This is a genomic window from Flavobacterium sp. SM15 (assembly GCF_022012335.1).
GTDB lineage: Bacteria > Bacteroidota > Bacteroidia > Flavobacteriales > Flavobacteriaceae > Flavobacterium.
The window spans coordinates 288,357-345,123 of the sequence record NZ_JAKLTO010000004.1 but is presented as its reverse complement, the minus strand read 5'-3'; the positions used below and the strand labels follow the sequence as shown (position 1 = coordinate 345,123).

Below are 56,767 nucleotides of genomic sequence, written 5' to 3'. Positions count from 1 at the left end.
GCGTTTACATCTTCGGAAATAACGGAGATCCAGAGATTTACATTTCTTCAGCAGATTTTATGACCAGAAATTTGGATGCAAGGGTAGAAGTGAGCTGTCCTATTTATGATGAAGAAATCAAAAAAGAAATGCTGGAAACTTTTGAAATTGGGTTAAAAGCGAATGTTAAAGCCCGATTGCATTCTGAAAAACTGGACAATAAATACAGAAAACAGCCTGATCAGAAAATGTTCCGAGCTCAGCATGAAATGTATAATTATTACAGAGACAAGCTGGAAGTAATAGCAGAAAATCTATAATCCATAAGTTTTAAATTAATAGTAAAGAATACCGGATCACTTAATGATTTCAATTAAAAAATTTGCAGCAATCGATATTGGATCCAATGCCATGCGCTTGCTTATTGCCAATATTGTAGAACAACCTGGGAAAGAAACTCAGTTTAATAAGAGTGCCTTAATTCGTGTTCCGATTCGTTTGGGGCAGGATGCTTTTACCGTTGGAGAAATTACGGAAGAGAATATTGACCGTATGATTGACGCTATGAAAGCCTTCAAATTATTGATGAAAGTATATAAAGTAGAACGTTACATGGCGTGCGCTACTTCCGCTATGCGTGAGGCATATAATGGAAAAGAAGTAACCGAAATCATCAAGAAAAAGGCCGATGTAAAAATTGAAATTATCGACGGTAAAAAAGAGGCGGCAATTATCGCTTCTTCGGATTTACACCATTTTATAAAAACCGATGCCACTTATTTATATGTGGATGTTGGAGGTGGTAGCACCGAGTTTTCTTTATTTTCTGAAGGAAAAATGATTGCTTCAAAATCCTTTAAAAACGGAACCGTTCGTTTACTGAACAATATGGTGAACGAAGTGGTTTGGCAGGAAATTGAAAAATGGATTAAAATGCAAACCGAACCTTATGAAAATATTACATTAATAGGTTCCGGTGGAAATATCAATAAGATTTTCAAACTTTCGGGTAAAGCACAAGATAAACCGCTTTCCTATATCTATTTGAATTCGCAATATCAATACTTGAACTCGTTAACCTACGAGCAACGTATCGCCGAATTAGCTCTAAACACTGACCGAGCCGATGTAATTATTCCAGCCATGCGGATTTATCTAAATGCTATGAAATGGAGCGGTGCACGAAATATTTATGTTCCGAAAATTGGTCTTTCTGACGGTGTGGTTAAGGCAATGTATTACGGAAAAATTTAAGGGCATGAAAGTTTACATCATTAGTTTGTTATTTGCTACCCTAAATCTTTTTGCTCAAAATGATTTGAATTGGAGTTCGGATTATGAACTTAAATTGACCGATTTTCAATCTGATGCAACACAAATTGGTGGAACAAACACCTTTAGTTTACAAATGCCTACTGGTATTGATTTTGTATTTTCGATGAGTAATTTGGAATTTTCTTTTACAAAAAACTTTAACGCAAAAGTTAATAATGTTTTTAAGAGCAGTTCTTCTGCCATAGTTGCATTGGATAGTCAACAGGCTGAAAGTATTGTGAAATTTGCAAATTATCAATTTGATTTATCAGAATTATATGCACGAAAATTTAGAAAAAGAATTTTTGAGGAAAAATCAACTTTTTCAAGTGTGCAATTTTTTAAACCAATTTATGATGAGCTTCAAAAAGAATTTTCTCAACGCCTAACTAATGCAAGCAAAGAAACCGAATTAGGAAGTAAATCTGAAAAATTAAATTTATTACACCAAGAGGTAAATAATGAAATTGAAGATCTATCAGATTTTTGTAAAGAATGTAAGCCTAGGAAGAAAAAATAATAAAATCTGATTGTATAATTTAAACATCCAAATCAAAAGTTTTTTTCAAAAGCTCCAAAGCAGGATTGATTGAATTTAATTTATCAAATTTTTCCTGTGGAGTAAATGCGTATTTTGTTTCAACTACTTCATTTACATAGACTTCAATGGCTACATCGTGGTTGTGAAGCCTTCCTCGTAAATAGCCTAACAGTTCGTTTTTATTGTTGTCGAAATCTACTTTAGAACCTTCGTTGGGCATGTGTAACTTTATGGTTGTTCCATCTAATGTCGGATCATCCATGAGCATATAAGTTGCCATGATATGTTGCCCTTTATCTTTTAATTTCTCTGCAAAATTAGTCCAATGTAACAACATATCTGTTTCCGTAAAAGGTTCTGTTGGTAATTCGTCGTGGTGTTTTATATTGGCCTTTTGAGATGCTTCTAATTCCCTTTTTGCTTTGATACTGGCTAAAGAAAGTGCGGAAACTTTTGGTGCAGAAGAAGTTTGAGTTGAAATAGAATTATGATTTTCAACAACAGATGCAGTCGATTGAGTAGTTTCAACAGGTTTTACTTCTTCAATAACTGGGATAATTTCTTCTTTAACAGTTGATTCTGTATTATCAAATCTGCTTTCTTCGGTTTTATTTTCCGAAATGGTCTGATTTTCTAATGTTTGATTAGCATTATCTGCCGCAACAACCTTAGGTTTAACTTCCGTAATGGAATAACCTGAATTTTTGAAATAAGTTGGTGGAATTATAAAGGACTTAGCTTTTTTTTTTCTCCATCAAAAGTGATAGAGGCAAGCTGCATTAGGCAAAGTTCGGCCAAAAGACGTTGATTTTGAGAAACTTTGTATTTTAAATCACATTCGTTGGCGATTTCAATTCCCTGTAAAAGGAAATCTTGAGAAGCTTTTTGTGCTTGTTCTCCATAAAGCTTTTGTGCATGCTCACCAGCTTCCAGTAAAACTAAAGTAGCAGGATTTTTACAAACCAATAAATCACGGAAATGGGAAGCCAATCCGGCAACAAAGTGATGTCCGTCAAAACCTTTTGCTAAAATATCGTTATAGGCAAGCAGTAATTCCGGAATCTTATTCTCCAGAATCATATCGGTAATTCGAACATAATATTCGAAATCCAATACGTTTAAGTTTTCGGTAACCGCTTGACGAGTTAGATTATTTCCGCAGTAAGAAACCACACGGTCAAAAATTGAAAGCGCATCACGCATCGCACCATCAGCCTTTTGAGCTATGATGTGAAGTGCATCGTCTTCAAAGTTTACCCCTTGTTCCTTAGCGATTTCAGCCAAATGCTCTTTTGCATCTTTAACGGTAATTCGTTTAAAATCAAAAATTTGACAACGAGATAAAATCGTTGGGATGATTTTGTGCTTTTCCGTAGTTGCTAAAATGAAAATTGCATGACGCGGCGGTTCTTCCAATGTTTTTAGAAAGGCGTTGAAAGCCGAAGTTGAAAGCATGTGCACCTCGTCGATGATATAAACCTTATATTTTCCGGTTTGCGGCGGGATTCGAACCTGGTCAATCAAATTACGAATATCGTCTACCGAGTTGTTGGAAGCGGCATCCAATTCAAAAACATTGAACGCAAAATCTTCATAAGGATCATCATAGCCTTCCTGATTAATTTTACGGGCTAAAATACGGGCACAAGTTGTTTTCCCAACTCCACGCGGTCCTGTAAAAAGTAAGGCCTGAGCTAAGTGATTGTTTTCTATGGCATTCAATAAAGTGTTAGTAATAGCCTGCTGTCCCACTACGTCTTTGAACGTTTGAGGTCTGTATTTACGGGCTGATACTATAAATTGTTCCATAGAAATTTATTGGAATACAAATATAGAATTTTTGTTGGTTTGGCTGTTTGTTAATTCGAAGATTTGAAGAAAAGTTATTCACAAAATCAGTAAAAAATCAGGATAAAACTTAAATGACTTATATGGTTTTAAAATTTCAGATTTAGGATTTAGTTTTTTGGAATTGGATATTTGATTTTCACAAACCTTTTCTACCTTTAATAGAAAGTCCTATTAGAAATCGAGCAGCTTCACTTTCCGAATTGGCAGCATATCCGGAAACAAAAACCCCATTCTTATTTAAAGACGATTTCGATCTTATTCCATACACCGTCGCTTCGTCATCGGCACTGGAATCGCCTTCATAACGAAAAATATGAACAATTTCAAAATCATGCGGATTCTTGAAAAACTCCTGTTCGTTTATGTTATAATCCACAACAAAGCCTAACTCTTTAAGTTCCAGCAAAGCTTTGGAAACACTGGCGTAATTATAAGTATGTGCCATGATATTAATCTTAAATTCTTGATTACTATAAATTTACGATTTTTAAAACAGTTTTTAAAGGATGAACTTTATAAAGTGTAAACTATTATAACGCAGAGGATAAATATTTGTTGTAAGTTTGCAGCGCAGACCGCCTTATCGCTCCAATTTATTGGGGAGGAAAGTCCGGACACCATAGGGCAGCATAGCGGGTAACGCCCGTCACCTTGAGCAATCAGGGGAGGACAAGTGCAACAGAAAGTATGTACAGGTAATGCTGTAGTGAAACCAGGTAAACTCTATGCGGTGAAATGCCATGTATATCAGCAGTTAAGGACGGCTCGTTCGTTGCTGAGGGGTAGGCAGATTGAACTTGTGAGTAATTGCAAGTCTAGATAAATGATAAGGGCTGACTTTGGTTAGTACAGAATCCGGCTTACAGGTCTGCATTTTTTAGTTTGAATTCCAAACCAACATTTCGGATGCTTTCAATGGAGATGCTTGTGTCTTCCGTAAAGTATTTTCGTAATTTACTGATGTACACGTCCATGCTTCTTCCGGAGAAATAATCATCGGTTCCCCAAATAGTCTTTAAGACCTCTTCTCTTTTTAAAAGCTGATTACTGTTTTTGTGAAAGAAAATAATTAAAGCGGCTTCTTTTTCGGTCACACGTTGAATTGTGTTCTCTAATTTGAGTTCGAGTCTTTTGCAGTCAAAAAGGTATTTCCCGATTTTGATTTCTTCAGAGTTTGAATTTAAGGCCATACTCTTTTCAGACCGTTTTACGATGTTATTCAGCCTTAAAATCAATTCTTCTACTTCAAAGGGTTTCACAATATAATCATCGGCGCCAAGCTTTAAACCTTTGAGAATATCTTCTTTTAACTTTTTGGCTGTCAGGAAAATAAATGGAACACTTGGATTGTATTCAATCATTTTTTCAGCTAAGGTAAAACCGTCCATTTTGGGCATCATTACATCAAGAATACAAATATTGAATGTTTCGTTTTGGAACAGTTTATAGGCTTCTTCACCATCTTTTGTCCAAAAAACGGAATACCCGTACAACTCCAAAAATTGTTTCAAAACAGAGGCAAAATCAGCGTCGTCTTCAGCTAATAATATTTTTTTCATAATTTACAAAGCAGGAATACTAATGGTAAATAAAGCACCATTACCTAGATTACTGATAACTTTAACCGATCCTTTATGTGCTTTTATAATCTGATCCACATAATAAAGTCCTAAACCTAAGCCTTTTGTATTATGAATATTACCGTTTTCCACGCGATAAAACTTGTCGAATAAAAGTAATTGTTTCGCTTTTGGAATTCCAATACCATCATCCTGAATATTTATTTTAAGGCTGTTATTTTCATACGAAGTTGAAACGGATATATTTTGACAACCATATTTAACCGCATTTTCCAGAACATTGTTAATAGCAGTGGTCAAATGGAATTTGTCCAGTTTCAATGACAAGTTTTCGGTTGCAAAATGCGTTTGAATGCACGCAGACGGATAAGCAATCTTAAAATCCTCTATAATGGTTTTCAAAAAAACAATAGGGTTAATTTCTTCTTTTTGAAGTTGAATTTCTTCCTGACCCAATGAATTTGTCAAAACCTGATCGATTAGATTCTGCAGTCTGATGTTTTGTCGGTTAATAGTATTTAAAACGTCGTTATAAACGGTTTCATTTTCCTTGATATCTTTTCTTTCAAGGATTTTCGTAGAAACGGAAAGCGTCGTTAAAGGTGTTTTTAGTTCGTGGGTGATGTTGTTAATGAAATCTGTTTTGATGTCACTTATCTTTTTTTGTCTTATCAATGCTTTGATGGTTATCACGAAGAGCGAAATCAAAATCGTCATACATACAACCGAAATTAAGAACAGCAATGCCATTCGTTTTAGAATTATGAATTCCCAATTTTTAACCGATACATACAAGGTGTCTTCGGTAAGTAATTTATAGGGAAGTTTTTCAATGATTCCGCTGGTTGTTCCTACATAGGTTCTTGCTGTGAATGCGTTATCCAAAGAGGTTAAGTTGCCGCAGATTTTATTCTTTATTTGTGATTTCTCAGAAAAAACAGTATCAATTTTTTGTGTATTATCGTAAAGGACAAACTTATTTACAACGATAGCAAAATTCAGTTCATGCTCTGGAAATTCTCGTTCGAGTTCTTTTTTCAATTTTAAGGTAAGAGGACCTTTATAATCATTATCAAGAAGTTTTCTCTTGATGGATAATCTGTTTTTTGGATTTTTAAAATAGGCGTGAGCCAGATTTTTATAAAGCAAATCTTTTTTAATGAACAGTGTAGAATCCACAGAGCTGTAATCATTGGTAACAGCAGCAATTTTTACTTTTACTTCCGATCGGAACTGTGCAACTTTATATTCGTAGGAGGTTTTAATCAAATAAAACTGCATTGCAGAAAGTGCAATCAAAACCAAAGTGGAAATACCAATTAAGAAATTTATTTTTTGCTTCATCAGTTTTTTAAAACGTTCAAAAGTAGCTTTTTTATGGTTACTAAATCTTTTTAACCGTGCATTAACCTACAATTAACCTTCCGATTGACCAATCGAAATCATATTTGCAGTCAAAATTACAAATTATGAAAAATCAATTGATCCTCGCTTTAAGTACTTTTCTTATTTCATCGATTGCTTATTCTCAAGAAGTACAAAAAGAACAAGATGTACAAAAAGAGCAAGAAGAGAAAAAAGAACAAAAGGAAACTGAACTGGAAGGTGTTGTTGTGAAAGCCGCCCCCAAAACATTTACCACAAAAAACGGAAATATTAAGCTTGATGTGGCTAATTCCATTTTCAATGCCGTTCCCAATACTCTGGATTTACTCTCAAAACTGCCCAAAATACAAATCAGTCCGGATAAGGAAAGTATTACGGTGATTGGGAAAGGCAATCCGCTTATTTATATTGATAATCAGAAAGTTGAGATAAATGATTTGAATGCTCTAGATGTTGCAGACATCAAAACGATTGAAATTATTAACAATCCATCGTCTAAATATGAAGCCAATGGAAGAGTTGTTATTTTGATAACCAGAAAATTAAGTAAAAAAGAAGGCATCAAAGTTGATCTCACTGAAAATGCCTCTTTTAAAAAGTTTTTTAATAATTCATTTGGAGTTAGAGCAAGTTTAAAAAAGAATAAAACAGAGTTTAAAACCAATTTCAATTATAATCAGTTGACGGTTTGGGAAAGTAACGGAAATGATTTTGATGTTTCTACTGAAAATATTACCTCAAACTATCTGACTGAGGCCGTTACTAAAAGACCGCAATTTCTTTTCGGTAGCGGTATTTTCCATAAAATCAATGAGGATGATTATGTTTCGTTCAATTTCAACGGAAGGACTCAGAAAGATCGTTTCGACATCACAACAGATACATACAATAAAGATGAGAATTCAGAAAATTTCATAAAAACACTAAACAGCAGTAACGAGAAAAGGAATTTTTACAATGCGTTTTTCAATTACAATCATAAAATAAAAAGTATTGAAGGGCTTTTATTTACAGGAGTTCAGTATTCAAGATACGCTCAAAATCTTGCAGGTAATATTTATCATAATTATAATGCAAACGGTTATAATTTTTCACAAAGCAGAGATCAGAAATTCAATATTACTGTTTTCTCTGCAAGAACTGATTTCGAGAAAACGTTTAAAAATGAGATGAAATTAGAGGTGGGAGCACTCGTTCTTAAAGCCGATGCCACCACGGATTTTTATGCAACAATTCAGAATCCGGCAGCGATTCAAACATCAGATTATACATTTAAGGAAAGAAATATTGCCGGTTACACACAACTCTCGGGAAACCTTAAAAAAGTAAATTATTCTTTTGGCTTAAGAACAGAGCAAACCATTATTGAAGGAAATACTATCTCTAATGCAGTAGCAGTGTCAATTAATAAAAACTACAATAATCTTTTCCCGAAAGCACAACTGAATTTTGCTGTAGACAGTACTAAAACGATTACTTTGAATTATTCAAAAAGTATTGTAAGGCCAAACTATTCTGCTACCAATCAGACTTTAACGTATATTAATCCGTATTTCGCATTTGCAAACAATGTCAATTTGAATCCGACAATTATAGATGAAATCTCGGCAACTTTTGAGTATAAAAACAGCTCTTTGTTAATTGCTTATACTAAAAAATCAAACCCGGTTTATTTCGGAACATTTTATGATGCCTCTGAAAATTTACTCACACTGAAAACTGCCAATTTTGAAAAAGAATCAGGTTTTATTGTAGAATTCACAGTTCCATATACCTATAAATTCTGGACAGTTAATAATGTGTTTAATGGTATTATAAACAGGCTTGATGATAAAACGGCTGTTGCGATTCCCACGAAACCGTATTTTTATGGGTATTCAAATTCGGTTTTTAAACTTCCCAAAGAAATAGAATTGTCTGTTACAGGTTGGGGATTGTCCAGTCAATATGAAGGTGTTTTTAAAAGCAGTGGCTTGTTTTCCATGGATTTAGCGGTATCCAAAACTTTTTTCAAACATTTCGATTGTACGGTAAGTGCTAACGATATTTTCAGAAAAGTGAAGTATTCAAACACTTATTCGATGAACGGAATCCATACAAAAGGTAACTATTACACCGATTCACACATGATTTCAGTTACAGTGAAATATTCATTTGGTAAAATTAAAGATGCAGTATTTAAAGAAAAAAGTATTGATGAAAACACAAACAGAATTAGGTAGTTAGCTATCAAATTCGTCGTTATCATCTTCTTCGTCGATAGTTTCTTCTTCGCTGCCTTCAAATTCAAAGAATGAAAAAACCGAACCACCATAATTTCTATCAAACGAAAAATTTTCCATATGATCCAGTTTGGTGTGTTTGGAATGTTCGATCACCATCATACCATCTTCTTCAAGTAGTTCATTTTCAAAGATTAATTCGATGATTTTTTCGAAATCTTTCTGTTCCATTCCATAAGGAGGATCGGCGAAAATAATATCGTAGCTGCCTTTATTTTTCTCTAAAAACTTAAAAACATCACTTTTGATTGGTGTAATATCGAAATCAAATTCCTTTGCGGTTTTCTTGATAAAACTCACACAACCAAAATCACCATCTACTGAAATGATTGGTTCTGCACCACGCGAGGCAAATTCATAACTGATGTTTCCTGTGCCTGCGAACAAATCTAAAATTCTTAATTCACTGAAATTGAAGTAATTGTTCAGGATATTGAATAAGGCTTCTTTAGACATATCCGTAGTAGGTCGAACCGGTAAATTTCCTGGCGGGTTGATTCTTCGTCCTTTATATTTTCCTGAAATTATTCTCATGAATTCAATAGCGTAAAATGTTGTAAAGCATCTGTTTGGGTAACTGAAGATTTGAAAGCCAAATCGGATACGTCCAAAAGTGAAATGTTTCTGATATAGCGGTAAGCAATTTCAAAACATGGGTGTTCTTCCGAAATTTTACCTAATAAAGAAACAGTAATCGTTTCCGGATTTAGTTGTAATTGTTCCAAAGAAAACAGAAGGTAATAAGCGAAATCTTCAGGAGTTTTATACTCAAAGGAGTTGTATAAAACCAGTTTTAGATTATCGGTTATAATTAACTCAAAATGAGTTTCCTGCAAATGAATGTATACTTGTTTTTCAACTTTATTTCTGGAAAGCTCCAGCAATTTGGAAACCAAAACAGAATTCACATTTTTATACTCAAAACTGCCAAACTGGTCAATTAAAAAGTTGTTTACATTAACATAAGGGACATGAACATTATTCATTTCATAGTTCCCGATTTCATCAAAACAAAAATAATCGGTCTCGAAAACCTTGGTGTTGTATTGCAAATAACTTCCCAAAAAATCTTCATTGAAGAGTGGTTTCGGAACAAATGTATTTAAGTTATTATCATGAAGAACCAAAATCTCATCATAAGTTTTAGTGAGCTGCGGATAATCTACAAAAGTTCTCCAAAGCTGATCTTCAAGAGCTTGCGTATGGTTAAATTTAACTTCATGAATTTCCTTAACGCTCTGGTTTAAAGTATCAAAAACACAAAATGAAAGCCCGTTTAAAGCTACCTGTAAAGACAGTTTTTTATAGGTTTTAAATACGATAGGAGTTTCAGACATTAAGTTTATGTTTATTAGCCTGAGCAAATTTACGTTTTTTTTCCAACGGATAAGGTTTTAGCTGAAATTTCATTGTTATCTTTGAATTTCCTTTCCATTAAAGAATTACTATGATTTCAGCCAAATTTTATTCCACACTTCGAAATAATTTTCCTTTTCAGCCCACGCTTAAACAGGATATTTTTTTTCAGAAAGTAGCTGATTTTGTGAGTAATGAGAATCAAGATGAGATTTTTTTGCTGAAAGGATACGCCGGAACCGGAAAAACGACGGTCATTTCTACAATTGTTGAACATCTTAAAGACATCAACAAAAAATACGTTTTGTTAGCGCCAACCGGTCGTGCGGCCAAAGTCATGGCAAATTATTCTGAAAAACCTGCACATACTATTCATAAACGAATTTATTTTCCGAAAAAGAGTAGTGGCGGCGTGAGTTTTACCATGCAAACCAACAAATTCAAGAATACGATTTTTATAGTTGATGAAGCTTCAATGATCTCTGATTCTCCTACAGAATCAAGTATGTATGAAAACGGTTCACTGCTCGATGATTTGATTATGTACATCTATTCCGGTCATAATTGTAAAATGATTTTGGTTGGAGATACTGCTCAGTTACCACCGGTAGGAATGGATGTGAGTCCCGCACTCGATATGGACAAACTTTCTATGAATTATAACATGGAAGTGCCTCATATTGAATTAGATGAAGTAATGCGTCAGGAAGAAAATTCCGGAATTTTGTTCAATGCCACGGAATTACGGGAGATTTTGAAATCGCATTTTATTGATACATTTCAGTTTCATCTTCGTGGTTTTAAAGACATTGTTCGGTTAACGGACGGTTATGATATTCAGGATGCTATTCACGCGGCGTATTCAAATTATTCCATAGAAGATACAGCATTTATAGTTCGTTCTAATAAACGTGCAAACCAGTATAATCAGCAAATCCGTATGAAAATCCTTGATAAGGAAAGTGAACTTTCTCCTGGTGATTTTATGATGGTTGTGAAGAACAATTATTTTTGGTTAAAAGACAGTGATGAAGCGGGTTTCATTGCTAATGGCGACATCATCGAAATTCTTGAGATTTTCAGAATTGTAGAATTATACGGTTTCAAATTTGCAAAAGTTAAAATCAGAATGATTGATTATCCGAATCAGATTCCACTTGAAACCATCTTGATTCTGGATACCGTTATGAGCGAATCACCTTCGTTAACGTATGAGCAAAATAATCTTCTCTATCAGGAAGTTATGAAAGATTACGAAGATGAAACCAGTCAATACCGCCGTTTACAGAAAGTGAAGAACAACGAATATTTCAACGCGCTTCAGGTGAAATTTTCTTATGCGATAACCTGTCATAAATCTCAGGGAGGACAGTGGAATACTGTTTTTATTGAACAGCCTTACTTGCCCGATGGAATCGATAGAGATTACATCCGTTGGTTGTATACTGCAATTACCCGAGCCAAAGATAAACTGTATCTTATTGGTTTTCAGGATGAATATTTTGAAAGCTAGAAAATAAATAAGTAAAGAAAACTAAGTAAATTAGCCACTTACAACAGAGTAATTGAAATGAAAATAATCGCCGTAATTCCCGCTCGCTATGCTTCCACACGATTTCCTGCTAAACTTATGCAGGATTTAGGGGGTAAAACCGTAATCTTAAGAACATATGAAGCCGCTATCAATACAAATTTGTTTGATGATGTTTTTGTGGTAACCGATTCGGATCTGATTTATAATGAAATTGTTTCTAATGGCGGAAAAGCGATTATGAGCATCAAGGAACATGAATCCGGAAGCGATCGAATTGCCGAAGCCGTTGAAAACATGGATGTTGATGTGGTAATTAATGTTCAGGGCGACGAGCCGTTCATCAATAAAAAACCTTTGGAACAGGTAATCGAAATCTTCAGAAACGATAACGAAAAGAAAGTTGATTTGGCGTCTTTAATGTTTGAAATTAAAGACAGACCGGAAATCGAAAACCCTAATAATGTGAAAGTTATTGTCGACCAACAAGGATTCGCATTATATTTTTCCCGATCGGTAATTCCTTATCCAAGAGAAGAAAATGTAGGGGTTCGTTATATGAAACATATCGGGATTTATGCATTTAGAAAAGAAGCCCTGATGGATTTTTATCGTTTGCCGATGCTCTCATTGGAAGCTTCCGAAAAACTGGAACAACTTCGTTATCTGGAATATGGGAAACGGATCAGAATGGTGGAAACGGATCACGGCAGCATCGGAATTGACACTCCAGAAGATTTGGAAAAAGCTCGTAAACTTTTATAATATGATCAACTCAGGGTATACTATCAGAAACGCAAGACCTGAAGAATTTGAAGCAATCGGACAACTGATGGTTAAGGTTTACAGTGCGCTTGAAGGTTTCCCAAAACCCCATGAACATCCGAAGTATTTCGAAATGCTTGCTAATGTAGGTGAGTTGACAGGCAAACCTCAAACCGAAATTTTAGTAGCAGTTTCATCGGAAGATATTATCGCAGGAGCAGTTGTTTATTTTGGTGATATGCAATATTATGGATCAGCAGGTACAGCACCTCAGGAGAAAAATGCGGCAGGTTTTAGACTTTTAGCAGTAGACAACAATTTTAGAGGAGAAGGAATTGGCAAATCACTAACATTAGCCTGTATTGAAAAAGCTAAAAATCAGCAATTGCCACAAATCATTATCCATACGACCAATGCCATGAAACCGGCATGGAAAATGTATGAAGCCATTGGTTTTAAACGTTCGGAAGATTTGGATTTTCTACAAGGAGATTTACAAGTTTTTGGCTTCCGATATGTATTCTGATTACTTTAATTTTTTGACAGTAAACAGTTCGTTGTGAAACTCAACTTTCGGATACATTCTTATAGAATAATTTTCATCAAAATGAGCTTTGTATTTTAAATTTCTTTCTTTATGTTTTTCATTTAAAGTCATGGTATTGAATAAAATAAATCCATTTACTTTAAGTAAAAAATTAATTCTATTAATAAAAAAATCTTCAAATAAAAAGTTAGGCATTTGCGTATCCTGAAAGATATCAATGATAATCAAGTCGTATTTTTCTCTTGTTTTCAAAACGAATTCGAAAGCATCATCAACCACAATTTCCAAATTCGGAATTTTGTTTAAACCAAAATAATGATTGGCAATTCCAATAATTTCACTGTCCAGTTCTACACCGGTAATTTTTCCTTTGAATTTGATTTCATCAACAAGGGTTTTGATTACACTTCCACCTGCAACTCCCAAGACCAAAATGGTTTCAAATTTTCTTATACGTTCAAAACCAATGTAATGTAAGCCTTTGCGTAAAATACGTTGCAGGCTTCCATAGGAATAATTTGTGTTTTTAGAATCGAGTACAAGCTGACCGTTAGCCCAGGTAACTTCGAGTCTTTTATTTATTTCAGATTTTTTTTGATGTATCTTTATAGGAATAAAATAACTTAGAATCTTCTTAATCATTTAATCATCGCGTTTTCTATTGGTAAATATAAATGTTATTTTTGAACCAAACTTTTTATAATGAAACAAATTCTATACAGGTTTATATTCTTTCGCTTAATGGGATGGAAGATAGTTGGTACTATTTCACCTGAGATCAAAAAATGTGTAATGATAGTGGTGCCACACACCAGCTGGCATGATTTTTATTTAGGATTATTTACCCGTGGAATTTTAGGTTTAGATATGAATTTTGTTGCTAAAAAAGAATTGTTTCGTTTTCCTTTTGGAGCTTATTTCAAATGGATGGGAGGTGCACCACTTGATCGTCAGAAAAATGAAAATAAAGTAGATGCTATAGCAAAAGTTTTTGAATCAAGAGAAGTATTTCGTTTGGCGATTGCTCCGGAAGGCACACGAAAAAAAGTTACGGAATGGAAAACCGGATTTTATTACATCGCACTAAAAGCGAATATCCCAATAATACCGGTGGCTTTTGATTACAGCAAAAAAACAGTTACAATTTCAGAACCCTTTTTTCCAACCGGAAATAAAGAAGCTGATTTTAAAATTTTACAGCATAACTTTAAAGGGGTAATCGGAAAAGTTCCTGAGTACAGTTTTGTTCCTGAAGATTAATTATTCCGGAATATAGTTTTTAAAAGTTCCGTTTTTATAAAAGATTACGATTCGATCAATTTCCGAGTCATTTTTTAAGGTTTCAAAATTTCGCGTATTTGAAAAATTTTCTTCGGAGTTTTCATTTACGCGATTTTTTTCAAGGCTAATTTCAGAAGAAAATAAATCGGCTTGTTTTTCAATTTTTGGTTCTTCTTTTTTTATTTCAGAAAATAGAGTAGAAGCAGGATTGATTTTTTCGTTCACCTGTTCTGATTCCGAAAACGGAAAATTTCCTTCACCATTTAAAATCCAATACAGATTTACTTCCGGAAAAACCTCTACAATTTTTAAAATAAAATCAAGACTTGGTTTGTTTCTTCCTGAGAGTAGGTGGGATAAACTGGAGCGCTGAACACCAATTTTATCGGCAAAACCAGAAGCAGATAATCCGTAATATTCGAATATGATTTCGAGTCTTTTAATAAAATTATCGATGTTTAACATTGTAAACTAGTTTAAAAAATTAGAACTGTTACAAATGTAAACAATTAACTTAAAATATCCAAATCTACATTTGTAAACACTTAAAAAAGTAAATAAATATTTAAATTATTGGTTTATATAAAATACGTTAATTGTTTGATTTATAGTTATAAATTTTATTTTTATGATATCAAGTCCTGGCTTATTACAATAGTAACCAATAACTTGTTTTCAAGACATAAAATATGTTTACAAGACTAAACAAATCGTTAATTTTTATTGTTTACAATTGTAAAAAATAAGATGTTTACTTTTGTAAATAGAAAGAGAAAACCATGGATTACGCATTTTTATTTGATCGCTATAAAGAAAAAGATTTGTTTGGAAGGTATATTACTAATCTTCATATTCAACCAATTTTAGAAAAATTGAAACCACATTTTGATGTTTCTGTAATTGGAGAATCGGTTAATGAAAAACCTATTTATGCTCTAAAAGCAGGTGCTGGAAAAGTTAAAATTTTCATGTGGTCACAAATGCATGGAAACGAAAGTACTTGCACCAAAGCATTGTTCGATCTCTTTAATTATCTGAAAAGTGACGATCCATTTGCTAATGTTATTAAGGATAACTTTACTTTATTATGTATTCCGATTCTTAACCCGGACGGTGCTCTTGCTTACACCCGTGTTAATGCCAATGAAATTGATTTAAACAGAGATTCTTTGGAGTTGTCTCAGCCTGAAAGTCGTTTACTTAGAAAGACATTTGAGGAATTTGAGCCTGATTTTTGCTTTAACCTTCATGATCAGCGCACCATTTTTGCTGCTGGGGCTACCAATAACCCAGCAACAGTTTCCTTTTTGTCTCCGGCATACAATGAATCCAGGGATATTAACGATATAAGACTTAAAGCTATTAATGTAATTGCCGCAATGAATGACGAATTGCAAAAATATATTCCAAATCAGGTCGGTCGTTTTGATGATTCGTTTAATATTAATTGTATAGGGGATATGTTTCAGTATTTAGGAGTGCCGACAATTTTATTTGAAGCAGGGCACTTTCAGCAGGATTATAATCGGGAAGTTACTCGAAAAATGATTTTTATTGCATACTTATCTGCATTTCAGGCGATTTATAAAAACGACACTCTTACTAATAAAATAGAGGATTATTTTAATATTCCGCAAAATAGTATAGTTTTTTACGACTTTATTTATAAAAATGTCAAAATAATACTTGAAAATATTGAAAAAAGCATTACTTTTGCAGCCCATTACAACGAGGTTCTTGAAAACGGTAAAATTGTTTTTAAGGCTTTGATACGAGAAACAAAGGGCTTGGAAGGTTATTTCGGCCATCAGGTTTATGATTTTCAAGGTGAATTATTTGAGAATCAAGAAAATAAAACGCCATTAATAGATGATTCTGCAGATTTTATTGTAGGAAAGCATAATAAAATTGTTAATGGATTGCTAAAAAAATAATAATTTTACTATTTTAATGATAAAACATTAAGTTTTTATTTTTAATTTTGAACTTTTAAAACAAATAACAGATAAATTTATAGTATGAGTAAGTTTCGTTTGGATGAAGTAGATCATCAGATTTTAGATATGCTGATTGACAACACAAGAGTCCCTTTTACCGATATTGCTAAAAAATTATTGATTTCTGCCGGTACGGTACACGTTCGTGTAAAAAAGATGGAAGATGCAGGAATTATTCAAGGATCTTCGCTAACATTGGATTATGAGAAATTAGGTTACTCATTTATTGCTTATGTTGGGGTTTTTCTTCATAATACATCACAAACTAAATTTGTTTTAGAGCGTATTAATGAAATTCCGTTTGTGACTGTTGCTCACGTTACTACTGGAAAATTCAACATTTTCTGTAAAATTAGAGCAAAAGACACTAAACATGCCAAAGAAGTAATCTTCATGATAGATGATATTGATGGAGTTTACAGAACGGAAACAATGATTTCACTTGAAGAAAGTATCAACGACAAAAAACGTCTGATGCATACAATTTTCAAAGACATGTAATTAAACAATATGAAAACCCGGAGTGAAAGCTTCGGGTTTTTTATTTATATTTATTTTTCAAACTAAAAATAATTTTATGAAACCAACACAGCTTTTGGAAAGCGAGTATGCTTCTTATTATCAGCCATATATTAATGCTTTGGAGGAAAATATAAACCTGATTGAAGAACTTGAAATCAGTTTACATAAAACAATCCAGTTTATACAGGATATTCCAATGGATAAATTTGATTATCGTTACGCGGAAGGAAAATGGACAATTAAAGAAATTATTCAGCATATTATAGATGCCGAACGCGTTTTTGCCTATAGGGCTTTACGATTTTCAAGAAACGACAAAACCGAATTACCTGGATTTGATGAAAATGCCTTCGCAGATGCTGTTAATCCGATTGCCAGTCAAAGACATTTGAAAGATTTGCTAACAGAATTAACTGCGGTTCGTCATGCGTCAATTACTCTTTTTAAAAGTTTTACCTCGGAAGATTTGTTGAAAGCGGGTATTGCTTCCAATAACTCAATGTCGGTAAGAGCAATTGGTTTTATTATTATTGGACATCAGAATCATCATATGAAAATTTTCAAACAGCGATATCTGGAATAAAAAAAGGAACTCAAGAGAGTTCCTTTTTTTTATTGTTTTTCGTTCAGAATTAATCTTCATCAGATTCATCTTCATCATCAGATGCTTCATCTTTCGGCTCATCTTCATCCTCATCATCTGAATTGTCTTCAATGTCTAATTCTTTCAATGCGTCTAATGAGTCATCATTTGTTGAAATTTCATCATCGTCTTCATCATAATTTTCAATTCTGTCAGCCAGTTTAGTACTAACTTTTACTAAGTAGATTGTATCTTCAGTTCTTACTTCAACCGCTTCAATACTCTCATTTTTAGCGTTTTTAAAACGAACAATGTCCGTATCATCATATCCGTCTGGGAATTTCTCAACCAAAAGGGTTAAGATTTCATTTGTTAACTTAGCGTAATCTACAATTACTCTTTTCATTCGTTGTGCTTTAATCTTTGTGTATGGTCAAATGTAATATCCTAATTCTTATTTTCAAATAAAATTTAATTTTTTTTTGAAAAAAATTACCAGCCTAAAACGTAAGCGAAAATAAGCGGCGCAACAATGGTAGCGTCTGATTCAACTATAAATTTAGGAGTTGTAATATCTAACTTACCCCAAGTGATTTTTTCATTTGGAACCGCTCCGGAATAGGAACCGTAACTTGTTGTAGAGTCTGAAATCTGACAGAAATAGCTCCAGAACGGAACATCGTGCATTTCCATATCCTGATACAACATCGGAACCACGCAAATAGGGAAGTCACCTGCGATACCACCACCAATTTGGAAGAAACCAACACCTTTACCAGCACAGTTTTTAGGATACCAATCCGCTAACCACATCATGTATTCGATTCCGCTTTTCATGGTTGTGGCTTTGAATTCTCCTTTAATACAGTACGAAGAGAAAATATTCCCCATTGTACTGTCTTCCCATCCCGGAACTACAATTGGTAAGTTTTTCTCTGCAGCGGCAACCATCCATGAATCTTTTGGATCAATTTCGTAATATTGCTTTAATACACCAGAATTGATCATTTGGTACATGAATTCATGAGGAAAATAACGCTCTCCTTTTGAATCTGCATTGTTCCAGATATCAAATAAGTGTTGTTGTAAACGACGGAATGCTTCCTCTTCAGGAATACAAGTATCTGTTACACGATTGTAGTGGTTTTCTAATAGATCCCATTCTTCCTGAGGACTTAAATCACGATAATTCGGAACTCTTTTGTAAGAATTGTGAGCTACTAAGTTCATAATGTCTTCCTCAAGATTGGCTCCAGTACAAGAAATGATGTGTACTTTATCCTGACGAATCATTTCGGCTAACGATTTTCCTAACTCTGCAGTACTCATTGCGCCTGCAAGTGTGATCATCATTTTTCCATTGTCCAGTAAATGCTCTTCATAACCTTTCGCTGCGTCAACAAGTGCTGCAGAATTAAAATGAAGGTAATGTTTCTCAATAAACTGACTGATAGGTCCTTTGCTCATTATTTCGTTGTTTTATATGTATGTATTATTGTTTTTTCTTGTTGTATCCTAAAATCTCTAAAACTTCTTCTGCTTTTTGCTGTTCAGAGAAAACTTCCGTAGCGAAAATTCCGTTTTTGTCTTTATCAATTAAAATGTGTTTAGGGTGCGGTAATATACAATGGTGTAATCCTCCGAAGCCTCCAATGGTTTCCTGGTAAGCTCCAGTATTGAAGAAGCCTATGTATAAAGGTTTTTCTTTGTTGTATTTTGGTAAATAAACCGCATTCATGTGCTGTTCGGAGTTGTAATAATCGTCTCCGTCACAAGTAAGCCCGCCCAATAGTACACGTTCGTAAGTATCATTCCATCGGTTAACGGCCATCATTACAAAGCGTTTGTTGATTGCCCATGTATCCGGAAGGGTAGTGATGAAAGAAGAATCAATCATGTTCCAGTTTTCACGGTCATTCTGTTTCTTCTGATACAATACCTGATAAACTGCTCCTCCGGATTCTCCTACTGTAAACGAACCGAACTCTGTAAAAATGTGTGGTACAGCAACTTCGGCATCATCACAAGCGATTTTGATTTGATTTAAAATCTCATCAACCATATATTGATAATCGTAATCAAAAGCCAATGAATTTTTAATCGGGAAACCACCTCCGATATTTAAACTGTCAAGTGAAGGACATTCTTTCTTTAAAGCTATGTAAACTTTCATACACTTTAAAAGCTCATTCCAATAGTATGCAGTATCACGGATACCAGCATTGATAAAGAAGTGAAGCATTTTCAGTTCCACTTTTTTATTGTCCTGGATTTGTTTACGATAGAAAGGAACGATGTCTTTATAACCGATTCCTAAACGGGAAGTATAAAACTCAAATTTAGGCTCTTCTTCGGCCGCGATACGAATTCCGATTTTGAATTTACCTTCAATTTGTTCTTGAAGCAAATCAAGTTCTTCAAAATTATCGATTACAGGAATAGTATTTTTGTGTCCGTTGTTGATTAAACGTGCAATATTGGTCACGTACTGGTCGCGTTTGAAGCCGTTACAAACCACAAAAGTGTTTTTATTGATTTTACCGTCTTCCATTAAACGCTCTACGATATCAATATCAAAAGCAGAAGAAGTTTCAATGTGGATGTTGTTCTTTAAAGCTTCATTTAAAATGAATTCAAAATGCGAGCTTTTAGTACAGTAGCAATAAAAATATTTTGCTTCGTAACCATGACGTTCCATGGCATTTCTGAACCACATTTTCGCTTTGTTGATGTTTTCTGAAATTTTTGGTAAGTAGGTGAATTTTAATGGAGTACCATATTGTTCTACCAATTTCATTAAATCAATTCCGTGAAATTGTAGGTTATCTTTATTTAAAGTGAATTCTTCCTGAGGAAAATAGAAGGTTTGATTGATTAAGTCGTAATATTTAGTGTTCATCTGAAAACCGATTGTATAAGATTATAAATTTAATAAAATATTTCCTAAAACAACTGATTTTCAAACTCTTAAATTCGCATATATGATTTGCAATTCATCATGGATGGGATTTGCAAATTCGAAAATCTCAAAGTTATGAGCACTTCTTACAGAAAATATTATGCGCTGTAACTTAGATAACATCTTGTCTTTTCTGGATTTACCGTTAAATTGAAATTGTATTTGCCGACTTTTTTTCATTGCCACAAATGTAAAAAATATTAAAACGTAAATAAAAAGAAAAACGGTAAAAAAATGTTAGTTTTTATAATCATCAAATGCACTAATAATCAGTTCATTCGTGGCAAATTGATTGATTTTTACCTTGCCGATTCCCTCTAAAAGTGCAAATTGAACTTTTCCGAATTCGTTTTTCTTGTCGTGAATGAGTAAATCGATTATTTTTTCAATGTCAATACTGCTGAATTCAACACGTTCGAATAAATCTAAAATTATGTATTTGATTTCCTGATATTCCTGATTTGTAATAAGTTCCTTTTTTAAAGAAAGGTAACTTTCTAAAATCATTCCGATAGCGATTGCTTCGCCGTGAAGTAGTTGTTGTTTTTCTTCTTCGTTTTCTAAGAAATAGCTTTCGATGGCATGTCCTAAAGTGTGACCGAAATTAAGTGCTTTTCTGATTCCGTTTTCAGTTGGATCTTGAGAAACTATAGTGTTTTTTATTTCAACTGATTGATGAATTAAATTATCTAAATCTACTGTGGTTAAGCTACTTAGGTTTTTAAATTTATTCCAATATTCTTTGTCTTGAATCAAACCGTGTTTTAGCATTTCAGCTAAACCGGAACGCATTTCGTTTTGTGGTAAAGTAGCAAGAAATTGAGTGTCGATTAAAACAGCTTTCGGAGTTGTAATGGTTCCAATTTGGTTTTTCAGGTTCCCTAAATCTACTCCGTTTTTGCCTCCAATAGAAGCATCAACCATAGCTAAAAGTGTAGTTGGAACATTAATGTATTCGATTCCTCTTTTAAAAGTTGAAGCCACAAATCCTCCTAAATCAGTAACAACACCTCCGCCAAGGTTTAGGATTATGCTTTTGCGATCACCTCCTAAATCTGTAAGAGCAGACCATATCTCAAAGCAGGTTTCAATGTTTTTAAATTGTTCTCCGGCTTCAAATTCTATAATTTCAATTTCAACTTCAGTAGCAATATTGGCCAAAAAATCAGTCAAGCAATACTCACTTGTTTTGCTGTCAACCAAAACAAAAACTTTGGAATAAGCGTCGGTAAGAAGTATTTCGTTTAAGTAACTGTAAATTTCCTGATTAAAATAAACCGAATAGTTATTGGCTTTTATAGTCTGCATTTGAAATCATATTAAAGTAGAGCAAAATAAGGTATTTTTTATGAGATATTTTTCAATCACTGCGTATATTTGCAAACCGATTTATAATAATACAATGGAAAAAATATTCAACAATACTGAGGTTGCTTTTGCTCTAAAAAACAACAGAGAACTGGGCAGGGCACATTTTCTTTTCAAGATGATTGGAAATCCGTCCTTGGTAAAAATAGGTACTTCACTAACAAATTTTGCTTTGCAATTGCATCTTCCGGTGGAAGGAATAATCAGAAGTACAGTTTTTGATCATTTTTGTGGTGGGGTAAGTGAAGAAGACTGTTTAAAAGTGGTTGATAAAATGTACACAAAACGTGTTTCTTCGGTTTTGGATTATTCTGTTGAAGGTAAAGAAGAAGAAGCGCAGTTTGATTCCGCTTTAGAAATGACTTTGAAAACCATTGAATTTGCTAAAGCTAAAGAAGCAATTCCTTTTGCGGTATTTAAACCAACCGGAGTCGGACGTTTGAGTTTGTATGAAAAAGTAGGTGAGAACCAAACATTGTCTGAGAGCGAGAAAGCAGAGTGGGAGCGAATTGTAAATCGTTTCGAGGTGATCTGTAAAACCGCTTTCGAAAAAGATGTGATGATTTTAATCGATGCCGAAGAAAGTTGGATGCAGGATGCTGCTGATGATTTGGTTGCCGAAATGATGCGTAAATACAATAAAGAAAAAGCGCTGATTTTTAACACGTTGCAAATGTATCGTTGGGATCGTTTGGATTATTTGAAGAAACTGCATGAGCAAGCAAAAGCTGGAGGTTTTCATATAGGGATGAAAGTAGTTCGCGGTGCTTATATGGAAAAAGAAGCCAAAAGAGCTGCGGAAAAAGGATATAAAAACCCAATTTGCGTCTCAAAACAAGCTACGGATGATAACTACGATGCTTGTATTGATTACATGATGCAGTTTATTGACAAAATGGCGATTTTTTCGGGTACGCACAACGAATTGAGTTCTTATAAGTTGATGGAATTGATGCAGCAAAAAGGAATTTCCAAAAACGATAACCGTATTTGGTTCGGACAGTTGTATGGAATGAGTGACAATATCAGTTATAATTTAGCTGAAAACGGCTATAATGTTGCTAAATACCTTCCTTTTGGACCGGTTCGCGATGTGATGCCTTATTTAATTCGTCGTGCTCAGGAAAATACTTCGGTAGCTGGGCAAACCGGAAGAGAGTTGATGCTTCTGGAAACCGAAAAGAAAAGAAGAAAATTATAATAGAAAACTCCGAAGCAATTCGGAGTTTTTTTTAGCAATAATACAATATTGTAAGAAACAATAATGGTAATACGATTAAATCAACAGTGCATAAAAGGGCTGTATTTGCCGTGTATCTTTTTAATAATTTATTCACAAGTAAAAACAGTCCGAACAAAACTATGAAATAAAAGATGAATACGATCCAATTTCCTAAACTGATCATCCAACGAAAATCATAATAGCCTTCATCAATAAAAAATAAAAATTGGGAAGCCAAAAAACTGTTGATAGCTGAAATTAGTAATAGGTTGTTTTTCATAAAACTAGGTTTTGAATACTAACGTAATTTTTTGAAAATTCGTGTATAAAAAAAGCACTTCATTTGAAGTGCTTTAAAGTGGTGGGCGATGAGGGGTTCGAACCCCCGACCCCCTCGGTGTAAACGAGGTGCTCTGAACCAGCTGAGCTAATCGCCCTAATGTGTGTGCAAATATACACGCAATATTTAATTTTACAAGAAATAGAAGGCTATTTTTATTGTTTTTTGATGTCTTTAAGCATAACTCTTTCGCTTTTATTCACCATTTCTACAATAATGTCTTCATTCTTAGTGTTTTTGCCTTCGATAATGTATAATTTCCCATTATCTAAAGGTTGATTGCTTTTTGAAAAATCTACATCGCCATTTTCCAAACAGGCCTTTATGTCTTCCATAGTAACCCATTTTTCATTCAGTTTAGATTGAGCTTCTTTTGAAATTTCAAGAGGTTTACTGCGTAAGTCTTTCAAAACCCTGCAATTTGGCATATAACAGAATTCTGTCTTTTTCTTCTGAAAAAAGAAAACCAAAAACATTCCTCCTAAAAGTAGTCCGAAAAGATAATAAGCTAAACGATGTGCAAATTTCATGGTATTTTATTTTGGGCAAAAGTAAGCAAACAAATTGCGATTGCCTAAAACACAATCAAATTAATATCACGGTATTCGATATTAAACCAATCTGCTATGGATTTGTTGGTTAAAAGCCCGTGATACATATATACTCCGTTTTTTAAGCCGCGATTGCAACGAATAGCACTTTCAATTCCTCCGTCATCAGCAATTTGCAATAGGAAAGGAGTGATGATATTGCTTATGGTCATTGAAGCTGTTTTAGAATAGCGTGAAGGGATGTTTGGAACGCAATAATGAATTACATTGTATTTGATGTACGTTGGCTTCTCGTGGGTTGTGATTTCTGAGGTTTCAAAACAACCTCCGGTATCAATACTAACATCGACAATTACAGCGCCTTTTTTCATGTGTTCCACCATGGTTTCGGTCACAACAATTGGAGTTCTGTTGTTTCCGCGTAAAGCTCCGATGGCAACATCACAACGCATCAATGATTTCAATAATGATTTTTCCTGAATGGTAGAAGTAAAAATAGGTTGATTCAAAGCATTTTGCAATCGACGAAGTTTCGTGATGGAATTATCGAACACTTTTACGCTTGCGCCTAAACCTAGGGCGGTTCTTGCTGCATATTCCGCAACGGTTCCGGAGCCTAGAATAACAATTTCCGTAGGGCGAACACCTGTAATATTTCCGAACAATAACCCTTTTCCGATGGATTGGTTGATCATTAACTCTGCTGCGATTAAAACCGAAGCTGTTCCGGCTATTTCCGATAAGGAGCGTACTGCCGGGAATGAACCGTCCTCATCTTTAATGAATTCAAAAGCTAAAGAAGTGATTCTCTTAGTGGCTAAAGCTTCGAAATAGGTTTTTTTCTGAGTTTTTATCTGTAACGCTGAAATAACAATCGTTTGCGGATTGATCATTTCGATTTCTTCCAAAGTAGGCGGTTCCACTTTTAAAAGCATCGGGCAACTGAAGACTTTTTTAGTATCACTTGTAATTTCCGCACCAGCATCACTGTATTCTTTATCGGAATAACTCGCACTTGCACCGGCACCAGCTTCCAGCAAAACTCTGTGTCCGTGCGAAGCAAGTGAATTTACAGCATCAGGAGTAAGACAGATACGTCGTTCCTGATAACAGGTTTCTTTAGGAATCCCGATGAAAAGCTGACTTTTATGCTTCATTACTTCCAATTTCTCCTCTTGCGGAATCAATTGTTGCGAGGTAAAAGGTGTTATTGGCATGATGGTGTTGTGATTGTTTTGTCCAAGTTACGAAAAAATAGCTGATCTGTGTGTTATTTAAGTGTCAAAACCCTACTGCCGTTAGGAAGTTGCTTAATATGAATGGAAGCATGATCTAACGGAATAAGATTTGGGGTTTTTTCAGGCCATTCGATAAAACACCAATTGCCGGAATAAAAATACTCGTCAATTCCCATATCATAAGCTTCTTCTTCAGAATTTAGCCGATACAAATCAAAATGATAAACGATTTCACCATCAGCGGTTTCGTATTCGTTAACAAGTGAAAAAGTAGGGCTCGAAGTCATGTTTTCCACGCCCAATTGCTGTGAAAGGGCTTTAATGAATGTGGTTTTTCCCGCTCCCATTTCCGCATGAAAAGTGATTACTTTTTTTAAAGGCTGTGAAAGTATTTTTCGGGCAACGTCTTGTATTTCGTCTAGTGTAAAGGTGATTTCCAACGGGTTACTCATATAAAAAAGAGGAATTAATCTTCGTTACCAAATGTAGTGAAAACTACATAATTTCAAAGACTAATTCCTACAATTGTAAAAAATCTATTAAAAACAGATTATCGCGGTTCTAAAACAAGAAACGGAATAATCATTTCTTCAAGTGAAATCCCGCCGTGTTGGTAGGTATTTCTGTAATAACTCACATAATGGTTGTAGTTGTTTACATAAGCCAAGAACAGATCGTTTTTAGCAAAAATAAAAGAACTACTCATGTTAATTGCCGGCAAACCAATCTTTTTAGGATCTTTTACGGCATAAACATCTTTGTCTTCATAAGTTAAACTTCGACCGGTTTTGTAACGAAGATTTAAGCTTGTATTTTTATCTCCAATAACTTTTGAAGGGTTTTTACAGTTGATGGTTCCGTGATCTGTGGTTAAAATCAAACGAAAACCTTGCTGTTGTGCTTGTTGGATAATTTCCAATAAAGGTGAATTTCTAAACCAGCTCAAAGTTAATGATCGATAAGCTTTGTCATTAGAAGCCAATTCTTTAACAACATCCATTTCGGTTTTAGCGTGGGAAAGCATGTCTACGAAGTTGTAGACTACCGTTGTCAAATCGTTCGATTTTAATGTTTTGAAGTTATCAACCAGTTTTTTACCGTCTTTAAAGTTGGTGATTTTATAATATTCCTGCTTGATATCCATTCGAAGACGTTTTAATTGTTCGGTTAAAAATTCGGCTTCGTATAGGTTTTTACCACCTTCATCAATGTCGTTTTTCCAGTATTGAGGCAAAGTTTTTTCCATGTCAATAGGAAGTAATCCCGAGAAAATCGCGTTACGGGCATACTGTGTCGCAGTTGGTAGAATCGACATATAAGGCGTTTCCTTTTCCAATTTGTAGTGATTGTTTACCACGCTTTCAAAGGCTTTCCATTGATCGTAACGCAAATTGTCAATAACTACAAATAAAATTGGTTTGTCTTTTTTTCTCAGTTCGGGAACAACCAATTTTCGGAATAATTCATGGGATAGGATAGGGCGGCCCTGATCGGAAGCAATCCAGTCCTGATAATTTTTCTCGATAAACTTACCGAATTGCGAATTGGCTTCCAATTTCTGGCTCTCCAGGATTTCAACCATGCTTTGGTCTTCAATGTTTTCTAATTCTATTTCCCAGAAAATTAAGCGTTTGTATAGTTCAATCCAATCTTCATAGCTGTTTACCATGGCCATGTCCATCGCTATTTTTCGAAATTCTTTCTGATAATCCAATGTGGTTTTTTCAGAAACCAATCTGGAATGATCAAGATTTTTCTTTAGGCTCAGTAAAATTTGATTCGGATTAACCGGCTTGATAAGGTAATCGGCTATTTTTGAACCAATTGCTTCTTCCATGATGTATTCTTCCTCGCTTTTGGTAATCATAATTACCGGAGTGGCCGATTTTTTTTCTTTAATTTCCGATAAAGTTTCCAAACCACTTAATCCGGGCATATTCTCATCCAGGAAAACAATATCAAAGTTATCATCATCAAAGAGCTCTACAGCATCTTGACCATTATTACAGGTTGTTACGTTGTAACCCTTTTTCTCAAGGAATAAGATGTGTGGTTTTAGTAAATCGATTTCGTCGTCTACCCAAAGAATTTTTATCTGGCTCATAAATGATGTGTTGTTAAAATTTAGAATGCAATTTATGGTTTTATCAACGGAATGTGGTTAAAATTATTGTAAAAAAGAAGTTTCAAAACACAATAAAAATACTCTCTCAATTTTTGGAAGATCAATTTTGATAAAATTTAACGCTATTTTTTTGCTTTTTCTGGTTTGTAAGGATGTTCTTTTAATTCAACCAATAGAAACTTAACGGGTGCAGTTCCTACATTTTCAGTCATGTGAGGGCGTTCAGGTTCACTGTATCCGTTCTCGCCAGTCTTTAATTCCATAAGTTCATCTTTGCCGTCTTGATAATGAATAAGTAGTTTTCCATCTGATAAAGCATAGAAAAAGTGAGCCGGATGGGTGTGTAAACCAGTTTTTTCACCAGGTTGCAAAGTGACTTCTACAGCATGAAGAATTTTATTGTCTGCCAAATCATGACCCATTTTATGATTATCATGTTTCATGTCTTGAGCCAATAAACCTGTTGAAAATAGTAAAAAGACAATTGTTCCTTTTGCTATTGTTTGTAGTACATTTTTCATAGCAATTTTTCTTTTTAAAGTGTTTTACAAAGTTACTTAATATGAATTTTTAATTCGCTGATTTTTAATAAGTTAGTTCTGTTTTATCAATATAGTTGTTGTTGAAAGATAAATTCATTGTAAATCTATTAAAATGTAGTTTGTCGTATTAATCATATACTCATCGGAAAAAATACTCTGTGAGATAAATACTGCGTAAATTAGTATGTATAACGTTTAAAAACAGAGAGATATGAAAACATTTCTACTTATTATAGTTTCTTTATTATGTTCAACTTTCACAACTAATGATCCAAAAAGAATTAAAGTGAAAGATGTACGTTATGTAAAAGATTGGGAAACAAAATCTCAGTTAAGTAATTTCAAAAATAAAGATATTGAGGTGTATCGCGTAAATGTTCCAGGTGGCGGCTATCTTACAAGAGTTTATCGCGAAGAAAATAGTGCTATTAAATGCAATCGTGGTCCAATTTATGGAACCGATAAAGATTATGAATATGCTGAATACAAGTGGATTAACGACAGTCTAGTTGGTGTTACTTTATTCAGTAAATCGAATAGGGATACAGAAGAATACTATATAAATGATAGAGCAGGATCAATTACTGGGGGTTCGTAAGTTTATAAATATTCAAATTAATCAAATAATTGGCTGCATATTTTTATATTTGTAGTAAATCCATTATTTAAGTGAGTCAGATTAATAAACTTAAAATCCTTAACGATCCGATCTATGGTTTTATAACCATTCCCAATACTTTAGTTTACGATTTAATACAACATCCTTATTTTCAGAGACTTCGACGTATTTCTCAAATGGGGATGTCTTATCTTGTTTATCCGGGAGCGCATCACACGCGATTTCATCATGCGCTGGGTTGTATGCATTTGATGCAAAAGGCTGTGCAAACACTTCGTTTTAAAGAAGTTGAAATCTCTATGGAAGAAGAAACTGCGCTTTATATTGCCATTTTATTGCACGACATTGGTCACGGGCCTTTCTCCCATGCTATGGAGCATAGTATAGTTGAAGATGTGCATCACGAAGAAATTTCACTGCTTTTCATGAATCAGCTTAATGCAGAATTTGACGGAAAATTATCCTTAGCCATTCAAATTTTTAGAGGGGATTATCACAGAAAGTTCATGCTGCAACTTATTTCCAGTCAGTTAGATATGGACCGTATGGATTATCTAAAACGCGATAGTTTTTATAGCGGAGTTGCCGAAGGGAACATCAATTCGGAACGTCTTATTCAGATGATGAATGTGGAAAACGATATTCTGGTTATAGAAGAAAAAGGAATTTATTCTGTAGAAAAATTTTTGGTAGCCCGCCGTTTAATGTATTGGCAAGCTTATTTGCATAAAACCGGAGTTGTTGCCGAGCTAATTCTTACAAAAATTCTTAAAAGAGCAAAAGAAATAACCCAGAAAGGTATCGTTTTGCCCTGTAGTGAACCATTGCAGTTTTTTATGCAGAATAAGATAACTCTTGATGATTTTGCTCCAGAAATTTTAAAACGATTTGCTTTGTTAGACGATTTCGACATTATAAGCGCTATAAAATCATGGCAGTTTAATGATGATTATGTGTTGTCGAGCTTGAGTTCGATGATTATAAACCGTGATTTGCTCAAAATCCAGATGATGGAGGATAAAGTGGATAAAGCACAATTGAATTTGTTAAAATCACGTTATATGGAGAAGTTCTCACTAAGCGAAAAAGAAGCTGAATATTTTGTGTTTAAAGGCAAACTAAAAAATCAGGCTTATAATAAATCAAGTGAGCCTATTCACATTCTGAAAAAAGACCGAACAATAGAAGATGTAGTGGAAGCCTCCGACCAATTACACTTGAAAGCATTATCAAAACCTGTAACCAAATATTTTATCTGTTACCCAAAAGTGTTACTGGAAACTTAAAAATAAATTAAATTTTATATTTTTGTCGGATAAATGAGCCGAACTAAAAGCATGGTGCAAAAGACCAAATTGAAAATTAGAGGGTTCCATCTTATACCGATGGGAAATTAAATGTTATAAGATGAAATTTACAGCAGAACAAATTGCAGGTATTTTAGAGGGTGAGGTCGTTGGAAATCCTTCAGCGGAAGTTTATAAATTAGCAAAAATCGAAGAGGGAACAGAAGGGTCTTTAACTTTTTTAGCTAACCCTAAATATCTGAACCACATATATACTACAAAGGCTACAATAACAATAGTAAACAATACCTTTGAACCGGAGCAAGCTATTTCGACCACTTTAATTAAGGTTGATGACGCTTATAAATCCTTTTCCAAACTTTTAGAATATTACAATCAGGTAAAACTGATGAAGTCAGGAATTGAGCAGCCTTCCGTTATTTCTGAAAATGTAACTTATGGAGAAAACCTTTATTTAGGCAGTTTTTGTTACATCGGAAAAAATGTATCCATTGGAAATAACGTAAAAATTTATCCGAACAGCTTTGTTGGAGATAATGTTATAATAGGTGACGGAACGGTTCTTTTTGCCGGAGCACGTATTTATTCTGAGTCGGAAATCGGTAAAAACTGTACAATTCATTCCGGAACCATTATCGGTTCAGACGGTTTTGGTTTTGCTCCACAAGAAGATGGAACCTATTCCAAAGTGCCTCAAATAGGAAATGTGATTATTGAAGATAATGTTGAAATTGGTGCATGTTCAACCATTGACCGAGCAACTTTAGGATCGACAATTATCAGAAAAGGAGTGAAGCTGGATAATCAGATTCAAATTGCTCATAATGTTGAAATTGGTGAAAATACTGTAATCGCTTCACAAACAGGTGTTGCGGGTTCAACCAAAATCGGTAAAAATTGTATGATTGGCGGTCAGGTTGGAATCGTTGGCCATATCACCATAGGGAACAATGTTCGTATCCAGGCACAATCCGGTGTAGGAAGAAGTATTAAAGACGGAGAAGTGATTCAGGGTAGTCCTGCTTTTGGATATGGTGATTTTAATAAATCCTACGTTCATTTTAAAAATCTTCCAAAAATAGTGGACGATATTCATAAGATGAAAAAATCAATCAACGAAATTAACGAAACAAACTAAACTAAAATAACAAAAATCATGGTTAAGCAAACAACCATTAAGAGTGAAATTACATTAGAAGGAGTAGGGTTACATACCGGACAGAATGTAAAAATGACTTTCAAACCAGCTCCGGTAAACAACGGTTTTACCTTTGTACGTGTTGATCTTGAAGGTCAGCCGGTTATAGAGGCCGATGCTAATTATGTTGTGAACACACAACGCGGTACCAATCTTGAAAAATTAGGGGTTAAAATCCAAACATCAGAGCACGTTTTAGCTGCTTTTGTAGGGTGTGATATTGACAACGTAATTATAGAGTTAGATGCTTCTGAGCCGCCAATTATGGATGGTTCGTCAAAGTATTTTGTTGAGGCTATTGAAAAAGTAGGTGTTGTAGAACAAGATGCGGAACGTTCAGTTTATGTGGTTAAGGAAGTGATCTCTTTTACAGACGAAACAACCGGAAGTGAAATCACTGTTATTCCTGCAGATGACTATCAGGTAACTGCAATGGTTGATTTTGGTACAAAAGTTTTAGGAACTCAGAATGCTACCATGAAGTCGGTTTCCGAATTCAAAACAGAAATTGCAGATTGTCGTACTTTTAGTTTCCTCCATGAGTTGGAAGGGTTATTAGAACATGGTTTGATTAAAGGTGGAGATCTAAATAATGCAATCGTTTACGTTGATAAAGAAATTTCTCCTGAAACCATGGAACGCTTGAAAGTAGCCTTTGGGAAGGATTCCATCAGCGTAAAACCAAACGGAATTTTAGACAATCTTACTTTGCATTATCCAAATGAAGCGGCACGTCACAAATTACTAGATGTTGTTGGAGATTTGGCTTTAATCGGAACAAAAATAAAAGGTAAGGTTATTGCTAATAAGCCAGGACATTTTGTAAATACGATGTTTGCTAAGAAAATGTCTAAAATTATCAAGAATGAACAAAAAAATCATGTACCTGTATATGATTTACATAAGGAACCATTGATGGACATCACAAAAATTCAATCAATGCTACCGCACCGTTATCCATTTATTTTAGTGGATAGAATTTTAGAAATGTCTGATTCTCATGTGGTAGGATTGAAAAATGTTACCATGAATGAGCAATTCTTTGTTGGGCATTTTCCAGGAGCACCAGTAATGCCGGGTGTTTTAATTATTGAAGCGATGGCACAAACCGGAGGAATTTTGATTTTAAGTACAGTTCCGGATCCTGAAAACTACCTTACTTATTTTATGAAAATTGACAATGTGAAGTTTAAAAACAAAGTTTTACCTGGTGATACTTTAATTTTTAAACTGGAATTATTGTCTCCAATCCGTCGTGGAATTTGCCATATGCAGGCAAGTGCTTATGCAAACGGAAAATTAGTTACAGAGGCCGAATTAATGGCGCAAATTGTAAAAAAGAACTAAAAAAACACTTATGAATCAACCTTTAGCATACGTTCATCCGGGTGCAAAAATTGCAAAAAATGTGGTAATTGAACCATTCACTACCATCCATAATAATGTGGAAATTGGTGAAGGAACCTGGATTGGCTCAAATGTAACCATTATGGAAGGTGCAAGAATCGGTAAAAACTGCAATATATTTCCTGGTGCTGTTATTTCTGCAGTTCCTCAGGATTTGAAATTCGGTGGTGAAGAATCACTTGCAATAATCGGTGATAACACCACTGTAAGAGAGTGTGTTACAATAAATAGAGGTACAATTGCATCTGGGCAAACAAAAATTGGAAAAAACTGTCTGATAATGGCAACAGCTCACATTGCACACGATTGCCATATTGGTGATAATGCAATTATCGTAAACGGAGTTGCACTAGCAGGACACGTAATTGTTGGGGATTTCGCAGTAATCGGTGGTTTGGCTGCAGTACATCAATTCATTCATATCGGAGATCACGCGATGATTTCAGGTGGATCATTAGTTCGTAAAGATGTTCCTCCATTTACTAAAGCAGCGAAAGAACCGCTTTCTTATGTGGGAATCAATTCTGTGGGATTGAGAAGAAGAGGTTTTTCTACGGAAAAAATCAGAGAAATTCAGGATATTTACCGAATTTTGTATCAGAAAAACTATAATACCACTCAAGCTTTAAGTATTATTGAAGCAGAAATGGAAGCTACTCCGGAGCGTGATGAAATCATAATGTTTATTCGTAATTCTTCACGAGGAATTATGAAAGGGTATACCGGAGGCGGATTTTAATTAAAAAACAAATAATAAATTAAATAACAAATACATAAATGGCAACTACAGCAGATATCAGAAACGGATTGTGCATTAAATTTAACCACGATATTTACAAAATCATTGAATTTTTACACGTTAAACCGGGTAAAGGACCAGCTTTCGTTAGAACAAAACTTAAAAGTTTAACAAACGGAAAAGTGTTGGATAATACTTTCTCGTCAGGTCATAAAATCGACGTGGTTCGTGTTGAAACGCATACTTTCCAGTATTTATATGCTGAAGGAAGTGATTTTCATTTCATGAATAACGAAACGTTTGAACAAATTTCGTTAAACAAAGATATTTTGGATGCACCGGATTTATTAAAAGAAGGTACAAACGTAATGGTTCAGATCAATGCTGAAACAGAAGCGCCTTTATCTGTTGATATGCCAGCATCAGTAATTTTAGAAGTAACTTACGCTGAGCCGGGTGTTAAAGGTAATACTGCAACAAATGCTACTAAACCTGCAACTGTAGAAACTGGAGCTCAAATTAACGTGCCTTTGTTCATCAATGAAGGTGACAAAATCAAAATTGATACAGCTACAGGTTCTTATATGGAGCGTGTTAAAGAATAATTACAAAAGAATACAATTTGAAGTTTACAAAAACACATACTCTTAAAGAAATTGCCAACATTATTCAGTGTGAGTATGTGGGCGATGAGCGTTTTCCGGTTCACGGGATGAATGAAATTCACGTGGTGGAAAGAGGCGATATCGTTTTTGTGGATCATCCAAAATATTATGATAAGGCTTTACAGTCGGCGGCAACTATAGTTTTGATTAACAAGAAAGTAGATTGCCCTGAGGGTAAAGCTTTATTAATTTCCGATGATCCATTTCGCGATTTCAATAAACTTACTAAGCATTTCAAACCTTTTACAGCGTCAAATGTTTCTATTTCAGAATCAGCGGTAATTGGAGAAGGAACCGTTATTCAGCCGAATTGTTTTATCGGTAACAACGTGGTTATTGGTAAAGATTGCCTGATTCATTCCAATGTTTCCATTTATGACAATTCAATAATCGGAGATAATGTCATTATTCATTCAGGTTCTATTTTAGGAGCAGATGCTTTCTATTATAAAAAGAGACCTGAAGGATTTGATCAATTGATTTCCGGCGGACGTGTTGTTATCGAAAATAATGTGGGAATCGGCGCTCTTTGTACTATAGATAAAGGAGTTACCGGAGATACAACAATAGGTGAGGGCACCAAAATTGACAATCAGGTGCATGTTGGTCACGATACGGTTATCGGTAAAAAATGTTTAATCGCTTCACAAACCGGAATTGCTGGCTGCGTTGTCATTGAAGACGAAGTAACACTTTGGGGACAAGTAGGAACCACAAGTGGAATTACCATTGGTGAAAAAGCGATTATTCTTGGCCAAACCGGAGTAACTAAATCTGTTGAAGGTGGCAAAACCTATTTTGGTACTCCAATTGAAGAATCTCGCGAAAAACTTAAGCAACTTGCTAACGTTAAAAAGATTCCAGAAATCCTTAATAAACTTAACAAAAATGATGGCTAAAGAGCTGGTTACTGAGTTTTATCATTCGGATGCGTTGCGTAACAACGAAGTGATAAAACGTTTCCTTCACGACGAAATGGAATTTGATTGGCACAGTTCCAAAGGATTCTTAAAAATGACAAAAAACGATTTAGTTGAGTTAGCGAACGAAATGAAACGTTCCTATACCTCCTCGCGCATCGATTTTACGCATATCCTAGAAGAAAATAATACAGTAACGGTTCGCTACACTTACTATGTAACTCCGATTGAAAATCCTTCGGAAGAAGAAGTTTTAGCACATTTTGTAACAATTTGGGAAGTGAAAGACGGTAAATTATTCCGTGGTTACCAAATGAGTCAGCTAGGTTAATTTCCTTTAAAAAATCTTAAAAAGTTTATCGCAAAATACTTTAGATATTTCTTTCAAAAGTCTATTTTTGCAATGCAATTTTAAAAACAACATAAAAAACTATATCATGAGTGTTTTAGTTAATAAGAATTCTAAAATAATTGTTCAGGGATTTACAGGAAGTGAAGGAACATTCCACGCTTCACAAATGATTGAATACGGAACAAACGTTGTAGGTGGTGTAACTCCAGGAAAAGGTGGATCAATGCACTTAGACCGTCCGGTTTTCAATACAGTAAAAGACGCTGTAGATCAGGCTGGTGCAGATACTTCAATCATTTTCGTTCCGCCTGCATTTGCTGCAGATGCGATTATGGAAGCTGCAGATGCTGGAATTAAAGTGATCATTTGTATCACTGAGGGGATTCCTGTTGCTGATATGATTAAAGCATACGATTATATCCAAACAAGAGACTGTCGTTTAGTTGGTCCTAACTGTCCGGGTGTAATTACTCCGGAAGAAGCAAAAGTTGGTATCATGCCAGGTTTCGTTTTTAAAAAAGGAAAAGTAGGTATCGTTTCTAAATCTGGTACTTTAACATACGAAGCTGCTGATCAGGTAGTTCGTCAAGGTTTCGGAATCACAACAGCTATCGGTATCGGTGGAGATCCAATCATCGGAACTACTACTAAAGAAGCGGTTGAATTGTTAATGAACGATCCTGAAACAGAATTAATCATCATGATCGGTGAAATCGGTGGTCAATTAGAAGCTGATGCTGCTAAATGGGTTAAAGCTGACGGAAACAGAAAACCGGTTGTAGGTTTCATCGCTGGAGAAACTGCTCCAAAAGGACGTACAATGGGTCACGCTGGTGCAATCGTTGGTGGAGCTGATGATACAGCTGAAGCTAAAAAACGTATCATGAGAGAGAACGGAATCCACGTGGTAGATTCTCCTGCTGAAATCGGTAAAAAAGTTAAAGAAGTATTGGGTTAATCCTAATTTCTATACAATAGTTAAAAGCCCTGCATTTTGTAGGGCTTTTTTTGTGGGACTAAATACAAAAATCTATATTTGTAACACATTTAAACAAACTAAACTACATACTGAAACATGAAATTATTAGAAGGAAAAACCGCAATCATAACAGGGGCGAGTAGAGGAATCGGTAGAGGGATTGCTCAGGTATTTGCTAAAAACGGTGCAAATGTGGCATTTACATACAGTTCATCTGCAGCTGCAGCACAAGAATTAGAGAATGAATTAGCTGCTTTAGGAGTTAAAGCTAAAGGATATCAATCTAACGCAGCAGACTTTAACGAAGCTCAAAAATTAGTTGACGATGTTATTGCAGAATTCGGAAACGTAGATATTTTGATCAATAATGCAGGGATTACTAAAGATAATCTTTTAATGAGAATTTCTGAAGAAGATTTTGATACGGTAATCGATGTGAATTTGAAATCGGTTTTCAATATGACTAAAGCAGTTCAGAGAATCATGTTGAAAAATCGAGCAGGTTCAATCATCAATATGAGTTCTGTGGTTGGTGTTAAAGGGAATGCAGGTCAAACTAACTATGCGGCTTCTAAAGCTGGTGTGATTGGTTTTTCTAAATCGGTAGCATTAGAATTAGGTTCAAGAAATATTCGTTGTAATGTAATCGCTCCTGGATTTATCGAAACTGAAATGACTGCTAAATTAAATGAAGACGTAGTTGCAGGATGGAGAGACAGTATTCCATTAAAACGTGGTGGAACTCCGGAAGATGTTGCTAATGCTTGTGTTTTCCTTTCTTGTGATTTAAGTGCTTATGTTACCGGACAAGTACTTAATGTTGATGGAGGAATGTTAACATAATAAATTAAAAAATTTAATGATTAAAGATTTAAAGATTGAGAAGGAGTTGAAATCTTCCAATTTTAGAATCTTCCAATCTTTTAATACATAAAAATGACAACAAGCACAATTTTACTTTTACTGTTATCGGTTTTGATTGCTGCCGGTTTGTCGTTTTACCACTATTTATATAAAGCCAAAAGTAATTCCAAGGTGAATTTGCTTTTGGCTTTTTTGCGTTTTTTAACGGTTTTTTCAATATTGTTATTGTTGATTAATCCGATAATTTCTAGAAAAACTTTTGAGGTTACAAAAGTGCCATTGCCAATTGTTATTGACAACTCTCAATCAATTAATGAGTTAGCTCAGACAGATTTAGTTAAAGAGCTTACTTTGAAATTAGCTCAAAGCAATTCGCTGAAAGACAAATATGAAGTACAGCTTTATCGTTTTGATAGTGATTTCCAGCCCAATACTTCTTTGGATTTTAAAGGAAAACAGACACATATTGATCAGGTTGCTGAGAATTTGAAGCAATTTTACAGAAGCCAGAACTATCCGGTTGTGCTTTTAACAGATGGAAATCAGACTATTGGGAACGATTATGTTTACAGTTTTCAACAAAACACAACTGTATATCCAATTGTCATAGGCGATACAACTACTGTATTAGATTTGAAAATCAATCAATTGAATGTTAATAAATATGCGTTTTTAAAGAATAAATTTCCAGTAGAGGTTTTTGTTCAGTACAATGGAAAGAAAAGCCTAAATACAACATTCAGCATACAGCACGGAAATTCAACAGTTCATAAGCAAAACATTTCGTTTTCTCCGAACAAAAAAATTGAAGTAGTGACGGTTTTATTGAATGCGGAAAGTGTTGGGGTACAAACGTACAAGGCGGTAATTTCTTCTTCAGAAAACGAAAAAAATAAATACAATAACAGTAAAAATTTTGCAGTTGAAGTAATCGATGAACGTTCTGAAATAGCTTTGGTTTCAGCAATCAATCACCCGGACTTAGGAGCTTTAAAACGCTCAATTGAATCTAATCTTCAACGTAAAGTAACTGTTATTAATCCAAATGAAATCAAATCATTAGAAGATTATAATGTTTTAATTTTGTATCAGCCAACCCCGGAATTTAAAACTGTTTTCGAACAAAATAAAAACCTTCAACTCAACACTTGGATAATTACCGGAACCAATACAGATTTCAATTTTTTAAACCAATATCAAAATCAGGTAAACTTTAAACTATCGGGTCAAAAAGAAGATTATTCGGCAGATTTCAATTCCCAGTTTAATTCCTTTGCACTTGAGAATATTGGGTTTGAAAATTTTCCTCCTTTGGAACATCCTTTCGGAACCATTACTTTGAAACAAAATGCTTCGGTTTTATTGCAAAGCAGAATCAGAAATATTAAAACTGAAAACCCATTACTAACTTTCACAGAAAACGGATTAAAACGAAATGCTTTTCTTTTTGGTGAAAACATTTGGAAATGGCGTATGGAAAGTTATTTAAAATCCAAATCGTTTGATCAGTTCGACCTATTTTCTGATAAAATTATCCAATATTTGGCAACCAATGCTGCTAAAAAATCATTGGTGGTAAATCATGAGAGTTTTTATAATTCTGGAGAAAGTATTGAAATTTCTGCTCAGTATTTTAATAAAAACTATGAGTTTGAAGAAAATGCACGATTAACGATTCAGCTCAAAAATAAAAAGACAAATACTTCCAAATCGTATGATTTTCTGAAAAGAACCAATGAATATGTGGTTGATTTAGACGGTTTGGAACCAGGTAATTACAGTTTTACGGTAAAAGAAAATAATTCTAAAAATCAGTATTCAGGAAGTTTTGAAGTGCTTGATTTTGAAATCGAAAAACAATTTGTAAACCCAGACTTGACACGTTTAATGCAATTAGCAGCAAACACAAACGGAAAAGTTTATTTCCCAAATCAGGTAGACCAATTAATTGATTTTTTAAGTAAAAACCAACAGTATTTACCAACTGAAAAAGCAATTTTAAAACAATCTCCACTGATTGATTTTGTTTGGCTGTTGGTACTTTTGGCCGTATCCTTGACAACAGAATGGTTTGTTAGAAAATACAACGGTTTATTGTAAAATCACCTTCTTATAAAATCATTGGATTAATTAATTTAACTTCTGATATTTTTTGTTTTTAAGCAGATCTGATGCAGTTTGATACATTGCAATTGTATTTGAAATCAAATCGGTTCTCATTTTTTTCATCGGTTTTTCCTCATATTTAACCTGTATGCTTTCCGAAGTAGAAGGCAAAGGAACCAATTCAAATTGCTTAACTTTTTTAACTGGAGATATTATCGTTAAAACACTGTCTTTGATAAATCCTAAATCCTGATACGTAGCAATAAATGCTCTTGGATTATAGTCTTGTTTAAAAACATCTTGTCCGTAAAACTTGCTTTGATAATTAAAATTCAAAAGGCCCATAACAGTAGGCATCAAATCAATTTGAGACATTAATTTAGTGCAGTTTTGCGGTTGTACAAAACCAGGTGCATAAATCAAAGCCGGAATTCGGTATTTTTCCATTGGTAATTCTGTTTTTCCTGAGCTGGAAGCACAATGATCGGCCACAATTACAAAAACCGTGTTGTTAAACCAAGGCATTTTTTGTGCCTGATTAAAAAATGCTCTAAGTGCATAATCTGTATATTTTACACCACCTTCTCGTGATTTTGAATCAGCAGGGATGTCAATTTTATTTTCAGGATAAGTAAACGGACGATGATTGCTTACAGTCATCCAATGATTAAAAAACGGCTTACCCGTTTTGGCTTCTTCATTCATGGTTTGAATGGCTTTTTTTGCCATATCTTCATCACAAACACCCCAGATATTTGAAAAAGAAATTTCTTCAGCCTTGAATGATTTTTTATCTATAATATCATAGCCATTACCTTGGAAAAAGTCTTGCATGTTGTCGAAAAAAGCATCCCCGCCGTAAAGATATTTCACGTTATAACCTTTTTGTTTAAATACCGAACCGGTTGAGAATTTGTTTTTGTTGTCTGCGCGTTTTACGATACTTTCTCCCGCAGTTGGAGGAATGCATAAAGTAACGGCTTCCAAGCCTCTAACTGTACGGTTTCCTGTTGCATATAGATTACTGAAAAACAAACTTTTGCCTGCTATTTCGTCTAAGAAAGGTGTTAGGTTTTGTTGGTTTCCATAGGCTTTCATGAAATCGGCACTTAAACTTTCAATGGTAATTAAAACCACGTTTTTATGTATTTCCTTCTGATTTGCAACTATTTTGTGTAATGTAGATTCGCCTGTAATTCCCGGAAGTTGTTTTTTCAATTCAGCGTAAGCTTTTTCCTTTGGAAGCGTATTATAAAATTTGAAATAATCTAATTCACTGTTTTGGAAAGCAAGATAAAATCGGTAAATACCGTTTGCCTGAAGTTCATTTGCAAATACATTTTGAGAGTTTTCAGTTTTTGAAATTGCCGGAATAGCAATTAATGAAACAATGGAAATTAATGCTATGGTACCTAAAATTACAAGTTTCTCTTTAAAGGAAGGGATTTGGTCAAGATAACCTTTCGATTTCTTCACAATGAAATAAGTAGCTAGGATCGTAATAAGTCCAACGCCTAAAAATAAAGGAATTACAGGATAGGATTCCATGATGTTTCCAATTACCGTATTGGTATAAACCAAATAATCAACAGCAATGAAATTGTATTTTACACCAAATTCGTTCCAAAAAAAGAACTCGCTTACAGCATTTTGTACAATGATTAAAACAAACAGAAAAACAGTAACCGAAAACAAGGCTAAACGTATCTGCTTTCTATAGCTTGGAAGAAAAAGCAATAAGCCAAAAAGTAGCGTCTTTAACCCAATAAAACTGATTCCGATTGTAGGAACGACACCTCCATATTCATTTAAAATTGTGTTGAAACAACTTACATAAATCAATAATAGGAGAAGAATGCCAAAAATAAAGTATCCCCAAGGTTTTTGATATTTTGAATCAGAGAGAAAAAGCAAGTAAAGCCACAAAAAAGAGCTCATCAAAACAAAAACAAAGAAATCGGAAATACAACCTAAAAAATAAATTTTAAGGATTTCAAACGCACTAAAACCAGCTTGAGTTATGGGATGAAAAAAAAGAACACTTCTTAATAAGATATTGATAATCAGATAAAAGATGCATAAGTTCAAAAATGGCTGTATGCTTTTTGTAATTCTCATTGGGACTTTGTTTTTGCAAAATTATAAACACTTCATTTTTAATCGCTTAAGTTTTGCTTAAGAAAATGTCAGAATTTCCAATTAAAAGTAGTAATTTGTATTGAAATTTTTTAAAAAAAATGCACGTATTAATAGTTGAAGACGAAACAGGTATTTCAAGTTTTCTCAAACAAGGTCTTGAAGAGGAAAATTTTACGGTAACCTTGGCAAAAGACGGTGTAGAGGGTTTAATTTTATTTGATGCTCAAAAGCCGGATTTGGTTCTGCTGGACTGGATGTTGCCAAGAAAAACAGGTTTAGAGGTTTGTCAATCCATTCGAAAAAAAGACAAAAAAACCCCAATTTTGTTTTTAACGGCAAAAGACACAATACAGGAAACGGTTGAAGGGTTAAAATCGGGTGCTAATGACTATATCAAAAAACCATTCAGTTTTGAAGAACTTCTGGAGCGTATTAAAATACATTTCAGAGACTCACAGAAAAATGAAATTTTAAAGCTCGCTAACATTGAAATGAATATTCAAAAACATAGTGTATTGGTTGATGGGGCTAGTGTAAACCTAACACAACGAGAGTTCGAATTGTTGAAGTATCTTATTGAACATAAAGGAAAAGTCTGTACCCGAAACAGTATAATTGAAGACGTTTGGGGAATTCATTTTGAGTATGATACAGGGGTAATTGATGTATTTATGAATTCAATTCGCAAAAAACTCAATCTTAAAAGAAATGTCGAATATATTAAAACTGTTCGAGGAGTAGGGTACATTGCAGATGATAACAAAGAATCATGAAACAGCTTTCTTTTAAAAACCGGATTGCATTTAACTACATCATTTCAACTGCATTGCTTGTCTTTGCTGTTTTTTTTGTTATTTATTCTTCGGTCAAGTTTACTGTTTTTAATGATGTAAAGAAAGATATTCGCAAAGAAATCGGTTTGCATCTTCGAGAAATGAAATTTGAAAAAAAAACCATTGTCTGGATTAATAAAGAAGAGTGGGAGGAGAAGGAACATAATGAGGCAAATGTTAACCCTGTTTTTGTTGAAATAAAAGATCTAAATGGTGTAACTATTGAGAAGTCTCCAAATTTAAAGAAAGATGAGCTTGAGATTCAGACGGAAAGAGAAGATTCGTTTTTTTATCAAACTATATTGAACAATCAGCAAATTCAGTTATCTCAAACGCCAATTTTTCACAAGAATAATAAAAAAGGGTATTTGCTGATTGCCATGTCTTTAGAGCATCCATTAATGCTTTTAAAGAATTTAAGGACAATTCTTTTTATACTTTATCCGATTGTTCTGATTGTGCTTTTTATTATAGCCCGAATCATAGCCGGAAGAAGTATTAAGCCCATAAACAGTATCATTGGAACCACAAATCTGATCACAAAAGACAATCTGAAATACCGCATTGAATTACCTAAAAACAGAGATGAACTATATCAGTTGTCTGGGAACATCAATAGTCTTTTGGATCGAATTGAAAATGCTGTTGAAAGGGAGAAACAGTTTACTTCAGACGCATCTCATGAACTCAGAACGCCATTATCAGTAATTAAAGGAACACTTGAAGTATTGATACGTAAAGAGCGTGAAAAGAAAGAGTATGAAGAAAAAATTAAATTTTGTATTTCTGAGGTTGACCGTTTAAATATTCTAGTTGATGAGTTATTGCTTTTAGCGCGTTTTGAAAATCAGAAACAGCATGAGGAAAGCGAATCGGTTTATCTCAATGCTTTGATTTTGGATGTCTTGGCTCGGTTTTCCGAATTAATCACAAGTAGGAATGTTAAGATTGTTGCAGACTTTAACAATGATTTTTATATTGAATCGGATTACAACATGGTATCAATAATTTTGTCCAATCTTATTTCCAATGCTTTGAAATATTGTGACGAAAATGGAACGGTTATTCTGTCAATTGAAAATCAAAATCAGGTAACAGAATTAAAAATAACCAATTCCGGAAAAGGAATTTCAAAAGAAGAACTTGACAAAGTTTTCAATCCGTTTTATCGTTCAGCTTCCTTAGATTTAAATAAGGTAAAAGGAGTGGGATTAGGCTTATCCATTGTAAAAAGGCTTTGTGATTTATTGCAGATACAAATTAGCATTGAAAGTAATTCGATCAATGAAACTACCGTAAAATTAAATTTTAACAACTAAACTTAATGTTATGAATGACGCACATTTACACATGATTTTTAATCATTTTCCAATAATTGGTACCATTTTCGGTTTCGCAATTCTGTTGGCCGGAATCCTTCTTAAAAATAAATCAATGCAGCATACAGCTTATATTGTACTGTTTGTTTCAGCAGTTTTAGGTTTACTGGCAATGAGAACCGGGGAAGGAGCAGAAGAGATAGCAGAGAACTTAAACATCAACCATCATATAATCCATGAGCACGAAGAAATTGCCGAAAAATTTGCAATTATTTTGTATTTGACCGGGGCTGTAGCAATATTGGCGTTAATTACATCAGTCAGAAATCATCCAAAAGCAAAGGTTTTTGGCATAGTAACTTTGATTTTATCGCTTGGAAGCTCAGTTTTGTCAGCCCGCGTTGGAACTTCAGGAGGGGAAATTCGTCATACTGAAATCCGTGAAGGTTTTTCAGCTTCGGAGAACCATGATAAAGAGCTTAAATAGACTCTGGAAGAGCTAAAATCAATCGTATTTAAATTCGTATAAAATTGAAAATAAGGATATTAAACATAATTTTATTTGTTCTCTTTTTCTCATTTTCAAATGGGCAGAATTTAAAAAACGGCGATTATTTTGAAAATATTGGCGGATTAAAAATCAATTATTCCATTCGCGGAAAAGGCCCTGTAATGATTGTCGGTCATTTAAACTCAGGAAAAATAGGTTATCAGGCAACTTTAAAACCTCTAGAAGATCATTTTACAATGGTTTATTATGATCCTAGAGGAACCGGCAAATCACAGATGCCAAATAAACTTGAGGATTATAAACAGGATTCTATCGTTTCAGAAATTGAATATTTAAGAAGACACTTGAATATAAATAAAATTTGGATTTTCGGTCATTCCGATCAAAGTGCAGTTGCTTTGGAATATGCTTTAAAATATCCTAACAATACAGCCGGATTACTTTTAATCGGAACAAGTTTTGTCGGTACGCAAAAAGAAAGTATGCAACGCCGGAAAAATTCGGAAACGAAAAGAACTAAAGAATCTGAATGGTTTAAGCAGGTTATAAAAGATTGGGATTATATGATTGAGCATAAAACCAATAAAAATGAACTTGGGAAAGACATTTCGGAATCACCAATAAAATGGTGGTGTTACAATGAAGAAAGTTCTCAAAGAGTTATTCAAATTGTCAGACTAATTTCAGCAGCAGGAAGAAGAAAACCAATAAATAATGTTTTTCCTATTGAAACTGAGAAAGATCGTTTACACTATTTGAATAATCAAAAGAAATTTCCATCTTTAAAAGTTAAAACACTCATTATTAACGGAAAGTACGACACCAATAATCCACCAGAATTTGCGAAACAGTTACAAGTTTCTTTACCTTATTCTACGTTAATTTTAATTGATAAAGCAGGGCACTTTCCTTGGATTGAAAATTCAGATTTCACTTTTAAAGAAATCAAAAAGTGGTTGAGTAAAAATCTATAAAAAACACTTTCAAATTTCTGCAGCAAAACGCTTCCATTTCCTAAACCGGAAAAATGATATAAAAAGTTCAACTTAATTGATGAATTTTTTAGTATCGTTATGGTAGAAATTTTCTACCTTTAAAAGAAAAATATGGTATCAAAAGCAACTTTGGATTTTTTAATACAGTTACGAAATAACAACAACCGTGAATGGTTTGCCGACAATAAAAAGGAATTTCAAAAACTGGAAAAAGATTTCAAGGCATCAGCGCAGGAGTTAGTTACAGAATTGTCTAAATCGGATAGTATTGACAAAATCCAAATGTTCCGAATTTATCGCGATGTGCGTTTTTCAAAAGATAAATCACCTTACAAAACCAATTTTGGAGTTGCTTTAGGACGAACCAAACCCATGTTGCGCGGTGGATATTATTTGCATATTGAGCCGGGAGGAAGTTTTGTTGGAGGAGGTTTTTGGGAACCCAATGCGGAAGATTTAAACCGAATCCGGAAGGAGTTCGAAATGGATGATACGGAAATTCGCAAAATTATCTCTGATAAAAATTTCGTAAAAATCTTTGGAACTTTACAAGGCGATGAACTTAAAACCGCTCCAAAAGGATTTGATAAAGAACATCCGGCTATTGATTTAATACGTAAAAAACAATACCTCATTTCCAGAAAATTTACTGATAAGGAAGTGATGGATAAAAATTTCAAAGAAGAAGTTTTAAATACTTTTTTGGCAATGCGACCTTTTTTTGATTATATGAGCGAAGTATTGGGAACAAATTTAAATGGAGAAAGTATCTATTAACATAATTTTGATTGCTTATGAAAAAATTGATGATTGTACTGGGTTTAACAGTGGTTTTAGGTTTTGGATTTTCTTGTTCGGTAGCTTCTGGAACAGGAACTTCGGGAGCAGGAACCAATTCGACATCAAACGCTTTGACTTCAACAGCATGGCGTTTAGTAAAGTTTGACGGTAAAGTTATTGACAGCAGCACGTTTGCAAGAACGCCTGAAGTTCGTTTCTGGGTTGGATCAAAAGTAAGTGGAAATGACGGATGTAATCTGATAACAGGCACTTACAGTGTTCAGGGAGATAAAATTCTTTTCGGAAATATGGCAGGAACCAAAATGGCGTGCATGAACACAAACTATGACAACTACAATAAGTTTTTAAATCGTACCGATAAATTTAAAGTTGTTGAAAACACACTTTATTTTTACGAAGGAACCCGAGAACTTATGAGTTATAACAAAAAATAAAAAAAGCTGTCGGGAATGACAGCTTTTTTTTGTGGTATTTATTTGTTTTTGGTTGTGGTTCTTTATTCAAGTGTAAGGATTTGGATCTGATTTTTCAGACGTTCCACGAGCATATTCATCATTCGTTTGTTAATGTTTGATGAATTCTTGATGTAGTCTTTATATTCTTCTACAGTGAAAAGACCAATAATAATTCCTTTTAACGAATTTCTAAATTTGATGTCCCTCTGAATTACATTTTCAATGTAAGCCATCTTTTTCTCTGGCGGAAGCGAAAAAAACACATTTTTCTGTTTAATGGCATAATTAAGGAAAACTTCAATAAAAAGTTCGTTCTGTAAAACCAGTATAGGTCGTAAAGTCCTGTTCTGAAAAAGCTCTTCAGAGGTAGACTGAGCCGAAATCGTTCCAAGAGGTGCTCCTCTCAAATCAATAAGAAAAGTGTCGCGATTTTCCATGGTTTCTAATCTTTTTATTAAAATTACAAAATAGGATAGCGGAAAAATAAATGCGATTCAAAAAGTTATTAGTAGTTTCGTGTTGAAAACTTTATACCATGAGAACCTCCAAAATATTTGTTACCGTAGACGCTGTAATCCTTAGAAAACAAACAGAAAATGAATTGCTTTTGATCAAAAGGAAGAATGAACCTTTTAAGGATTGTTGGGCGTTACCTGGCGGTTTTGTTGATGAAAATGAAGATTTAAAAGCAGCGGCGATTAGAGAATTAGAAGAAGAAACTCAAATAAAAGTTACTGATTTAGAACAGGTTGGTGCTTTTGGAAAACCATTTCGTGATCCTAGAAGCCATGTGGTTTCTGTTGCCTACTTTGGAATTGTCCCTGAAAATACAATAGCTGTTGCTGCCGATGATGCTAAAGAAACGGGCTGGTTTCCGATAAAAGATTTACCAAAACTGGCTTTTGATCATTTAGATATTGTAACTTTGTCCTTACAGAAATTTAAGTTATGAACTACCAAACCAGAAAATGGGTTCGCCCGGAAGATTTAAACGCAAACGGAACGTTATTCGGAGGAAAATTATTATCATGGATTGACGACGAAGCAGCATTATATTCGATCATCATCCTGAAAAACAACAGAATCGTGACCAAATTCATGTCTGAAATTAATTTTATGAGTTCGGCGCGTCAGGGTGATATTATCGAAATCGGTTTGGATATCGTAAGTTTTGGAAAAACCTCAATAACCATGCGTTGCGAAGTACGTAATGTAATGACAAAAGCCGTAATCATTACTGTAGATGCAATCACAATGGTAAATCTGGACAGCTTTGGTCAGCCGGCCGTTCACGGAAAAACTTCAGTAGAAGAGTAAACAAAAAAAGTGAATTAGCTTAAAAACTAATTTACTTTTTCATCGTTGTATTCAATTTTAATAGCACCAGTTTCATTAATTTCCATTCCAAAGTAATGAACTGAAGCTAAAATATGGTCAAAAATATCCGCCATAATATGCTCATATTCCACAAGGCGCTTATCGTTTATAAAAGCATAGATTTCTAACGGCATTCCGTTTTGTGTCGGCTGTAACTGCCTGCACATGAACATCATATTTTTATTAATCCCCGGATGATTGGCTATGTATTGATCGATATACTTTCTGAAAATACCGAAATTTGTTAAGTTTCTTCCGTTAATCAAAACCGATTTATCAACACCATTAGCTTGATTAAACTTCTGAATATCCGCCTGACGATGATTCAGATATGGCGCTATCAATTGTATTTTCTTCAAATTTTCGATTTCATCTTCGGTCAAGAATCGAATACTGCTGGATTTTAATAAAATAGAGCGTTTCATCCGACGTCCATCCGAATCCAACATTCCACGCCAGTTTTTAAAAGAGTCGGAAATCAGAAAATAGGTTGGAATTGTAGTGATGGTGTTGTCAAAGTTCTGCACTTTTACAGTCGCTAAATTGATTTCGATTACATCTCCATCTGCACCATATTTTTCCATGGTAATCCAGTCGCCAATACGAACCATATCGTTTACAGTTACCTGAATACTGGCTACAAAACCTAAAATTGTATCGCGAAAAATCAATAAAATTAATGCGGAAATTGCTCCAAATGTTGCAAAAAGCTTGTTAAGGCTTGTATCAAATAACAGCATTATGAAATATAAAATCCCATAAATCCACAAACAGATCATGATAACCTGAATGTAACTGTCGATAGGTTTGTCTTTGTACTTTTCTTTTCCTTTTAAATAATCTTTAAGTGAGTTGAAAATACTTCGGATGATCCAAAGTGATAATATAATAATATAGAATTTCACTCCTTTTGTAAAAATACCTTCCCAATACACAAAATCCTTCATAATGATAGGAACCGTTTTGTGAATGAAGAAAAGCGTAAACAAATGGGCAACATATTTGGCAGTTTTGTTGGCTACCAAAAAATCATCAAAAGTAGATTTTGTTCTGGCAGCGACAATCGCCATTATGATAATTAATATTTTCTTGAAGATGTAGTCGATAACATAGGCGGTAATTATCAGGATGATAATATTAATGGCAAGATTAGAATAGTCTGCCCAAAGCTCGCTAAAACCTAATTCCTTAAAAATTTTATACGCCCAGTTAAAGATCTTCATACTTTAAATACCGATTTATGCTCTAATTTACAATAATTTTTTTTCTACATAAAATGTTCCGAAAGGTAAAACCGACGCTACACAAACAATCCCATATTTTTTCCAAGGCCAGTTTTCTTCCATTTTAAACATTGTTGCCATAACAATATAACCGATAAACAGTAAACCATGCGCCATTCCGACAGGGAAGAGGAGGGTTTTATACAATTCGATATTGGTTGGTTTAAGGAATAACATATTACTAAATAGTACTAATAAAGAAATACCTTCTAAAAAAGCTATGATTTTAAAAACTCGTAACATATATAAATAGTTGATTGTTAGATAAATAAATTTAAATTTTGATTATTCATCAAAAAGGAGTCAAATTTAGCACAGAAAGCTGTTGAATTATCAGTATTTAACTAAAACTTATAAAAAAAACTACGCATAAAGCGTAGTTTGATATTATGTAAAATAGAACTTGGTTTCTTTTAGAACGCCAAAAAAGCTTTATTGTATTCTTTTAAATCGGAAAGATTATTCTTGTTCTTTAAATCTGCAAATAAAGAAATCAAATATTCTAAGCTTTCCATATTAGTTGCATTTTCAGTAACATTGTCTGAAGTTCCTTCAAAACCATCCATTGGTTCATCATCCGGAATTGCAATCAAAAACGCGTTGTTTTCTTCAACATGCTCATAGGTTAAGCGTATTGCTTTTACCAGAACAGGATTTTGTTCTTCAAGCGCATATTCACGCAATTTTTTTAAATCAGTAACAAGAGTTTCAGCAACGAATCCATTTTTAAATAAATCCAGCTGAATTTTGTTGATCAATTTTTGGGCTACAGGACTTTCCACGATAATAAGTTGATTAGTTAAGAACATTTAATTGGTTCGCAAAATTAATATTTTATTAGTTTTCTGCTAACAATTATTGATGTTTTTATTCATCTTTTTGCATATTTAATTTTGAACTATAATATACATTATGTAAAATAGAATATTTAATTTGCAATATATAATCAAATACTCTTACTTTTGGTAAGAAATATCACAACCCTATGATGTACCTCATTTTGAGTATTCTTTGCAGTGTTTCTGTAGCAGTCCTACTCAAGTATGCTAAACGTTTTCCAATTGCTATAGAACAGATTGTAGCTGCGAATTATGTTATTGCATTAATTTGCTGTTTTTTTATTTTTTCTCCGGATATAAAAATTTTTAGCAACGCAGCTCCTTGGAAAATATATATTCCTTTATGGATTTTATTACCAACAATTTTTTTGTTTTTGGCAGCATCAATTAAACACTTTGGAATTGTTAAAACAGATATTGCACAACGTTTGTCATTATTTATTCCGATTCTGGCATCTTATTTTATTTTCAAGGAAACTATTGGAGTTTTGAAACTGATTGGTTTATTATTAGGTTTTACAGCTATTTTCTTTACACTGGCAAAAAAAGAAACAAAAAAAACTAACTCGGCAAATTGGCTGTATCCTAGCATTGTATTTATTGGTTTTGGAGTGATCGATATTCTCTTTAAACAAATTGCGGCCACTAAAGAAATACCATTTACAACTTCTTTGTTTACGGTTTTTTCCGGAGCATTTATCATCGCCTTGTCAATTACTCTATTTTACATAATAAAAGGAAAATCTAAATTCAGTTTGATGAATATTCGCTGGGGAATTTTGCTTGGTTTTCTCAATTTTGGAAATATTTTTTTCTATTTAAAGGCACATCAGGCTTTCTCGGAAAATCCCTCCACTGTTTTTGCAGGAATGAATTTTGGAGTAATTGTACTTGGTAGTTTTATAGGTGTCATTGCTTTTGAAGAAAAACTGAGCAAAATAAATTATATAGGAATAGCGTTAGCATTAACAGCAGTTGTAATCATTACTCTTTCACAGCTATACATTAATTAATGATTAATCTGTTCCCTCCTTTTTATTTATAGAAGAAATTAGTACATTTAAAAAATGAAGATTTTGATTACAAGCTATTCAAAATCAAAAAACTAAATAACTGAAAACGTTATGAAAAACCCAATTGCCGAGCGAATTGCCGATTTTTTAAAGCACTACCCTCCTTTTTCAAGTTTGAATTACACCGAACTGGTTGCTATTGCCGAACATATAAAAGTGGTCTATCTTGAAAAAAATCAAATTTTATTCAAAATTGGAGATCCTACTCATGATTCGTTTTATGTGGTTGCGTCCGGAGCAATTGGTCTTTCGGTTATTTCTGATGCAGAAGAAACCTTAATTGATAAATGTGATGAAGGTGATATTTTAGGATTGCGTCCTTTTTTTGCCAAAAATAACTATTTAATGACGGCTAAATCCCGTGAAGATTCGATTGTTTACGCTATTCCTATTAATGTATTCAGACCTTATGTTGCCGGAAATACAAGCGTTTTAAGCTTTTTGTTAGAGAGTTTTGCTTCCAATACCAGAAATCCTTACGATAAAGACAATAGAGGAAAATTAATATCGGAAAACGTTATTTTTAACGAACAAAGCGCAACCGATATACAGTATTTTCAGCCCATAAAATATACGAAAAACCCAATTACAGCTAGTACCTATGATGTAGTGCGCCATATAGCACAAACCATGTCAAGCCGTCAGATTGGTAGTGTTATCATCCAGGAAAACCAAATGCCTATCGGGATTGTAACCGATTTCGATTTGACTTCTAAAATTGCTACCGGTCAATTTTCTATCGATGTAACCGTTGATAAAGTAATGACAACACCAGTAGTAACCGTTCCTGAAAATATTTCAATTGCCGAAGCACAGATGATGATGTTAAAGTATAACGTTGGTTATCTGTGTGTTACTAAAGACGGAACAGAAAAAAGTTCCATAACCGGAATCATTTCTGAGCATGATGTAGTTGCTGCTCAGGCAAATAATCCTGGAGTGCTTTTAAAGCAGGCTAAACGTGCAAATCGTTCTAAAGAACTGAAAGTTGTTCGTGATCGATTAACCGATTTGATCCAAAATTCTATTGATAAAAACATTCCTATTTCACATATTACAAGTGTTGCATCGGAGATAAATATTTCTATTACTAAGCGTGCTATTGAATTGGCTATAGAGAAAATAGGAACTCCTCCAGTTAAATTTGCCTGGTTTAATTTAGGAAGCCAAGGAAGAAAAGAGCAACTTTTATTAACCGATGTGAACAATTCCCTTGTTTTTGAAGATGTTCCCGCAGAACGTTATGATGAAGTAAAAAATTACTTTATAAGTTTGGCGAATCGTGTATTGGAAACCTTTGAGAAAATTGGTTATGAAAGAAGCTCACAAGGCCTAAATGCGAACAATGAACTTTGGTGTAAATCATTGACAGACTGGATAAAACAATATAATACTTGGATTAATACTCCAGGTGAAAAAGGAATCCATTTAAGCACAATTTTCTTTGATTACGACTTCATTTATGGTGAAGCAGATATCGAAAAAGCACTAACAGAAGAAATCTATAAAAAGGCAGAAAACAACCAATTATTCTATGCTTTTTTAGGAACGGATGCTATCAAAAAACCAGCACCACTTGGTTTCTTCAGACAGTTTCTTGTGGAGCAAGACGAAGAACACAAAGATACTTTCGATATTAAAAACCGTGCAATTACGCCACTTGTTGATGCAGCCCGTCTGTTTGCCATCAGTAAAAATGTAAAAGGAATTACCAATACGTATCAACGATTTAAAAAACTGGCCGATTTAGAGCCACAAAATGCTGATTTATATTTAGAGTGTGCCGAAGCGTTTCACACTTTGCATTGGTTTAGAACCGAAGAAGGTCTTAAAACGGATTCAGCTGGGAGTTATATCAATTTGGAAGAGCTTACAAAAGTAGATAAGGTAAAACTAAAAAACTGTTTTCAACCGATAAACGAACTTCAGGATTTGATTAAAAACAGATTCCAATTAACTTATTTCACGTAATTTATGTTAGAGTGGTTAACAGGTAAAGGCGATCCGGGATTCTGGAAAGAATATTTAGCACATTTCGATAAAGAAGATTCAAGTGCTCCAATTCGTTATGTAGTATTTGATTGTGAAAAAACAGGTCAGGACTGGAAAGAAGACCAGCTTTTATCCATAGGATGTATTGCCGTAATTAATGATGCAGTTGCAGTTGGAGATTTTTTTGAAGTTTTTATTCAGAACAACAAAGAAACCAATCCAAATGAAGCAGTTGAAAAATTGTTAAAAGTTAAACCTGATGCCGTTTCAGAACATGAAGCTTTTCCGGAATTTCTTAAGTTTATCAAAAACGCTACCTTAATTGGTCATAGTACTAACCTAGATATTGAGATGATTAATCAGGCGCTTAAGAAAATGAATTTAGGTAAGCTTAAAAACGATGTTCTCGATATTAATGTAATGCATCAGAGATTAAAAAACCTTTCCGAAGACCAACACCATACTTTAGACGAATTGTGTGATCTCTATAAAATCAAAAAGAACAGCCGAAGTACAGCCTCAGGAGACGCTTTCTCATCCGCTTTATTGTTTTTAAAATTGAAACGAAAACTAAAAATGAAATAAAAAAGCCCTTTTGACAGGGCTTTTCTTTTATACTCTATTGTCTTTTATTTCATCTACAATTTCAGGGTTTAGTAAGGTTGTTGTATCTCCGAAATTTGAGAAATCACCTTCTGCAATCTTCCTTAAAATTCTACGCATAATTTTTCCTGATCGGGTTTTGGGCAATCCATCAACAAACTGAATCTTGTCTAATTTAGCAATTGGACCAATATGACTGGAGATATGCTCATTAATTTCTTTTATCAGATTGTCCCTGTCACGATATTCTCCTGTTTCTTTTAAAATGATAAAACCATAAAGCGCATTTCCTTTGATATCGTGAGGAAATCCAACAATCGCAGATTCTGCAACTGCAGGATGTTCATTGATTGCATCTTCAATTGGTGCAGTTCCTAAATTGTGGCCGGAAACAATCACTACATCATCTACCCTTCCGGTAATTCTGTAGTACCCAACTTCATCACGTAAAGCACCATCACCCGTGAAATATTTACCTGGAAAGGCAGAAAAATAGGTTTCTTTATATCGCTCATGATCACCCCAAATCGTTCGTGCCATAGAAGGCCAAGGGAATTTAATACACAAACTGCCAACTACTTGATTCCCTTCAATTTCATTACGCAATTCATCCATTAAAACCGGTTGGATTCCCGGCAATGGCAAAGTTGCATAAGTAGGTTTTGTAGGAGTAACGAACGGTACAGGCGAAATCATGATGCTTCCCGTTTCGGTTTGCCACCATGTATCTACAATAGGACATTTTTTCTTTCCGACTTGATCATTGTACCAATGCCAAGCTTCCTCATTGATCGGTTCTCCAACAGAACCAATGACTTTTAATGACGATAAATCATATTTTGAAACCCAATCCGTGCTTTCTTTTGCAAGTGAACGGATTGCGGTCGGTGCGGTATAAAATTGTGTAACCTTGTGTTTATCAATAACTTCCCAAAATCGTCCGAAATCAGGATAGGTTGGAACTCCTTCAAATATAACGGTTGTTGCTCCATTTAGAAGCGGTCCGTAAAGAATATAAGAATGGCCTGTAATCCAACCGATGTCTGCAGTACACCAGAAAATATCATTCTCTTCGTAATTGAAAATGTTTTTAAAGGTATAAGCAGTTTGCACCATGTAACCGGCTGTTGTATGCAGCATTCCTTTTGGCTTTCCTGTTGAACCCGATGTGTAAAGAATAAATAACGGATCTTCTGCATCCATAATTTCCGCAACATTGTTAGGAATAGCAGCATCTAAAAGCGGTTGAATCCATTGGTCACGCCCTTCTTTCATAGTAACTGCCGTATTTGTTCTTTTAACGACCAATACTTTTTCAACAGTTGGGCATTTGGTTAAGGCCTCATCTATAATTCCTTTTAAATCAATGGATTTGCTACCTCGATAAGCTCCATCGGAAGTAATGACCATTTTACAGCTGGAATCATTAATACGGGAAGCAACCGCAGACTCCGAAAATCCTGCAAAAACTACCGAGTGTATTGCTCCGATTCTTGCGCAGGCTAAAACTGAAATTGCCAATTCAGGAATCATCGGCAAATAAATACAGATTCGATCGCCTTTTTTTATTCCCTGTTCACGAAGTACATTGGCCATTTTTGCTACCCTGGCATACAATTCATTATAAGAAATATGTAAAGCAGCTTCATCGGGATTGTTGGGTTCAAAAATGATCGCCGTTTTATCGCCGCGTTTTGCCAAATGTCTGTCGATGCAGTTTTTAGTGATATTGACCTTTGCGTTTGTAAACCATTTTACATCGGCCTCACCCATATTGAAATCGACCACTTTGTCCCAACCTTGATACCAAATAAAATTCTCTTCGGCTATTTTTCCCCAGAATTTTCGAGGTTCACGAATGGATTTATTGTAATGTTTAAAGTATTGTTCTAAGTTGTTTATTTTATAATAGCTCATGTGGTATTTTTTACAAGGTAAATTTAAAGAATTATGGAATCTAATAACATATTTATTTATGATTGATTTTAGTTTTTTACGATTAAATGCTTCTTGAAACACTCTTCATTGTTTATTATGCCTTTTTTATTTACAGAGTTACTTCATTTCATGGTTTTTTATTCTGAAATTAACTAAAAAATAACAAATCTGTTCTTATATCTTAAAAATACTGATAATGCTGATTATTTCTAAATTATTTGTTTAATTTGTGACAAACAACCAAACCAATGCAATTCGATACTCAAAATACGGATGCTTCCACCTTATATAAACTATTAACCGGGACCGTAATTCCAAGACCTATTGGATGGGTTTCAACAGTCGATGAGAACGGAGTCAATAATCTTGCACCTTTTTCCTTTTTTAATGCTGTAGGTGAAGATCCTCCCCATGTTATGTTTTCAACGGTAAGAACTGGAGATAAAAACAAAGACACTTTAAATAATGTATTGTTAAACAAACAATTTGTAGTAAATCTTGTTACGGAAGAAGTTGTTGAAAAAATGAACACTACTTCACAACAAGTCGCTCCTGATGTAGACGAATTTGAACTTGCAGGCCTCACTCCTATTACTTCAATTCATGTCAAACCAAAAAGAGTAAAAGAAAGCTTGGTGCATTTTGAGTGCGAAATGGTACATCATTATTTCTTGGAAGATCATAAAAATGGAGGTGCTGCAGTTATCATTGGTAAAATTTTAGCGATGCACATCGACGATTCAATCCTTATGGAAAATGCTCGTATCAATCTTGAAACTTATAAGCCTGTTGCACGCTTGGCAGGTTCAAACTATTCCAAGTTAGGAGAGATTTTTTCCATTAAAAGAACATAATATGGCACCTCAAAAATTAGAAATAAATGTTGCGATGCAAATTCAAAAACCTATGAATGAGGTGTTTGAAGCTATTGTCAATCCTGAGAAAATGACAAATTATTTCATTTCACAAAGCACGGGAATGATGGAAGAAGGTAAAAATCTGATTTGGAAATTCCCTGAGTTCGATTTTGAATGTCCGGTACGTGTTGGAAAGATTGAAAAAGACAAATTCATTTCATACTACTGGGAAAATTCAGGAAAAGAGTTATTGGTTGAAATTACATTGTCGGAAAGCCTTAATGGTTCTACTTTAGTTTCTATATCCGAAAAAGAAATGGACAACAACGAAGCCGGTTTAAAATGGCTATCGGGCAACTCCTTTGGCTGGTCTAACTTTTTGGCCTGTTTGAAAGCTTATTTAGAATTCGGAATCAACCTCAGAAAAGGTTCCTTTGATTTTATGAACAAATAACTATATGAAAATTACTGTAATTGGTGGCGGCCCCGGCGGTCTCTACTTTTCGATATTAACAAAAAAAGCAATTCCTAACTGTCAGATTGATGTTTACGAGCGAAATAAAGCCGATGACAGCTTCGGTTTCGGAGTTGTATTTTCCGATGAAACTTTAGGGGAATTCCTTACCCGCGACACAGAATCTTATGAATTAATCCGGAGCAAATTTGCTTATTGGGATGATATTGTAGTAGCCCGTAACGGTGAAAGAGTAAGCGTTTCCGGTAATGGATTTTGTGG

General features: G+C 34.2%; 60 protein-coding genes, 1 tRNA gene, 1 other RNA gene and 1 pseudogene (2 of these 63 only partly in view). 38 read left to right on the top strand and 25 right to left on the bottom strand.

Annotated elements, in window-relative coordinates:
• The 3 genes in view from ppk1 to LZZ90_RS09435 are tightly spaced (at most 43 nt apart) and all read left to right on the top strand, a layout consistent with a single transcriptional unit that may run on beyond the window.
• Positions 1 to 299, top strand: partial view of a polyphosphate kinase 1 gene (gene ppk1 / locus LZZ90_RS09445; protein ID WP_237790447.1) — the final stretch only. It extends 1,816 nt beyond the left edge of the window; only the last 299 of its 2,115 coding nucleotides appear in the window; the start codon falls outside the window, past its left edge; the stop codon is at positions 297 to 299.
• Positions 300 to 342: 43 nt separating this feature from the next.
• Complete coding sequence (locus LZZ90_RS09440; RefSeq protein ID WP_237790442.1) at positions 343 to 1,233, top strand: Ppx/GppA phosphatase family protein; 891 nt, start codon at positions 343 to 345, stop codon at positions 1,231 to 1,233.
• A 4-nt stretch (positions 1,234 to 1,237) separates the two neighbouring features.
• Positions 1,238 to 1,813, top strand: coding sequence for a hypothetical protein (locus LZZ90_RS09435; protein WP_237790441.1), 576 nt, complete (start codon positions 1,238 to 1,240; stop codon positions 1,811 to 1,813).
• 19 nt (positions 1,814 to 1,832) lie between these two features.
• On the opposite strand, the gene LZZ90_RS09430 is transcribed toward LZZ90_RS09435, so the two are convergent.
• The 3 genes from LZZ90_RS09430 to LZZ90_RS09420 all read right to left on the bottom strand — a co-directional run bounded on the left by LZZ90_RS09430 (position 1,833) and on the right by LZZ90_RS09420 (position 4,130).
• The gene (locus tag LZZ90_RS09430) at positions 1,833 to 2,171 is read right to left on the bottom strand and encodes a DNA polymerase III (RefSeq protein ID WP_237790440.1); all 339 of its coding nucleotides are present in this window, start codon (positions 2,169 to 2,171) and stop codon (positions 1,833 to 1,835) included.
• A 386-nt stretch (positions 2,172 to 2,557) separates the two neighbouring features.
• Complete coding sequence (dnaX, locus tag LZZ90_RS09425; protein WP_237790439.1) at positions 2,558 to 3,643, bottom strand: DNA polymerase III subunit gamma/tau; 1,086 nt, start codon at positions 3,641 to 3,643, stop codon at positions 2,558 to 2,560.
• A gap of 178 nt (positions 3,644 to 3,821) precedes the next feature.
• Complete coding sequence (locus tag LZZ90_RS09420; RefSeq protein ID WP_237790438.1) at positions 3,822 to 4,130, bottom strand: hypothetical protein; 309 nt, start codon at positions 4,128 to 4,130, stop codon at positions 3,822 to 3,824.
• 122 nt (positions 4,131 to 4,252) lie between these two features.
• Here LZZ90_RS09420 and rnpB point away from each other — a divergent pair.
• An RNA gene (gene rnpB, locus LZZ90_RS09415) (RNase P RNA component class A) lies at positions 4,253 to 4,564 on the top strand.
• Here the strand turns inward: rnpB and LZZ90_RS09410 are convergent.
• Together LZZ90_RS09410 and LZZ90_RS09405 are read right to left on the bottom strand one after the other, a co-directional pair.
• A pseudogene (locus LZZ90_RS09410) lies at positions 4,561 to 5,244 on the bottom strand (response regulator transcription factor); the annotation flags it as partial. The gene rnpB and the pseudogene LZZ90_RS09410 sit on opposite strands and share 4 nt — an antisense overlap.
• 3 nt (positions 5,245 to 5,247) lie before the next feature.
• The gene (locus LZZ90_RS09405; RefSeq protein ID WP_237790437.1) at positions 5,248 to 6,609 is read right to left on the bottom strand and encodes a sensor histidine kinase KdpD; all 1,362 of its coding nucleotides are present in this window, start codon (positions 6,607 to 6,609) and stop codon (positions 5,248 to 5,250) included.
• Between the two features lie 125 nt (positions 6,610 to 6,734).
• Here LZZ90_RS09405 and LZZ90_RS09400 point away from each other — a divergent pair, with 125 nt between their 5' ends.
• Positions 6,735 to 8,873, top strand: a complete 2,139-nt coding sequence (locus LZZ90_RS09400; protein WP_237790436.1) for an outer membrane beta-barrel family protein — start codon at positions 6,735 to 6,737, stop codon at positions 8,871 to 8,873.
• Here the strand turns inward: LZZ90_RS09400 and rsmD are convergent, their stop codons facing one another.
• Together rsmD and LZZ90_RS09390 are read right to left on the bottom strand one after the other, a co-directional pair.
• Positions 8,874 to 9,467 (bottom strand): 16S rRNA (guanine(966)-N(2))-methyltransferase RsmD, encoded by a 594-nt coding sequence (rsmD, locus tag LZZ90_RS09395; protein ID WP_237790435.1) that lies wholly within the window; start codon positions 9,465 to 9,467, stop codon positions 8,874 to 8,876. It lies immediately after the preceding gene.
• Positions 9,464 to 10,270: a DUF3822 family protein gene (locus LZZ90_RS09390; protein ID WP_237790434.1), complete on the bottom strand. Its 807-nt coding sequence runs from the start codon at positions 10,268 to 10,270 to the stop codon at positions 9,464 to 9,466. Before LZZ90_RS09390 ends, rsmD begins: the two co-directional genes overlap by 4 nt.
• A gap of 110 nt (positions 10,271 to 10,380) precedes the next feature.
• Here LZZ90_RS09390 and LZZ90_RS09385 point away from each other — a divergent pair, with 110 nt between their 5' ends.
• Genes LZZ90_RS09385 through LZZ90_RS09375 form a run of 3 tightly spaced genes read left to right on the top strand, consistent with a single transcriptional unit; the run spans position 10,381 to position 13,111 of the window.
• Complete coding sequence (locus LZZ90_RS09385) at positions 10,381 to 11,802, top strand: ATP-dependent RecD-like DNA helicase (RefSeq protein ID WP_237790433.1); 1,422 nt, start codon at positions 10,381 to 10,383, stop codon at positions 11,800 to 11,802.
• Between the two features lie 57 nt (positions 11,803 to 11,859).
• Positions 11,860 to 12,585 (top strand): 3-deoxy-manno-octulosonate cytidylyltransferase, encoded by a 726-nt coding sequence (gene kdsB / locus LZZ90_RS09380; RefSeq protein ID WP_237790432.1) that lies wholly within the window; start codon positions 11,860 to 11,862, stop codon positions 12,583 to 12,585.
• 1 nt (position 12,586) lies between these two features.
• Positions 12,587 to 13,111 carry a GNAT family N-acetyltransferase gene (locus tag LZZ90_RS09375; protein ID WP_237790431.1) on the top strand — a complete coding sequence of 175 codons (525 nt, stop codon included), beginning with the start codon at positions 12,587 to 12,589 and terminating at the stop codon, positions 13,109 to 13,111.
• On the opposite strand, the gene LZZ90_RS09370 is transcribed toward LZZ90_RS09375, so the two are convergent.
• A complete protein-coding gene (locus tag LZZ90_RS09370; protein WP_237790430.1) occupies positions 13,112 to 13,774 on the bottom strand; it encodes a spermidine synthase in 663 nt (220 codons plus the stop codon). It lies immediately after the preceding gene.
• Positions 13,775 to 13,834: 60 nt separating this feature from the next.
• Here LZZ90_RS09370 and LZZ90_RS09365 point away from each other — a divergent pair, with 60 nt between their 5' ends.
• Entirely contained in the window at positions 13,835 to 14,392 is a 558-nt protein-coding gene (locus LZZ90_RS09365; protein WP_237790429.1) for a 1-acyl-sn-glycerol-3-phosphate acyltransferase, read from the top strand.
• Here the strand turns inward: LZZ90_RS09365 and LZZ90_RS09360 are convergent, their stop codons facing one another.
• Positions 14,393 to 14,878, bottom strand: coding sequence for a helix-turn-helix transcriptional regulator (locus tag LZZ90_RS09360; RefSeq protein ID WP_237790428.1), 486 nt, complete (start codon positions 14,876 to 14,878; stop codon positions 14,393 to 14,395).
• A gap of 314 nt (positions 14,879 to 15,192) precedes the next feature.
• On the opposite strand from LZZ90_RS09360, the gene LZZ90_RS09355 reads away from it, so the two are divergent.
• The 3 genes from LZZ90_RS09355 to LZZ90_RS09345 all read left to right on the top strand — a co-directional run bounded on the left by LZZ90_RS09355 (position 15,193) and on the right by LZZ90_RS09345 (position 17,515).
• Positions 15,193 to 16,347 carry a M14 metallopeptidase family protein gene (locus LZZ90_RS09355; RefSeq protein ID WP_237790427.1) on the top strand — a complete coding sequence of 385 codons (1,155 nt, stop codon included), beginning with the start codon at positions 15,193 to 15,195 and terminating at the stop codon, positions 16,345 to 16,347.
• 84 nt (positions 16,348 to 16,431) lie between these two features.
• Complete coding sequence (locus tag LZZ90_RS09350; RefSeq protein WP_136401578.1) at positions 16,432 to 16,911, top strand: Lrp/AsnC family transcriptional regulator; 480 nt, start codon at positions 16,432 to 16,434, stop codon at positions 16,909 to 16,911.
• A 76-nt stretch (positions 16,912 to 16,987) separates the two neighbouring features.
• A complete protein-coding gene (locus LZZ90_RS09345; protein ID WP_237790426.1) occupies positions 16,988 to 17,515 on the top strand; it encodes a DinB family protein in 528 nt (175 codons plus the stop codon).
• Between the two features lie 49 nt (positions 17,516 to 17,564).
• On the opposite strand, the gene LZZ90_RS09340 is transcribed toward LZZ90_RS09345, so the two are convergent.
• The 4 genes from LZZ90_RS09340 to aroB all read right to left on the bottom strand — a co-directional run bounded on the left by LZZ90_RS09340 (position 17,565) and on the right by aroB (position 21,782).
• Entirely contained in the window at positions 17,565 to 17,921 is a 357-nt protein-coding gene (locus LZZ90_RS09340) for a DNA primase (protein WP_237790425.1), read from the bottom strand.
• Positions 17,922 to 18,007: 86 nt separating this feature from the next.
• A complete protein-coding gene (locus LZZ90_RS09335; RefSeq protein ID WP_237790424.1) occupies positions 18,008 to 18,982 on the bottom strand; it encodes a deoxyhypusine synthase family protein in 975 nt (324 codons plus the stop codon).
• A 25-nt stretch (positions 18,983 to 19,007) separates the two neighbouring features.
• The gene (locus LZZ90_RS09330; RefSeq protein ID WP_237790423.1) at positions 19,008 to 20,414 is read right to left on the bottom strand and encodes an arginine decarboxylase; all 1,407 of its coding nucleotides are present in this window, start codon (positions 20,412 to 20,414) and stop codon (positions 19,008 to 19,010) included.
• A gap of 297 nt (positions 20,415 to 20,711) precedes the next feature.
• Positions 20,712 to 21,782: a 3-dehydroquinate synthase gene (gene aroB / locus LZZ90_RS09325; RefSeq protein ID WP_237790422.1), complete on the bottom strand. Its 1,071-nt coding sequence runs from the start codon at positions 21,780 to 21,782 to the stop codon at positions 20,712 to 20,714.
• 94 nt (positions 21,783 to 21,876) lie between these two features.
• Here aroB and LZZ90_RS09320 point away from each other — a divergent pair, with 94 nt between their 5' ends.
• On the top strand, positions 21,877 to 23,043 hold the full coding sequence (locus tag LZZ90_RS09320; protein ID WP_237790421.1) for a proline dehydrogenase family protein: 1,167 nt from the start codon (positions 21,877 to 21,879) through the stop codon (positions 23,041 to 23,043).
• A gap of 380 nt (positions 23,044 to 23,423) precedes the next feature.
• On the opposite strand, the gene LZZ90_RS09315 is transcribed toward LZZ90_RS09320, so the two are convergent.
• The 6 genes from LZZ90_RS09315 to LZZ90_RS09290 all read right to left on the bottom strand — a co-directional run bounded on the left by LZZ90_RS09315 (position 23,424) and on the right by LZZ90_RS09290 (position 27,839).
• A tRNA-Val gene (locus LZZ90_RS09315) sits at positions 23,424 to 23,501 on the bottom strand.
• 58 nt (positions 23,502 to 23,559) lie between these two features.
• Entirely contained in the window at positions 23,560 to 23,934 is a 375-nt protein-coding gene (locus LZZ90_RS09310; protein WP_237790420.1) for a DUF4258 domain-containing protein, read from the bottom strand.
• Positions 23,935 to 23,978: 44 nt separating this feature from the next.
• On the bottom strand, positions 23,979 to 25,172 hold the full coding sequence (locus LZZ90_RS09305) for an alanine dehydrogenase (RefSeq protein WP_237790419.1): 1,194 nt from the start codon (positions 25,170 to 25,172) through the stop codon (positions 23,979 to 23,981).
• Between the two features lie 53 nt (positions 25,173 to 25,225).
• Positions 25,226 to 25,645, bottom strand: a complete 420-nt coding sequence (gene tsaE, locus LZZ90_RS09300; RefSeq protein ID WP_237790418.1) for a tRNA (adenosine(37)-N6)-threonylcarbamoyltransferase complex ATPase subunit type 1 TsaE — start codon at positions 25,643 to 25,645, stop codon at positions 25,226 to 25,228.
• A 98-nt stretch (positions 25,646 to 25,743) separates the two neighbouring features.
• Positions 25,744 to 27,297, bottom strand: a complete 1,554-nt coding sequence (locus tag LZZ90_RS09295; RefSeq protein WP_237790417.1) for a bifunctional response regulator/alkaline phosphatase family protein — start codon at positions 27,295 to 27,297, stop codon at positions 25,744 to 25,746.
• A gap of 143 nt (positions 27,298 to 27,440) precedes the next feature.
• Positions 27,441 to 27,839, bottom strand: coding sequence for a cupin domain-containing protein (locus LZZ90_RS09290; RefSeq protein WP_237790416.1), 399 nt, complete (start codon positions 27,837 to 27,839; stop codon positions 27,441 to 27,443).
• A 232-nt stretch (positions 27,840 to 28,071) separates the two neighbouring features.
• On the opposite strand from LZZ90_RS09290, the gene LZZ90_RS09285 reads away from it, so the two are divergent.
• The 11 genes from LZZ90_RS09285 to LZZ90_RS09235 all read left to right on the top strand — a co-directional run bounded on the left by LZZ90_RS09285 (position 28,072) and on the right by LZZ90_RS09235 (position 39,010).
• Entirely contained in the window at positions 28,072 to 28,458 is a 387-nt protein-coding gene (locus LZZ90_RS09285; protein WP_237790415.1) for a hypothetical protein, read from the top strand.
• A gap of 71 nt (positions 28,459 to 28,529) precedes the next feature.
• Positions 28,530 to 29,765, top strand: coding sequence for an HD domain-containing protein (locus tag LZZ90_RS09280; protein WP_237790414.1), 1,236 nt, complete (start codon positions 28,530 to 28,532; stop codon positions 29,763 to 29,765).
• Between the two features lie 121 nt (positions 29,766 to 29,886).
• Positions 29,887 to 30,924, top strand: a complete 1,038-nt coding sequence (lpxD, locus tag LZZ90_RS09275; RefSeq protein WP_237790413.1) for a UDP-3-O-(3-hydroxymyristoyl)glucosamine N-acyltransferase — start codon at positions 29,887 to 29,889, stop codon at positions 30,922 to 30,924.
• Between the two features lie 18 nt (positions 30,925 to 30,942).
• Positions 30,943 to 32,331, top strand: a complete 1,389-nt coding sequence (locus LZZ90_RS09270) for a bifunctional UDP-3-O-[3-hydroxymyristoyl] N-acetylglucosamine deacetylase/3-hydroxyacyl-ACP dehydratase (protein ID WP_237790412.1) — start codon at positions 30,943 to 30,945, stop codon at positions 32,329 to 32,331.
• Positions 32,332 to 32,341: 10 nt separating this feature from the next.
• Positions 32,342 to 33,130, top strand: coding sequence for an acyl-ACP--UDP-N-acetylglucosamine O-acyltransferase (gene lpxA, locus LZZ90_RS09265; RefSeq protein WP_237790411.1), 789 nt, complete (start codon positions 32,342 to 32,344; stop codon positions 33,128 to 33,130).
• 38 nt (positions 33,131 to 33,168) lie between these two features.
• Entirely contained in the window at positions 33,169 to 33,735 is a 567-nt protein-coding gene (gene efp, locus LZZ90_RS09260; RefSeq protein WP_237790410.1) for an elongation factor P, read from the top strand.
• Positions 33,736 to 33,752: 17 nt separating this feature from the next.
• The gene (locus LZZ90_RS09255; protein WP_237790409.1) at positions 33,753 to 34,694 is read left to right on the top strand and encodes a UDP-3-O-(3-hydroxymyristoyl)glucosamine N-acyltransferase; all 942 of its coding nucleotides are present in this window, start codon (positions 33,753 to 33,755) and stop codon (positions 34,692 to 34,694) included.
• Positions 34,684 to 35,046, top strand: coding sequence for a nuclear transport factor 2 family protein (locus LZZ90_RS09250; protein WP_237790408.1), 363 nt, complete (start codon positions 34,684 to 34,686; stop codon positions 35,044 to 35,046). Before LZZ90_RS09255 ends, LZZ90_RS09250 begins: the two co-directional genes overlap by 11 nt.
• A 106-nt stretch (positions 35,047 to 35,152) precedes the next feature.
• The gene (gene sucD / locus LZZ90_RS09245) at positions 35,153 to 36,025 is read left to right on the top strand and encodes a succinate--CoA ligase subunit alpha (protein WP_237790407.1); all 873 of its coding nucleotides are present in this window, start codon (positions 35,153 to 35,155) and stop codon (positions 36,023 to 36,025) included.
• 117 nt (positions 36,026 to 36,142) lie between these two features.
• Positions 36,143 to 36,889, top strand: a complete 747-nt coding sequence (gene fabG / locus LZZ90_RS09240) for a 3-oxoacyl-[acyl-carrier-protein] reductase (protein ID WP_237790406.1) — start codon at positions 36,143 to 36,145, stop codon at positions 36,887 to 36,889.
• A 93-nt stretch (positions 36,890 to 36,982) separates the two neighbouring features.
• Positions 36,983 to 39,010 (top strand): hypothetical protein, encoded by a 2,028-nt coding sequence (locus LZZ90_RS09235; protein ID WP_237790405.1) that lies wholly within the window; start codon positions 36,983 to 36,985, stop codon positions 39,008 to 39,010.
• A gap of 30 nt (positions 39,011 to 39,040) precedes the next feature.
• On the opposite strand, the gene LZZ90_RS09230 is transcribed toward LZZ90_RS09235, so the two are convergent.
• The gene (locus LZZ90_RS09230) at positions 39,041 to 41,134 is read right to left on the bottom strand and encodes an LTA synthase family protein (RefSeq protein ID WP_237790404.1); all 2,094 of its coding nucleotides are present in this window, start codon (positions 41,132 to 41,134) and stop codon (positions 39,041 to 39,043) included.
• Positions 41,135 to 41,253: 119 nt separating this feature from the next.
• Between LZZ90_RS09230 and LZZ90_RS09225 the strand changes: the two genes are divergently transcribed.
• From LZZ90_RS09225 to LZZ90_RS09200, 6 genes are all read left to right on the top strand, one after another.
• A complete protein-coding gene (locus tag LZZ90_RS09225; RefSeq protein WP_237790403.1) occupies positions 41,254 to 41,928 on the top strand; it encodes a response regulator transcription factor in 675 nt (224 codons plus the stop codon).
• Positions 41,925 to 43,307 carry a HAMP domain-containing sensor histidine kinase gene (locus LZZ90_RS09220; RefSeq protein ID WP_237790402.1) on the top strand — a complete coding sequence of 461 codons (1,383 nt, stop codon included), beginning with the start codon at positions 41,925 to 41,927 and terminating at the stop codon, positions 43,305 to 43,307. The genes LZZ90_RS09225 and LZZ90_RS09220 overlap by 4 nt, the downstream gene beginning before the upstream one ends.
• A 10-nt stretch (positions 43,308 to 43,317) precedes the next feature.
• Positions 43,318 to 43,794: a DUF2231 domain-containing protein gene (locus tag LZZ90_RS09215; RefSeq protein WP_237790401.1), complete on the top strand. Its 477-nt coding sequence runs from the start codon at positions 43,318 to 43,320 to the stop codon at positions 43,792 to 43,794.
• A 44-nt stretch (positions 43,795 to 43,838) separates the two neighbouring features.
• Positions 43,839 to 44,792: an alpha/beta fold hydrolase gene (locus tag LZZ90_RS09210; protein ID WP_237790400.1), complete on the top strand. Its 954-nt coding sequence runs from the start codon at positions 43,839 to 43,841 to the stop codon at positions 44,790 to 44,792.
• 132 nt (positions 44,793 to 44,924) lie between these two features.
• Positions 44,925 to 45,590, top strand: coding sequence for a DUF2461 domain-containing protein (locus LZZ90_RS09205; RefSeq protein WP_237790399.1), 666 nt, complete (start codon positions 44,925 to 44,927; stop codon positions 45,588 to 45,590).
• Between the two features lie 29 nt (positions 45,591 to 45,619).
• The gene (locus LZZ90_RS09200; RefSeq protein WP_237790398.1) at positions 45,620 to 46,048 is read left to right on the top strand and encodes an META domain-containing protein; all 429 of its coding nucleotides are present in this window, start codon (positions 45,620 to 45,622) and stop codon (positions 46,046 to 46,048) included.
• Between the two features lie 62 nt (positions 46,049 to 46,110).
• Here LZZ90_RS09200 and LZZ90_RS09195 read toward each other — a convergent pair whose 3' ends face one another.
• Entirely contained in the window at positions 46,111 to 46,506 is a 396-nt protein-coding gene (locus LZZ90_RS09195) for a glyoxalase (RefSeq protein WP_237790397.1), read from the bottom strand.
• Between the two features lie 98 nt (positions 46,507 to 46,604).
• Here LZZ90_RS09195 and LZZ90_RS09190 point away from each other — a divergent pair, with 98 nt between their 5' ends.
• Together LZZ90_RS09190 and LZZ90_RS09185 are read left to right on the top strand one after the other, a co-directional pair.
• The gene (locus LZZ90_RS09190) at positions 46,605 to 47,021 is read left to right on the top strand and encodes an NUDIX hydrolase (RefSeq protein ID WP_237790396.1); all 417 of its coding nucleotides are present in this window, start codon (positions 46,605 to 46,607) and stop codon (positions 47,019 to 47,021) included.
• Entirely contained in the window at positions 47,018 to 47,386 is a 369-nt protein-coding gene (locus LZZ90_RS09185; protein WP_237790395.1) for an acyl-CoA thioesterase, read from the top strand. The genes LZZ90_RS09190 and LZZ90_RS09185 overlap by 4 nt, the downstream gene beginning before the upstream one ends.
• Positions 47,387 to 47,412: 26 nt before the next feature.
• Here the strand turns inward: LZZ90_RS09185 and LZZ90_RS09180 are convergent, their stop codons facing one another.
• From LZZ90_RS09180 to LZZ90_RS09170, 3 genes are all read right to left on the bottom strand, one after another.
• A complete protein-coding gene (locus LZZ90_RS09180) occupies positions 47,413 to 48,669 on the bottom strand; it encodes a mechanosensitive ion channel family protein (protein ID WP_237790394.1) in 1,257 nt (418 codons plus the stop codon).
• Positions 48,670 to 48,696: 27 nt separating this feature from the next.
• Positions 48,697 to 48,972, bottom strand: a complete 276-nt coding sequence (locus LZZ90_RS09175) for a DUF3817 domain-containing protein (RefSeq protein ID WP_237790393.1) — start codon at positions 48,970 to 48,972, stop codon at positions 48,697 to 48,699.
• 170 nt (positions 48,973 to 49,142) lie between these two features.
• Positions 49,143 to 49,538 carry a hypothetical protein gene (locus LZZ90_RS09170; RefSeq protein WP_255702363.1) on the bottom strand — a complete coding sequence of 132 codons (396 nt, stop codon included), beginning with the start codon at positions 49,536 to 49,538 and terminating at the stop codon, positions 49,143 to 49,145.
• A 176-nt stretch (positions 49,539 to 49,714) separates the two neighbouring features.
• Between LZZ90_RS09170 and LZZ90_RS09165 the strand changes: the two genes are divergently transcribed.
• From LZZ90_RS09165 to LZZ90_RS09155, 3 genes are all read left to right on the top strand, one after another.
• Positions 49,715 to 50,581 (top strand): EamA/RhaT family transporter, encoded by an 867-nt coding sequence (locus LZZ90_RS09165; RefSeq protein WP_237790392.1) that lies wholly within the window; start codon positions 49,715 to 49,717, stop codon positions 50,579 to 50,581.
• 111 nt (positions 50,582 to 50,692) lie between these two features.
• Positions 50,693 to 52,612, top strand: a complete 1,920-nt coding sequence (locus LZZ90_RS09160) for a DUF294 nucleotidyltransferase-like domain-containing protein (protein WP_237790391.1) — start codon at positions 50,693 to 50,695, stop codon at positions 52,610 to 52,612.
• Between the two features lie 3 nt (positions 52,613 to 52,615).
• The gene (locus tag LZZ90_RS09155) at positions 52,616 to 53,218 is read left to right on the top strand and encodes a 3'-5' exonuclease (protein ID WP_237790390.1); all 603 of its coding nucleotides are present in this window, start codon (positions 52,616 to 52,618) and stop codon (positions 53,216 to 53,218) included.
• 27 nt (positions 53,219 to 53,245) lie between these two features.
• On the opposite strand, the gene acs is transcribed toward LZZ90_RS09155, so the two are convergent.
• Positions 53,246 to 55,153, bottom strand: coding sequence for an acetate--CoA ligase (acs, locus tag LZZ90_RS09150; protein ID WP_237790389.1), 1,908 nt, complete (start codon positions 55,151 to 55,153; stop codon positions 53,246 to 53,248).
• Between the two features lie 269 nt (positions 55,154 to 55,422).
• Between acs and LZZ90_RS09145 the strand changes: the two genes are divergently transcribed.
• The 3 genes in view from LZZ90_RS09145 to LZZ90_RS09135 are tightly spaced (at most 4 nt apart) and all read left to right on the top strand, a layout consistent with a single transcriptional unit that may run on beyond the window.
• Positions 55,423 to 56,028: a flavin reductase family protein gene (locus LZZ90_RS09145; protein WP_237790388.1), complete on the top strand. Its 606-nt coding sequence runs from the start codon at positions 55,423 to 55,425 to the stop codon at positions 56,026 to 56,028.
• A 1-nt stretch (position 56,029) separates the two neighbouring features.
• Complete coding sequence (locus tag LZZ90_RS09140; protein WP_237790387.1) at positions 56,030 to 56,485, top strand: SRPBCC domain-containing protein; 456 nt, start codon at positions 56,030 to 56,032, stop codon at positions 56,483 to 56,485.
• A gap of 4 nt (positions 56,486 to 56,489) precedes the next feature.
• Positions 56,490 to 56,767, top strand: the start of a protein-coding gene (locus LZZ90_RS09135; protein WP_237790386.1) for an FAD-dependent monooxygenase. The gene runs 2,020 nt beyond the window's last position; only the first 278 of its 2,298 coding nucleotides appear in the window; it begins with the start codon at positions 56,490 to 56,492; its stop codon lies beyond the right edge, outside the window.

Coding starts and splice junctions, on each gene's coding strand:
- LZZ90_RS09440 (WP_237790442.1), top strand. CDS start 343: ATGATTTCAATTAAAAAATTTGCAGCAATCGATATTGGATCCAATGCC.
- LZZ90_RS09435 (WP_237790441.1), top strand. CDS start 1,238: ATGAAAGTTTACATCATTAGTTTGTTATTTGCTACCCTAAATCTTTTT.
- LZZ90_RS09430 (WP_237790440.1), bottom strand. CDS start 2,171: ATGTTGTTACATTGGACTAATTTTGCAGAGAAATTAAAAGATAAAGGG.
- dnaX (WP_237790439.1), bottom strand. CDS start 3,643: ATGGAACAATTTATAGTATCAGCCCGTAAATACAGACCTCAAACGTTC.
- LZZ90_RS09420 (WP_237790438.1), bottom strand. CDS start 4,130: ATGGCACATACTTATAATTACGCCAGTGTTTCCAAAGCTTTGCTGGAA.
- LZZ90_RS09405 (WP_237790437.1), bottom strand. CDS start 6,609: ATGAAGCAAAAAATAAATTTCTTAATTGGTATTTCCACTTTGGTTTTG.
- LZZ90_RS09400 (WP_237790436.1), top strand. CDS start 6,735: ATGAAAAATCAATTGATCCTCGCTTTAAGTACTTTTCTTATTTCATCG.
- rsmD (WP_237790435.1), bottom strand. CDS start 9,467: ATGAGAATAATTTCAGGAAAATATAAAGGACGAAGAATCAACCCGCCA.
- LZZ90_RS09390 (WP_237790434.1), bottom strand. CDS start 10,270: ATGTCTGAAACTCCTATCGTATTTAAAACCTATAAAAAACTGTCTTTA.
- LZZ90_RS09385 (WP_237790433.1), top strand. CDS start 10,381: ATGATTTCAGCCAAATTTTATTCCACACTTCGAAATAATTTTCCTTTT.
- kdsB (WP_237790432.1), top strand. CDS start 11,860: ATGAAAATAATCGCCGTAATTCCCGCTCGCTATGCTTCCACACGATTT.
- LZZ90_RS09375 (WP_237790431.1), top strand. CDS start 12,587: ATGATCAACTCAGGGTATACTATCAGAAACGCAAGACCTGAAGAATTT.
- LZZ90_RS09370 (WP_237790430.1), bottom strand. CDS start 13,774: ATGATTAAGAAGATTCTAAGTTATTTTATTCCTATAAAGATACATCAA.
- LZZ90_RS09365 (WP_237790429.1), top strand. CDS start 13,835: ATGAAACAAATTCTATACAGGTTTATATTCTTTCGCTTAATGGGATGG.
- LZZ90_RS09360 (WP_237790428.1), bottom strand. CDS start 14,878: ATGTTAAACATCGATAATTTTATTAAAAGACTCGAAATCATATTCGAA.
- LZZ90_RS09355 (WP_237790427.1), top strand. CDS start 15,193: ATGGATTACGCATTTTTATTTGATCGCTATAAAGAAAAAGATTTGTTT.
- LZZ90_RS09350 (WP_136401578.1), top strand. CDS start 16,432: ATGAGTAAGTTTCGTTTGGATGAAGTAGATCATCAGATTTTAGATATG.
- LZZ90_RS09345 (WP_237790426.1), top strand. CDS start 16,988: ATGAAACCAACACAGCTTTTGGAAAGCGAGTATGCTTCTTATTATCAG.
- LZZ90_RS09340 (WP_237790425.1), bottom strand. CDS start 17,921: ATGAAAAGAGTAATTGTAGATTACGCTAAGTTAACAAATGAAATCTTA.
- LZZ90_RS09335 (WP_237790424.1), bottom strand. CDS start 18,982: ATGAGCAAAGGACCTATCAGTCAGTTTATTGAGAAACATTACCTTCAT.
- LZZ90_RS09330 (WP_237790423.1), bottom strand. CDS start 20,414: ATGAACACTAAATATTACGACTTAATCAATCAAACCTTCTATTTTCCT.
- aroB (WP_237790422.1), bottom strand. CDS start 21,782: ATGCAGACTATAAAAGCCAATAACTATTCGGTTTATTTTAATCAGGAA.
- LZZ90_RS09320 (WP_237790421.1), top strand. CDS start 21,877: ATGGAAAAAATATTCAACAATACTGAGGTTGCTTTTGCTCTAAAAAAC.
- LZZ90_RS09310 (WP_237790420.1), bottom strand. CDS start 23,934: ATGAAATTTGCACATCGTTTAGCTTATTATCTTTTCGGACTACTTTTA.
- LZZ90_RS09305 (WP_237790419.1), bottom strand. CDS start 25,172: ATGCCAATAACACCTTTTACCTCGCAACAATTGATTCCGCAAGAGGAG.
- tsaE (WP_237790418.1), bottom strand. CDS start 25,645: ATGAGTAACCCGTTGGAAATCACCTTTACACTAGACGAAATACAAGAC.
- LZZ90_RS09295 (WP_237790417.1), bottom strand. CDS start 27,297: ATGAGCCAGATAAAAATTCTTTGGGTAGACGACGAAATCGATTTACTA.
- LZZ90_RS09290 (WP_237790416.1), bottom strand. CDS start 27,839: ATGAAAAATGTACTACAAACAATAGCAAAAGGAACAATTGTCTTTTTA.
- LZZ90_RS09285 (WP_237790415.1), top strand. CDS start 28,072: ATGAAAACATTTCTACTTATTATAGTTTCTTTATTATGTTCAACTTTC.
- lpxD (WP_237790413.1), top strand. CDS start 29,887: ATGAAATTTACAGCAGAACAAATTGCAGGTATTTTAGAGGGTGAGGTC.
- LZZ90_RS09270 (WP_237790412.1), top strand. CDS start 30,943: ATGGTTAAGCAAACAACCATTAAGAGTGAAATTACATTAGAAGGAGTA.
- lpxA (WP_237790411.1), top strand. CDS start 32,342: ATGAATCAACCTTTAGCATACGTTCATCCGGGTGCAAAAATTGCAAAA.
- efp (WP_237790410.1), top strand. CDS start 33,169: ATGGCAACTACAGCAGATATCAGAAACGGATTGTGCATTAAATTTAAC.
- LZZ90_RS09250 (WP_237790408.1), top strand. CDS start 34,684: ATGATGGCTAAAGAGCTGGTTACTGAGTTTTATCATTCGGATGCGTTG.
- sucD (WP_237790407.1), top strand. CDS start 35,153: ATGAGTGTTTTAGTTAATAAGAATTCTAAAATAATTGTTCAGGGATTT.
- fabG (WP_237790406.1), top strand. CDS start 36,143: ATGAAATTATTAGAAGGAAAAACCGCAATCATAACAGGGGCGAGTAGA.
- LZZ90_RS09235 (WP_237790405.1), top strand. CDS start 36,983: ATGACAACAAGCACAATTTTACTTTTACTGTTATCGGTTTTGATTGCT.
- LZZ90_RS09230 (WP_237790404.1), bottom strand. CDS start 41,134: ATGAGAATTACAAAAAGCATACAGCCATTTTTGAACTTATGCATCTTT.
- LZZ90_RS09225 (WP_237790403.1), top strand. CDS start 41,254: ATGCACGTATTAATAGTTGAAGACGAAACAGGTATTTCAAGTTTTCTC.
- LZZ90_RS09220 (WP_237790402.1), top strand. CDS start 41,925: ATGAAACAGCTTTCTTTTAAAAACCGGATTGCATTTAACTACATCATT.
- LZZ90_RS09215 (WP_237790401.1), top strand. CDS start 43,318: ATGAATGACGCACATTTACACATGATTTTTAATCATTTTCCAATAATT.
- LZZ90_RS09205 (WP_237790399.1), top strand. CDS start 44,925: ATGGTATCAAAAGCAACTTTGGATTTTTTAATACAGTTACGAAATAAC.
- LZZ90_RS09200 (WP_237790398.1), top strand. CDS start 45,620: ATGATTGTACTGGGTTTAACAGTGGTTTTAGGTTTTGGATTTTCTTGT.
- LZZ90_RS09195 (WP_237790397.1), bottom strand. CDS start 46,506: ATGGAAAATCGCGACACTTTTCTTATTGATTTGAGAGGAGCACCTCTT.
- LZZ90_RS09190 (WP_237790396.1), top strand. CDS start 46,605: ATGAGAACCTCCAAAATATTTGTTACCGTAGACGCTGTAATCCTTAGA.
- LZZ90_RS09185 (WP_237790395.1), top strand. CDS start 47,018: ATGAACTACCAAACCAGAAAATGGGTTCGCCCGGAAGATTTAAACGCA.
- LZZ90_RS09180 (WP_237790394.1), bottom strand. CDS start 48,669: ATGAAGATCTTTAACTGGGCGTATAAAATTTTTAAGGAATTAGGTTTT.
- LZZ90_RS09175 (WP_237790393.1), bottom strand. CDS start 48,972: ATGTTACGAGTTTTTAAAATCATAGCTTTTTTAGAAGGTATTTCTTTA.
- LZZ90_RS09170 (WP_255702363.1), bottom strand. CDS start 49,538: ATGTTCTTAACTAATCAACTTATTATCGTGGAAAGTCCTGTAGCCCAA.
- LZZ90_RS09165 (WP_237790392.1), top strand. CDS start 49,715: ATGATGTACCTCATTTTGAGTATTCTTTGCAGTGTTTCTGTAGCAGTC.
- LZZ90_RS09160 (WP_237790391.1), top strand. CDS start 50,693: ATGAAAAACCCAATTGCCGAGCGAATTGCCGATTTTTTAAAGCACTAC.
- LZZ90_RS09155 (WP_237790390.1), top strand. CDS start 52,616: ATGTTAGAGTGGTTAACAGGTAAAGGCGATCCGGGATTCTGGAAAGAA.
- acs (WP_237790389.1), bottom strand. CDS start 55,153: ATGAGCTATTATAAAATAAACAACTTAGAACAATACTTTAAACATTAC.
- LZZ90_RS09145 (WP_237790388.1), top strand. CDS start 55,423: ATGCAATTCGATACTCAAAATACGGATGCTTCCACCTTATATAAACTA.
- LZZ90_RS09140 (WP_237790387.1), top strand. CDS start 56,030: ATGGCACCTCAAAAATTAGAAATAAATGTTGCGATGCAAATTCAAAAA.